Here is a 57,671-nt window from a genome sequence, read left to right as displayed (position 1 = left end):
ATTTAATCTGTCCACTCTGTAATAAGAAACTCAAATTTAAAGCTTATATTAGCAAGGCCAAACGCCTGATCTATGGAGTGAAAATTACAGTGCTTATTCCTCAGATGTTTTGCGAAAACAAAGATTGTAATTGTGGTGCTTGCAAGAAGCATAAGGTGTCACGTTACCATCTTGTACAGCCAGATATTTTTGAGCCTGGCCAAAGTCATTTAAAACAAGTTATTGAAGACTATATAGCAGCAGAATCAGAAAATGTACAAAATAAAGATTTAGAAGCTCGCTGCGGTGATCTCAGTCTATTTAAACAAGAATGTAAGAAAGTATTAAAGCTGATACAAAGATGGAAATATCATATAAAACAGTTTAACTCTCTCAAGCATAGAGTATTTAAATTTTTTGATATTACGGTTTCATGCCTGACGGCCCCTAGGTTCTGCCTGTTGCTCCATAATAGTGAAAATATACAAAATGCCATACTTATGCGCTTTCGTACAGCAAATAACGACTAATTTTTAAAAGTCCTTAAAATACCCTTTGTTGAAGACAAACATGGGGTTTGTCATATTTTTTTAAGGAACTTTTAATGACAAAAAGACAGCATTTGAGCGCAGACAAGCTCAAAGACATAGCCAAGCTTATTCTTGGAGGGCTGAATAATACCCAGATTGGAGCTAGAGTTGGTGTCTCCCGTTTTACTGTATCGCACATAAAAGAGAGGCTGTTTAAAGCAGACATCTGCTCCCGATACTCTCTTGAGCTTCTTAGTAATCAGCAACTTGTAGATATATGCTATCTGGCATCAGGTACAGATAATGGTACTCAGGAGGAGCATGTCTCCCGCTCAGAGTTTATGCCAGATTTTTTGGAGATGGCTGTAGACCGCCTGGAAAGGCATATGAGCAAGCAATTTTATTATTTTAATTACATGGAAAACTGTATTGCCAATAAATGGCACTACTTATCTCGCAGTCAGTTTTATCATTATTTAAAAAAGGCAGAAGATGAGCTTTTTGCAAAAACGGCTGATCCAGTATTTATCATGGACAAGACATATGGACTAAGCTGCGAAATTGATTTTGCCGGAAAAAAGTGTGCTCTGACACTTCCTGGAGGCGTTAAGACAGATTTTAATGTATTTGTAATTGTGTGGTCTGCCAGTTGTTACGTTTTTGCAAGATTCGTAGAAAGACAGACCACAGAGGCTACATGCATAGCTATAAGCGCTGCATTTAAGCACTTTAACTGTCTACCCCAGGAAATAATACCTGACAATGCCAAAGCATGGGTAGAAGATCACTCTATTATATCAGAGCCTATCATAAATAAATCATTTGAAGACTTTATGTCGCGTTTTGATGTATTTGTACATCCAACATCACCACGTGCGCCAACTCATAAATCCAGGGTTGAATACGCTGTAAGGTTAATAACTGAACGTGTTATCAACAATTATGACAGTGACACACCAAGATCACTGGAGGAACATAACCACCTATTACAGGATCTGATTGAAAAGCGTATTAATCAGGCCCAGCTGCGTGGAGATTTAGAGCAAAACAGAGCCTATCTGTTTGAGCATTGTGAAAAACCTAAAGCCCGCGCCATGATCTCTACCATACCTCAATTTGCCCATATCTATATCCTCAAAGTGCCTCGTAACTACCATATAACATTTGGTACAAATAAATATTCTGTCCCATATACCTATATAGGTCAGGTGGTAACAGTCAGAGTGTATGAAAATATATTAACAATATCATGCGATGATCGCCTTATTGCCACGCATCCTATTAATTTTGCACAAAATAACAGCGTCAATACGATTAGAGCACATATGCCTGAGAACCACAAGGCCGTTCAAGATGAAAGGAAGTATTTAAAGATTGAACAGGCGCTGGATGAAGCTTTTAATCTCAGTAAAAATCTGCACTCATACTGTTCATGGAAAAATAAGCAAAAAAACGGACATGCCCTCAAAGCATGTGTTGCGGCCATTAATTTCTATAAAGGATCTGCCAACACAGAGCTTGCTGATAAGACATTCATGAAAATAATGCAGATGGAACCAGCTGTTAGAAACATAACAAATTTAGTCCAAATTTATAAGCAGATGGTATCAGAGTCTTTAAAACCGCGTGAGGATGATATTGCCGATATAGCCTGTACTGCAGAAGATCCCGTCATCAATGAGCCCAGATCTGACAAAGCCAGTGAGCAAGGTAATTTAACATTTAGTGTTGATGACGATGGTGTTCTGCGCAACTCTAGAGATGTGGCTATGGCCAGAAAATTGGGTAAAGCACAGGAGAATAAATAATGTCAAATGAACAAACTTACACTCTAACTGAAGATGAAAGCCGTATAATAAAAGCTTTTAAAGACATTCGTTTAAAAGGCCTTGCTCTGGCCTTTCATCGCCAGTTTACAACGCCAGACATATTTAGCGGTTTGACATTTAATGAAAGACTGCTGATGGCGCTTCAAGAGCATATTGATTATGCTAATGAGGTTAAAGGTCAGACGCTGTTAAAGCGCAGTAAACTCAGAGGAAATCAAGATTTAGATTTTATTTTAAGGAGTGAAAAGAGAGGGCTTAGTAATACAACTATGGCAGAGCTTGCCTCGCTGAGTTTTGTAGTTAAAAAACAAAATGTCATAGTACGAGGAGCATCTGGAACAGGTAAGACAGAGCTCATATGCAATATCGGTAGAAGAGCTTGCCTCAGAGGCATGAGTGTACAATATACAATAGCCAATGATCTCCTAGAGCAATTCTCTATATTTAACGTAGAGCAAAGACTTAAATTCAGAGAAAAGCTTAAAAAGGTGCACCTGCTGATAATAGATGATTTATTTTTGACCGACTTTTATGAAGCCAGGTATGCTAAATATCTTAATGATATTTTAAATGATCGTATTAATACTGCGTCTACACTGATAGCAACACAGCTTACATCTGTAGGTATGGCTAAAAGGTTTGTAAATATTGATGCAGCCATAACAGATGCTGTAACTAGGCGCATTAATCAGTGTGTACAGGATATTACACTTCTGCCATATGACTTTGTCTAGGAGCTTGTCGTGTATAAGTTAAAAATATTAGGCCGTCTTGCATTTAATAATGACAGTAACTGTCTTTATATTGATGACTATGAAATAAATATAGGAGATACCATCTATCTGAAAAAAAAGGATAGACATGGCAAATCAAAATGGATCTCCCATATGGTCGATTTTAATTTAAACAGCCATGAATGGTTTCTAGGAGGTAAACCAATGAGGCCGCAACTTCATCTTGGCAGAGTTGTTAAAATCGATATCATTTTATAACACAAAAACCCTGGCCTAGTGTCAGGGTTTTATCTCTAATAAGCCTATATAAAAGCTATATTTATGGCGTCAGTTTACAGAGTAACTGCCTAAAGATCTGACGTGCTATACAAGATCAATAGATGATGTAACGGAAGTACTGTTTTGGTGCAATAGGAACTTCTGATAACCCTCAGGATCTGACGATGCCTTTAAAGATGGCATGATTACCAGAAGGATTTAATAGACAAAAGATCATGTGTAAGAAGAGCGGAAATACTGATTTAGGTCAGGATCAGATGTATAAAAACAGTATTGAACAAAAGTAGGCAGGAACTACTGCTAGAGTTTAGGACAAATTTTAGCTCAAGATCAGATGAGATTTAATAGGAATTGGTGTCGTCCGTTTTCAAGATCTAATACTGAGGCACTACCGGATCAGATGAGATTTTAGACCGGATTTTCCACAAGACCCATAGCTTTTATAATGGTATCTATAATATCGGCTTCTTTTTTCCTTTGGTTATTGTAATTGTCAATGGCTGATTTTACATCAAGTACGTCATTATCCTGAGCTGATAGCCTTGTAGACTTAGGAGTATAGATATCAGCATTTTCAAAGCAATTTATGTAAAGCGTATCTTCTTTACTAAGACACAAAGGCATAACCATAGCCTTGTTGAGATTTGATGTGATCTGATTGATCGTTATATGTACCCCATACTCACTGAGTCTTATCTGCATCAGTCTTAAAATCATCAGTGATAACACACAGATAAATACATGAGCAACAGTTCTTTCATAACGCTTGACATAAACAGGTCTGAGCTCAAAGCTATTTTTCATTATTCTAAAACATTCCTCAATACGCACTAAGGAGTGATAGGCGCCAAGCACTACACAATCACTTATTTCAGCTCCTTTCTCTTTAACACTTTTTGGATCTTCATAAATAATCGCGCTATATCCTGCAAGCCTGATTCGGTTTTCGATTACATCCTGATTCAGAGCTACGGCTTTATAAAGCTGCTTGTCTTTTTTATTTTGTGTTACTTCTTTTTGTGTTTTCACCAGACAGCGCCAGCCAGAGCCGGACGGGTTCCCCATAAGTCTGCCTTCATCAATGGCTTGTTGGGCCTTGATTTTTGCCTCTTCAATATCATGCAGCTCTTTTTCCCTACGTTTTGGAGAGAATGTATAAACAATATTGCAATTAACCTTTATGGTTTTAACAGTTCCATTTTCAAGCACTACCCTTGCGCTTTTTTCCTTTTTACAAACCTTATATTTAAAGCCTCTGTCGATATCGTCTTTAATAAAATTGATCTTGCTGTCAGATGTCAAATCAAAACTCTTCCAGCCGTTAGGATCCAACATTTGCTCAGTATCTTTTTTCGACTGTCCAGTAATCTTCTGAGCAACAATAAACCCCAATGATTTCTTTAATATCTCCTCAAGATTGGAGGTAGAGTTAATGCCTCTGTCTGCAACAAAATAACAGTTCTGTACGTTATACTGCTCTTTGAGTCTCTCAATAGTAGGAGCAACCTGTTTAAATTCAGAGTGATTGCCAGGAAATACAGCAAAATCAATAGGAACACCTCGCTCATCTATTACCAGAGAAACTGAGACAAGGGGTTGACTGAAACGTGCCTCTTTTGATGGGCCGCGCATTCTTATAAATTCTTCTTCATGATCTTTAATAGCAGTATCCAGCTCTCCTAAAAACTCTTCACTGTCAAGGTACTTCTCAATCTGTTCAACACTTGCTCCACTGTCAATAAGCTCATCTTTTTTCTGCTTAATAAACGTGTGTGTAAATTGCTCTCTATCGTCATATGGAGTTTCAAAGTAGCAGTTGGTGCAGTCGAAAAATATCATATTTGGACCGCCATCTTTGTTACATGGTTCATAGTCTTTTTGTGCATATGATTTCTTTACTGCGTATGGCAAAAGCTCTCTGTAGAATTTATTGAAATAATCCAATGCTGCGTAGATATTGTCCTGACAGATGCCTTCAATAGGATTATTTAAAACAGTGCTCTGCTCAGTAAATGAGTTAATGTAGGATGACGGACTGGTAATTTTTCTGCACACCAGATAGAACAGGATGTCAGAAAGTTTGTAGGAAGTTATTTTAGTAAATTGCTTTTGTAGATAGTTAAGTTTGTAGTCAAGATTAAGCTGCTTCCATATTGGTCTTATGATGAGATTTGAATAGTGCAGCAGATTAGCTTTATTGAAATTGCTTTGCTCGAATGAGTTGGCAATATCTGTAATAGATGTCAACGATCTATTGATGTGGTTCTTTTGCTCCTCTCTGCTCTTTTGTGCAGGCTGTGCATATTGAGCTTCAAGTTTTGAAAGAGTCTCACTGTCGATACTTTCAAGTTTACCGAAACTTTTTATGGTTCTGACCTTACGTTTGCCTGAATCTGGATCTTTATAATTCTCTACCAGATACAGATAGACCCCACCATTTTTAGTTCTTTTAGTCAGATACATAAGCACCCCCGCCGTTTTATGTTCTTATTATATCATATTTAGGGTATGTGGGGTGCGTTGTAGATAAAAAAATATAATTTGGCGCAAAAAAAGGCCCATTCGGGCCTGGAGACATTTTTTATATTACTTAAGTGCTAAACGCAGGAAGGCTCTTATAGCAAAAGAGGAGGAGAATGTGCAGATACGCTGCAACGGCCGCTTCCTGGGTGTTGGCTATTTTAAAAAGGGTATGTTAATTCCACGCCGTATGATGTCAAATCTGGATTTTTAAAACCTTACATCTGCTCTGTGTACTTTTGCAGCAGATGTAAAATCAAATCTGCGTGATCATTGCTGTCATTTAAGGCAGCAATATACTCAAGCCTATCCCCGCCATGTTCAATAAAGCGTTTTTGATTTTCAATCTTTATCTCATATAAAGTCTCAAGACAGTCAATGCTGAAGGTGGGAGCAATTACAGTTACATGTTTAATGCCATCTTTGGCAAGTTCAATTAGTCTCTCATCTAAAAAAGGGCCAAGCCAGGCCTGCCTTAAACCTGCTGGTGACTGATAGGTATGACTTATCTTATCAGGATTGAGCATAAGAGCTTTGCACACTGACTGTGTAGTATATTCACACTCTTTTTGATAGCTGTCCCCTGAGGCAATAGACTCCTTTAGCATAGAGTGATAGGTAAAGATAATATGATCTCCAAGGCTGTGATCCTTAAAAGATGCAGCAAGGGCCTTGATATAGGCATTATCAAAACAGTAGGATTTAATGGAGTGAAAATTGTAAGGCTCTGATATATTTACAAAAACTTCTCTTAGAGTCTTTTTAATCAAAGACATGGCGGCCTGTGTGGTGGCTCTGCAGTACTGAGGATATAAAGGTATAAAGATAATATCATCAGCGCTGTAGCCTTTAGCCTTTAAAGCAACAAGCACATCTTTTAAAAAAGGTCTGCTATAGCTTTGTGCCTGATAAAAATCACAATCATCAGTGGCTTTATTAAGTGTATCTACAAGATTTTGTGTATAGATAAAATAAGGATTGCCCTTATCGGTAAATATACTTTTATAGTGTGACAGGATACGAGAAGAGCGCAGAGGCAGAATAAGTCTAAAGAGCAGTGGTTTTAGCCACAAAGGCAGCTTGACTACATTGATATCCGATAAAAAGCGGCGCATAAAGGCAAGATACTCAGATCTGTCTGCTGCGTATATAGAGCCTGTATTGATAAGAACAACCGCTTTTTTCATAATCTGACACTAAAGACTAAAATACATCTGCAAGCATGGTTTTAAGCTTTGCCACATCATGTCCGTCAAGCTCTCTGTAGTTAAAAAAGCTCATATCAAATTTAGCTTTGATATCAGTGGCGCTGTATAGATAGCTGCAGGCTTTGACAATAAGCTCATCATCAATATCTGTGCATACCTGAAGATAATCAAAGCTTGCCGACAGGGCTAAAAGACAGGCACAGCCTAAAATTTTACTCTCAGAGCCTTTTTTATAATGTCTTATAAAATGCTCGTTTGCTCCTGTTGCCATGCCATCTATTAAAAACAGATTTCCATCTGTAAATGAAAGATCTATAGCTCTTTGCTCACCATCAAGCCAGCGTCTTACAATATCGCAGCTGCGTGATGGCTTTTTAAGTAGCATATGCCAGCCTGGAGCTATGGCCTTATAGGAAAAATCATCATCCTTTTGGACACAGTAAATGGCAAGTGAGGCAATAATCTCTGCAGCTTTTTCAAAATCATCACCTGTAAGCGTTCCTATAAGAGTCTGACGCTCTGGCAGCAGTGCAGGGACAATGACATCATACATATCAAAGCTGTCATCACTTGCATGGCGCAGAGTTCTTGGGCTAAAGTGCACGCCATAGCTGTTTAGGATCTGCGAGAGCTTTATAAAATTAACCCTTAAAAAGGCAATGGTCTTTTTATGATCATTTTCAGTTATGGTGGCCAGAGCGCCTTTGCGCATAATTTTAACCTGAGCCTTGGTTAAAATGCTCTCATCAAGAATACCTAGGGTTTGAAGGGTATCTAAGGCTGTTATGACCTCATCAAGGCAGAGGTTTAGATGCTGAGCTATCTGATAGGCATGCTCCTTTTTGGAAAAAAGGGCTCTATCAGAGCGTGAGCTCCAGAATAAAAGCACGGATAAGGTAAGTGACAGGGCACCTATCTTATTGTCACACAGTACATTAAGCTGCGGATAATAGGGTATGCGAATCAGTCCGGTTTTTGACATCTGAATTGTTTTTTAGGTGTATAAAGCAAAAAAGGCAGGATTAACCTGCCCTTTTAGTAAATCATTTTAGAGCTTATGACCCATTTCATAGGCATCATCGTGCACATCGGTCACGGCGCGGCCTGAAGGATCAGCCATGTTCTTAAACTTCTCATCCCAGGCAATAGCTGTCTCTGTGGAGCAGGCTACTGACTTGCCATAAGGTACAGTGCTTACAGCTGATGGGAGTTTAAAGAGCTCTTCAAAGATCTCGCGATACAGATAGGCTTCCTTGGTGACAGGAGTGTTGACAGGGAAGCGTACGGCTCTTTGCTCAAATTTTACATCAGATACCTGCTGCTCGGCATAATCGCGCAGAGCATCAATCCATGAATAGCCTACGCCATCAGAGAACTGCTCTTTCTGACGCCAGAGCACATCATCTGGCAGCATGCCGGTAAAGGCCTCACGCAATACCTTCTTCTCAATAGTCTTGCCAGGGCACATCTTATCCTCAGGATTGATGCGCATGGCAACATCTAAAAACTTCTTGTCAAGGAATGGCACACGACCTTCAACGCCCCAGGCCATAAGTGACTTGTTGGCGCGCAGGCAGTCATACAGGTGCAGCTGTGAGAGTTTACGCACGAGCTCTTCGTGGAATTCCTTTGAATCAGGAGCCTTGTGGAAATACAGATAGCCACCGAAGATCTCATCTGAGCCTTCGCCTGAGAGTACCATCTTGATACCCATGGCCTTGATGTAGCGGGCCATGAGGAACATTGGGGTTGAGGCGCGGATGGTGGTTACATCATAGGTTTCAATATGATATATAACATCGCGCAGGGCATCTATACCCTCTTGTACTGTATAGTTGATTTCATGGTGTACAGTACCAAGATAATCGGCAACTACACGGGCTTTTTTCAGATCAGGTGCATCCTTGAGGCCAATGGCAAAAGAGTGCAGGCGTGGGAACCAGGCCTGTGTCTTGCCGTCATCTTCAACACGGCCTTCGGCATAAAACTTAGCAATAGCTGAGATAACTGATGAATCAAGACCGCCTGAGAGCAGTACGCCATATGGCACGTCGCACATGAGCTGACGCTTGACGCTGTCCATCAGAGCCTCTTTGAGCTGTTCAACAGATGTAGTATTGTTTTTGACATTGTCATACTCCATCCAGTCGCGCTTGTAATAGGTCTTAAAGTCACTGCCATCTTTTGAATACAGATAGCAGCCTGGTGGAAATTCCTTGACGGCATCGCACACAGGGGTCAGTGCCTTCATTTCAGAGGCAACATAGAAGCGGCCGGCATGATCCTGACCTACATATAAAGGTACAATACCCATGTGGTCACGGGCAATAAAATAGCTGTTATCCTCAGCATCATAGACCATAAAGGCAAAGTCACCGATAAGACGGTCTAAAAAGATCTCGCCTGTCTTTTTAAATTCTGCATATAAAGGCAGAATAACCTCACAGTCAGAGCCTGTGGAGAATTCATAGGCGTCTTTGAGCTCGGCTTTTAACTGTCTGTGATTGTAAATCTCACCATTAGCGGCAAGTACATGAGTGCGATTATTATTGTACAGAGGTTGAGCGCCGTTTGATGGATCTACAATTGACAGACGCTCATGCACGATAATGGCATGCTCGCCCTGATAAATACCCTCCCAGTCAGGACCACGATGCAGCTGGCGTCTTGACATTTCCAAAGCCTGGCGGCGCAACTGTTCTGGGTTTTCTTTAATCTCAAGAATTCCAAATATTGAACACATTTTATTTTTCCTATTTATAGATTTGCACTCATTTTCTTACAGATATTAATCTGCAACTGTATAAAAACACATTCGTGAAAATATAGCAAAGATTATCATATCTTTGCACCGTTTTGGTAAAAATCTTGCAGGTGCTGTCACATAGGCAGTGCAGTGCCTAATGAAAAAGCTTTGCGCATATCTTCCCGTTTTTGCTACAAAAGGTGCCTCTTTTCAAGAATATTTTGCATGTGCGTGCATAAGTCTAGCTTTTTGAAACAAATAAAACATTAGCAGTAAAAATTACTTTAAAATATACAGCTGCATATTAAACAACAAAAATAGATATTAGGGCAGCAATCAGATCATGGAAAGCTTTGACATAAATTATGTATTTTTTATAGGTGGTACACTTTTAACTATAGCTGTTCTGGCCAGCAAGCTTTCTTCATTTTTCGGCGCTCCCATACTGCTTTTGTTCCTGGCTATAGGTATGCTTACAGGTGAGGACGGTCCATTTATTAAAATCATCTATAATGACTACTCATCGGCCTTCTTTATCTCAAACCTGATGCTGGCCATTATTCTTCTTGACGGCGGTCTGCGCACAAATGTCAAGATGTTCCGCTCGGTGGCCTCAGAATCACTGCTTTTAGCAACGGCAGGCGTTATTGTAACCTCAGGTATTACTGGCCTTGCTGCCTATCTGTTTTTCGATCTGTCTCTTATTGAATCGCTGCTTATTGGCGCCATTGTTGGATCAACTGATGCGGCAGCCGTATTTTCACTGCTAGGTGACGGCGGTGTGCATTTAAAGGAAAAGGTTTCATCGACACTGCAGATAGAATCAGCCACCAACGATCCTATGGCTATTTTGCTCACCACTGTGCTTTTAGCCTTTGTCACAGGCGATGTGACATCCCCTGTGGATATTGTACTTTTCTTTATCTCACAGTTTGGTCTTGGCATTATATTAGGTGTGATCTTTGGTCTGTTCGGCCGTTTTGTTATAGCCTCAATTCATTTATCCTCAGGTCTTTATACTCTATTAGCCTTAGGCCTTGGTCTTGTAGGCTTTGCCATTACAGCCTCTCTCAATGGCTCAGGCTTTCTGGCCATATTTATCTACGGCATGTTTATTGGCAATCAGAATATAAGACCTTTGAGCTATATGCTGCCAGTAGGTGAAGGCTTGACCTGGCTTGCTCAGATTACACTGTTTTTGATGTTAGGCCTGTTAGTGACACCGCATCAGATGCTGCCATATCTTGTACCTGGTGTGGCTGTGGCCTTTGTGCTGGCCTTTGTGGCCCGTCCTCTGGCTGTATTTTTATGCATTAAGCCATTTTTCAAGAAGTACTCAATAAAAGATCTGTCCTTTATCTCATGGGTGGGACTGCGTGGCTCTGTGCCTATTGTTCTGTCCATCTATCCTGTAATGGCTGGCGCAAATGATGCGCAGCTGTTCTTTAACGTGGCCTTTATTGTAGTGCTTTTCTCATTGTCACTGCAGGGAGCCACACTTTTGCCTGTTGCCAAGATCTTTAAGATCTATGCCCCAGCCTCGGTCAGTCCTATTAATAAATCTCAGGTTGGTGTCATGCTCTCTGATGATTTTGAGCTTTATAGCTACAATGTAAAAAGAGAGAGTCTGGATGGTGTCAAACTGCGCAATATACGTTTTCCAAAGCGTACACAGATTGCAGCCGTGTTCAGAGATGGTCACATGTTAAAGGCCACAGGTGATACCAAGCTTGTCAATGATGATATTGTAAGTATTATTGGCTCTCCTGCCGATGAAATGCTGTTAAACTCAGTATTCTCACGCGATCAGAATCAGAAGACGCCAAAGCTCTACAAGGGCGATACCATTTTAAACGGCAAGATGACTATGAGTGAGATTGCAAAGACCTACAATATTGAGATTACAAGCTTTGAGCAGACTATGAATCTGTCTGAGTTTATGACCTATCATATAGGCGGTTTTCCGCAGGTTGGCGATGTCTTAGGCCTTATCAATGTCAAGCTTACAGTAGTTGAGATGACAGGTGACAGCGTCGAGCGTGTGGGTCTTGACCATTATACCTAAAGCTTTGCATCTTGTTTAAGATATAAAATTATACTGCAGTCAGATGGCTGCAGTTTTAATTTATATGGGATTAAAACAACAGGACTCTTTAAAATATCTGTGTTAAAACATTACATAAAATCTGCTTTAGCCTTAGTGGTATAAAGCCAAGATATCTATAAAAAAGGGGAATTTGTGAATGGCGGTTAGGAAGGGATTCGAACCCTTGATACGCTTTCACGTATACACGCTTTCCAGGCGTGCTCCTTCAGCCTCTCGGACACCTAACCAAATTTGTAAAGTGAGTGTATTTTACGCAAAAAAAATAGAAAATCAAGTTTTGATTAAAACTTTTTTTAGCGAACAAAAAAAAGCGCCTGCAGATGCAGGCGCCTGATTAATTAGAACTAAGCTTTATTTAGACGTATTTAAAGCCGATTTCCTCAATCTTCTTGCTCCACTCCTTAGGACCTACGGCGTGGATATTGTTGCCCTGAGCGTCAACTGCAACAGTAACTGGCATATCGACAACCTTAAACTCGTGAATGGCCTCCATGCCAAGATCCTCAAAGGCTATAACCTTGGCGCTCTTGATGGCTTTTGACACAAGATAGGCAGCTCCGCCTACAGCCATGAGATAGGCAGCACCGTGCTTCTTGATAGACTCAACAGCAGCAGGGCCGCGCTCTGACTTGCCGATCATGCCAAACAGGCCAGTCTGTGCAAGCATAGTCTCAACAAATTTATCCATACGGGTTGAGGTGGTTGGACCTGCAGGGCCTACAACCTCATCACCTACAGCAGGAACAGGGCCTACGTAGTAGATAAGCTTGCCCTTGAAATCAACGCCATCAGGCAGTTTCTCACCCTTGGCAATCATATCGCAGATTCTCTTGTGGGCAGCGTCACGGCCGGTTAGAATGGTGCCGCTTAAAAGCAGGGTATCACCCATCTTCCAGGTGGCAATCTCTTCTTTGGTCAGAGTATCAAGATTTACCTTCTTAACATTGTCAGAGCCACTAAGCTCAATCTCTGGATAGTCATCAAGTGATGGAGGAGTGAAGGTGGCAGGGCCTGAACCGTCAAGCTCAAAGTCGATGTGACGGGTGGCGGCGCAGTTTGGAATAATGGTTGTGGCCTTGGATACGGCATGGCAAGGATAGCTCTTGACCTTGACATCAAGCACAGTGGTCAGACCGCCTAAACCCTGAGCGCCAATACCTAATTTGTTAATCTTCTCATAAAGCTCTAAACGCAGCTCTTCATCGGCATTGCTAGGGCCGCGAGCAATAAGATCCTGAATATCAATAGGATCATTTAAAGCCTCTTTGGCTAAAATTGCAGATTTTTCAGGAGTACCACCAACGCCTACACCTAAGATGCCAGGTGGGCACCAGCCTGCACCCATGGCAGGGATTTCATGTAAAATCCAGTCAACAATTGAATCTGATGGATTTAACATCTTTAAGTGGGTCTTGTTCTCAGAGCCACCGCCCTTGGCTGCAATGGCAACTTCAACCTTGTCGCCCTTGATCATTTCAATATGCACAACAGCAGGGGCATTGTCCTTGGTGTTGACTCTCTTGCCTACAGGATCGGTTAAAACTGATTTGCGCAGTGGATTGTGCTCATCGCAGTAGGCGCGTCTTGTGCCCTCATCCACCATTTCCTGTACAGTCATGTCGCCTTCAAAGCGTACATCCATACCAATCTTGACAAAGCAGGTTACAGCGCCTGTATCCTGACATAATGGACGATGACCTATGGCACACATTTTTGAATTCTTTAAAATCTGGGCAATGGCGGCCTTTGCAGATGGGTTCTGCTCAATGTCATAGGCTTTTTTCATGGCATCGAGGAAATCTTTTGGATGATAGTAGGAAATGAACTGCAAAGCCTCATAAATAGAATCTATAAAGTCTTTAGTCTTGATTAATGTGGTCATGGGCAAATTCCTAAATAAATGAATTGATAACAATTATTAGTTTGATTGTAGATCGTCTGATGTCTAAAAAAAAGCTAAAAAATCAATTTATGCCACAGGACACATAATTTAGAGCATAACAATGGGGCAGATCCGCTAAAATTTTCTTGGAGTGTATTGAATATATTGTTATATAAAGAACAATCTTTTAAAATACTAAAAAAACAGCATTTTTTATATGTAAAAATGTCAGAATGTCGCCGCCAAGTTTTTAGCTGTCACATGCTCTCTGCTTGAAAATTGTGCCTGTAAAATGGCATAAGGTGACAATTTTTTAAATTAGGTCGATAATTTGAGCTGGTTTAAAATAGAGCTAAAGTTTTTAAATATCCTACCGTCAATTAAGGATATGTACCTAGTATAGAGTTTGATATGTTTATAACTATTGCAGTAATTTTTATCGTTCTGGCAACATTCTTGCTGATTATGTACAACATGTACTCTGATTATCTGTCCCGAAAGGAAGCAGATCAGCGTATGATGTTCAACCGGGCAAGAAATGTCATATCTGATGCAGACGAGCTGTTAATGAATCAGGCTCAGCTGCCATATTCAAAAACTCTGGTTCTGATCCTGCGCTATAGAATTTTAAATGCACTGCGCAAGCTGCAGGAGGATCCTCATGCAAAACATATCAATGAGAAGATCACTGAGCAGGAGCAGATGATACGCGATGTCAACGCCAACTTCCGCGAGGATATTGCCTTTAGAACTCCTGAAAATGATGTGGTGGCAGTAGGTCAGCTGCGTGCTATCCGCCGTCTGCGCAAACTTATCTATACAGAAATCAGATCAGGCACCCCTGTTGATCCTGTCTTATGTCAGAAAGAGGATAAGCGCCTGTCACTTTTGGTTATCAAGGTTAATATTTCCAATCTGATTCAGACTGTGCTTGAGCTCAAGCGTCTGCATCAGGTAGGTTCATGCCGTCAGCTTATTGAAAAAGGTCTTGATGTTATAAGAAAATCAGGCATCAAGGATGAGTGGCTGATGGAGAAGAGCTCTATCCTGTCACAGATTGCAGCCGATATTGAACGCGAGGTTAAGGATAAGGGCGAGAAGACTGTTCAAAAGAAGATTGAGACAGAAAAAGAAGAAGTCTCAGAGCTTGATCAGCTCTTTGGCGATAAAAAGAAATGGTAATCTGCCTTATCTGATTATAAAAAGCCTGCCTTTGAAAAAATGCAGGCTTTTTTAATCCTCTCATAAATGTATAAGATCTCTTGATTCTCTGGCTGTTATACAGATTTGCACAGCGCTCTGAGACCTGTCTTATGTCTATTTTCTAACAAGAGTCAGTGCCCTTGTAATAAAGTTTGAGCCAAAGTTAATACCAAAGCGGGCCGAGGCGGCCCCCGGCATACTCTGAGACTGTCCTGTCATAAAGACTAAAGATGAGAGCATAGAGGGCAGGGTCTTTGACAGAGCGTACATCAAAAGTGATAAAAAGATTAAAAACATATGCGATCTTATATTATCAAGAGCTCCATCCTCTTTGAGCAGGGATATTGTGTCTTTGATAATATCCTTGTGCACTGTACATAAAAAAGCTATGGTAAAGAGCTCAAGGCCTGAGGCAAAGATGGATTTTATATAGTTGATGGCAATATCGCGTGTAGCTGACAGAGCTGCAGTGCCCAGGCAGGCAATACCTAGCACGCAGAGCATATAGGCGCTGACATAGCTTACTATATAGCGCACCACAATAAGAAAGTTTAAGATTAAAAAGGCTATAGCTGTGGTCTTGATGACAAAGACATCGGCAATATTGTAGATATCAAAATCAATATTTGAGAGCGAGGAGTAGGCATTAAGACACATCTCAAGCATGGTATAGGGCGAGGCATGTGAGGTGCGCGAGGCGCCTATGGCACTTAGCGAGTCAATAATGGCAGCTCCAATCTCAGGACCGTTTTCAATAATATATTTAAAAAAGCCTATGATAAGCATGTACTTTACAAGTATATGAAAAAAGGCTCTAAGATCGCTGTCTTTGAAGATAAGCTTTATTCCTGTAAGCACAAAGGATATACCGCACAGATAATAAAAGGTCTTCATGGCAAAGGCTGTAATATCAGTGCGTATTGAGGCTGTGTGCTTTAAAATAATATCTATGCTCTGCTGCACATGCATACTGTCTATGGGCTGGGCATTGACAGATGGCAGCGCTAAAAGCAGCGCTGCAAGTGCTGTATAAAGATAAAGCTTCACTTATCTGCCCATCCTTGATTTAAGGCTTAAATCAAAATCAGGCTCAAGACCTGAGAGTCTGGCATAGAGCCTTGATGACATGGCCTTTTTAATATTTTTATCCTGCACCCTGGTAGCTGTGTCAAGGCTTAAAAATTCAACCACAGAGGCAAACTGATCATTTAGGGCAATTAAGGAAGATCCGGCCTGGGCATTGATTTTAGCCATGGTATCAAGAGCATCAGAGCGGCTGGTGGCATCGCGACCTTCAAAGCTAAGCTGTGAGAGCTCATGGATCTGCTGTTTTAAAGACTGTTTGACCATACGCGCCTGATGTATGGCACGCTCAGAGCGCATTGAGGCCACCTCGTCAAATGATCTTAGCTTCTCCTGCAGCATGCATTTGCTGTCTTTAAGACAGCTTGCAATGACTTTACTGCGGCTTTTAGATACAAGATAAGCACTGCCTTTTTCCATCTCATCGGCAAGTGCATGCGAGGCGGTCAGAATTTTAATTGAATCGCTGTTAAGCTTTGATACACGCTCCCAGCTTTGCTTATGGCTCATGACCATATCGCTTCTTAAAAGCTCATTGGTCTTTAACTGTTCATTGAGTTTGGCTATCTGATTGCTGTTATCATGAGCCCACTGCGCAAAGGTGGCTGCTTTAAATTCCATAACCTGGGCATCATTATTGCCCTTGCTGTAAGCTGTGTTAAAAGGCAGCTGCCCCATAAAGACAAATACACAAAAAGCCCACAGGCTTAAAAAACGGTATAGCATCAGTAGTTATAATCCTTGTAGCTGTTATCAAAATAAATATCACTAGTAAGTGTCAGGTTGAATGGATAGCCGCTGCCTACCTCAAGGGTTGGGGCAATGGCCATATTCTGTCTTATACTTTCAGACAAGGCAGCACCCAGGCTCTGAGTTAAAGCCTCATACAGGGCAGAGGAGCCTGTCACACGTCCGTTGTCATCATACTCACGTCCTCCTGCTATGCTTACAGAGGCACTTATGGTGCCAAGCAGGGCTGAGTAGGTTAAAAGGCGCATAAGATGGGTATTAACATCAGCCTCAAGTCCTGCCATTCCATCATTGCCAGAGACAGGCATGGCACCTAAATCAAGGGCTCTGCCATCTGGAAAGACAAGGCGGTTGAAGCCTAACATCACCCTCTCAGCTCCCATGGCAGGTGAGGCATTGTACTGTCCTATAAGCTTGGAGCCGCGCGGAATTAAAAGATAGCGTCCTGTAGGCGTATCATAGACATTGCGTGTTATCTGCGCACTTACCTGTCCTGGCAATGAGGAGTTTATACCAGTAAGCAAGATGGCAGGCAGTACTGCTCCCTGTCTTAAAAGATAAGGGGTGCTTACAGTCTGCACCTTGTGTTTAAGGGTATAGTTATTATGCTCAAGTACCTTATAGCCATCAAGAGTACTTATGGCCTTGTTTTTATCCTCAGACAGGATAGGGCCTGATGATGGATAAGTACTCTGATGTACAGCGCCGCCTGAAAGAGATCCTGCAGATACAGCTGTATTTGCAGCATTTACAGGATAGACAGCACAGGCCCTGTCATTGACAGCAGCAAGTCCACCACTCTGTCCTATATTAAGACGCGAGGAGCTTTTAACTGCATCATTAAAGGCACTGATGCGCTTATCATACAAAGACTGCGTATCCTGTGACATACTCCTGCGCAGGCTTTGATCCTCTACCCCACTGTCATAGACATAGGTATTTATGTCAGTATCAATCTTATTTTGTGACAGAGAGTCATTAAGCTGTGACAGATTTTCTTTGTAGTTTGTATCAAGCTCATCTAAAAGCACATTGCTTTGCAGCTTGTGTGACTCTAAAGTTTCATTAGGATCTGCACTCAAAGAGCTGTTTTGTAAAAATAAATCAGAGCCTAAAAGCTTTTGCTCAAAGCTCTCAAGGGCATCCTTATCTTTTTTTTCATCATCCTTTAGATAATAAGAGCTGACACCAGAGTTTCTTTTTAAGGTCTCAAGCAGGGGATTGGCCATATTCATGCTGCTTTTTTGAACATCTGATGTCTTTTGAGGCTCTTTAGTCAAAGATCTTGTGTGCACAATAAAAATGGCATAGACAGAGAGCAGCACAAAAAGCATGATGATAATGGCAATAATCAGCCTGATGCGCTTTTTATCATACAGCATTAAACTCATGCCATTTCCCCGTCATGACCTGTGGCATCAAAATTAAAGGCAGAGAGGGCAAAGGTCTGATGGGCATTCTTGCCATAGAGTCGGTTTATACTGCCATATGGGGTTTCAATGAGCATAAAAAGCTCGGTTTTGCTGTCATTCTCCTTAAAGGTGATAAAGGCGCTGCTGCTGTCATCACTCTCATAGGGACTTACTCTTACATTGTATTTTTGCAGCAGGGCTCGGTAGATAAAGCCTTTGCTGTCTGTATCATCAATGACATAGTCAAGTGAGCCAAGATTGTCTGTAGTGCGGATAAATGTGGCCGCATCTTTTAAAATAAGATCATAATCAAAGCTTAAACAATAGCCCTGTGTTCCATCAAAGAGCATAAAGTTAGCATTGTGCAGCGCTGCGGCTGTTTCTGCAGTCTCCTTGCTGTTATCAAGAACTGAGCAAGAGCATAAAAGAGCGCTGTTAAGGCCTACAAGCGCCAGAGTCTTTAAATATTTAAGCATTTTCTATCCTTTGTTGATAATGTCTACCTGAAGATTGCTGCCATAGTCATTTAGCATCAATCTTGCTTTGTTGAAAATTCCATCGACTACATAGGTTGAGCCTACAAGACGATAATTGATAACAGAGGAGCTGTCTTTTTGAAACATTCTGCCCTCCTGTATTAAAACCAGGGCCGGAGCGCCTTTTTGTAAAGTGCGTCTGTCCATTTCTATAAAGGTCTGTACATTGTCATGATAGACCTCAAGCGGCATGATCTCCTCATCACCCTCAAGCTCGAAGGTGTAGTTGCGCCTGTGCCTGGCCACTTTTTTAACCGAGGCTGCAGGGAAAGGGCGCGATACAGCATCGGCACCAGATGGCATGCGCGATAGGGCCGGGGCTTTAAAGTTAAGCGAGCTTAACTGCTGCTGCGGGTAGATAAAGACAACAGATGGCATAAAATCATCTAGCGTTGATTTTAAGTTTAAATTGTAGGTACGCCTGTCTGTGGCCACTATCATGGAGGTAAACAGATCAGTATCAAGGGGCTTTACAATAAGATGACTGACCTGTCCCTGAGGCGAGCCTGAGATAGCTGAATCTACAGACCATCTTGCCGCATCACCAATCTGCACTGAATTTATAACCTCGCCCGGTTCAAAGGCAATATCGGTCAGATGCAGTATGGCACAGACAATAGAGGGCTGACTTGAGCCGTAGCTGAAGACTACCTGACCTGGTCTTGAGGCTGAGCCGTTAAGGCCCAGGCCATCAACACCGCGTCTGTCTCTGTCCTTTAGCTGCTGCAGAGTCTCATAGTCGCTGTCATTTAAAAAACTGCCGCCGTTTGGGTTTTGCGCATAGCTGTCATAGGCGCTGTCGGCATGTACCTGTGCGCTGCTAACTGCAAGTAAAATTGGCACAATATATTTAATATCTTGTCTGCGGTGTGGCAATAATTTCACTTACACTGTACTCCTTAATAAAAATACCTAAAGGATTTAACAGCATGCCCTCTGTGGAGATGACGCTGTCAAGATCTATTTCATACACTAAAAGCGCCCGCATGGTTCTGTCTTTAACCGCCCCGCTGTCAAGTGAGGTTGTAGTCTCGACAAAATCTATCTGCGCACTGCCATTTGAGCCATAGAGCACATTGACTATAGCCACAGATCGCCTCTGACTTTCAGACAGCTGCAGCGGATTGTTTTTTATAAAATAGTCATTAAGCTCATTTATGATGTTTTTATCCTTTAAATAGGCATAGCTTTTAATTACAGACTGACTCTGCACATCCTGATCGCTGCTGATAAGACGCACATTTTTTATAAAAGAGCACAGCTCGGTGACAATGGCAGCCTTGGGTATGGCTTCAGCCTTTTGCAGCCTGTCACTGGCAAGTACCACTCCATGACTGTCAACGCCTATAACATAAGGCACAATGCTTTTGTGCGTATAGATATACAGGCAGGTGGCAAAGGCAATAAGCGCAAGTGACAGACTTAAAAGACATATAACAGTTATAAAAACCTGATGCTTTAGCGTCTTATGCGCCTGATTTATAGCTAAAAGTCCCTGATATTCATGCAAGATGTTCATAAAAGGCATTTCCAAAAATTGCATAGCATCTGTCAACCTCATCCACAGCCGCAGCCCCGCTTACAGACAGAAGCTTAAGCTCGCTGTCTGTAAGATTGAGCTCTATCAGGGCTTTGTTTGAGTTTTTGACAAAATAATAGTGTTTTTTATTTACAGCCCTGGCTATGGTTTTAATGTCATTGTCATTAAGACCCATATCCTCATAGGCTTTAATACTGTATCTGCTCTCACCAAGAGCAGGATTTGGCAGATAGATGCGTGTCTTGATGCAGTCTAAAAAGATGCGCGAGATGGAGCTTGACATCAGATCATCTACACTTTGTGTGGCAAGAATGACAAAGATATTATCCTTGCGCAGAGTCTTGAGCCAGGAGACAAGCTGCTTTGCAAAAAGCTCATCTTTTAGCACCAGCCACGCCTCATCAATGACAATGGCCTTGGGCTTTTTATCCTTGACTCTCATTCTTTCAACAAGATTGAACAAATGGCGTAAAATGGCACCGGCTGAGATATCCGATCTTTCAAACAGACCCTCAAGCTCCACAGTTGTGACCTTATTGTCAAGACACAGATCATCACAGCCATCAAGAGGCGAGACAAAACCGCTTACTGACAGATAAGGCTGCATGGCCTCAAGCAGCTGTCTTTTATTAAGATAGGAGCAAAAGGCTGTAAGCGTGCGCTCATAATGCGGCAGCTGTGCTGTAAGATTTAAAGCTGTATCTATATCATCTCTGTACTCTTTTAAAAACTCCATACCTGTAAGGCGCAGCAGATATTCAATATAATCGCGCGCCAGAGCCATATCCTCGGTACTGTCTAAATGATAAAGAGGGCACAGCTGTGCATCTTTTGACTTAAGCTCAAGATGGCTGCCGCCAAGGGCCCTGGTCAGAGCATAAAAGGAATAGCCTTTTTCAAAGATAACAACAGATATATCCTCATAGCGCAGCAGATTTAAGATAAGATGGCCCAAAAGCACTGATTTGCCAGATCCAGGCGGGCCAATGACCAGGGTATTGGCCAGATCCTTATCATGCAGATTTAAATAAAAGGCCTGTTTTTTATCACTTATGGCCTGACACAGAGGGGATAACATACCTGGCAGAGTATTTGGCGATACACTCTCTCCTGTATACTCAGTGTACAGCGGTATAAGATCACAAAGCACAGTGGATGAGATAATAGGGCGCCTTAGATTTTCAAACATATGCCCAGGCAGTGAGCCTAAAAAGGCCTCCATGGCATTGACGCTCTCAGCACGGCCCTTAAAGCCTATGGCATCCAGGGTTTTAAAGATAAGCATCTTTTTATCATCAAGGCGCTTGGCATCTGTATCTCTTATAATAAGATTAAGACACATGGAGCCAAAGCACGAGAGCCCCTTGTCAAGCTGGGCTTTTGCCTCATCAATCTCCTCTATACTGTCACTGGCATGACGGTTTTCCCTGTAGCTGTGTGTATCGGTAAGCTGGGCAAAAAAGCCTTTTGACTTTTGTGACCACATACGTCTGTATTTTTCAAGATACAGAGCGGATATGACAGAGTCAAAGGCCATATACCTAAGGTTAAGACGCAGAGCAAAGGGCAGCGAGCCAAGAGTGTCGGCCATGGCAAAAAAGCTCTCATAGGGCAGACCTTCAATGGCTATGACAGCCACTCTCTCACCTTCAATTTCAATATGATCATCAACCTTTACATCAAAGGGGGATAAGGTCAGATCAAGAAAGTCAGACTGTGCGCAGCTAAGATGCACATTCCTGTCATAGATGCATTTGAAAATAAAATCTACAGCCTCATGACCTGTAAAAGACTCATTTTCAATAAGGCTAAGCGCTCTTACTTTGGCAAAATGCTCAAGGGTGCGTGTCAGGGTGGATAAAGTGGCTCTGAAAGATTCAAGCTCTCCTTGCAGCGACACCTCTTTTTTACCCTTTAGCACATTGCCATCAAAGCCCCGGCCTTTTTTGCTTATGCCTATGTAAAAACTGTTTTTAAAGACACCATCGGACAGGAGCTTTTCATGGCGCCTGGCATCTAGCATACGGGCAAAGTCATTGCTGCCTTTAAACAAAGGCTTATAGTCTGTATCTTTGTCGCGCAGCAGATCAAAGTGCAGACACAAAGAGCCATCAAGTCTGTGCACCATGCTCTGTAAAAGCCTGACACATTCATTGACTCTGTCATCTGCAGCATGGCTCAGATCATCTGCCTCTATGGCAAAAATACTCAAAAGAGCGCCGTTTTTGAGCACAATAACGTTGTTATCTGCTATAAAGGCATAATCTAGAAGATCGCAAAAGGCAGGACTTGTATCAGTGCCCTTTTTAAAATAGCGTGCCCTGTATACTGTAATCAAGGCGGCAACTGCTGTTAAAAGCGCAACAGCTAAAGACAGGGCGATAATAATATCACTCATTTTCTAAAACCGCCTTTATCAAACATAAGGCCCTGAGCTCTGTAGTGCGAGCTGTAGCGCAGCGATCTTATATACACTTTGCGCAAGAGCAGATCATTGCGCGCCATGGTGTATAAAAGTCCATAGCACAGTGCAAAGAGCACAAGACTTATTAAGGTGACAGAGATGCTAAGGGCAATCATATTTATGGCAATTAAAATAAGCAGCATAAACATGGTAAGTTCACGATCTGTACCTAAAAACTTCTGATGCTCAAGCAAAGCCTGTACGCTTTTATGGCGCTTTATCATAAATCAGATCACAGCTCCGTTGAAAAAGTTGGTTAAAAGGGAGTTGGCGCCGATTAAAAAGGTCATAACCAGTACAATGTAGATTAAAGAGCGCATAAAGCGTGTAATCTCGCCGCCGGCAAAAATTAAGGTAGCGCCAGAGCAGACAATGCCTATTAAAGCCACAGATGAGGCTACAGGGCCTGTCAGGCTTTTTTGCAGTGTAATAAGCCATGACTCATAGGGCAGATATGACTGTCCTGAGCTTGCCTGAGAGGCCAGGGCAGTATTTAATGCGGCATACATAAAGGTTATAAGGGCACAAAGCTTTAGCATATATATTTCTCCTTAAACTATGCTGTGGTAGATAAAACGGCCGTTGTCATAGCCTGTGACACAGGCAATATCTGCTATATGACGTACGGGTCTGGTTTTTAAAATGACAATAAGATCAAGAGCCTGGGTTAAAAACGGCTCTATAAGACGCGGGGCGCTTTTGTGGCGCGAGATTAAAAGTACCAGGCGCATTAAAGCCTGCTCAATGGAGCCTGCATGCAGTGTGCACAGTCCGCCGCTGTGACCTGTGGACAGAGCATCAATCAGATCAAGGGCCTCAGCGCCGCGCACCTCGCCTACAATAATTCTGTCAGGTCTTAACCTTAAGGCCTGACGCACCAGTGCTGACATATCGCTTGCATCATTGGCATAAAGACAGATGTGATTGTCACAGGATAATGTAAGCTCGGGAGTATCCTCCAAAAGTAGCAGACGATCATAGGGGGCAATGGTTAAAAGCTCATTGAGCATGGCATTGACCAGTGTGGTCTTGCCAGAGCTGGTCTCGCCGCAGATAATAACTGAGCGCCTGTCACTCAATGCCTTGCATAAAATCTCAAGCTGCCTGTCAGTCAACATGCCATTATCCTTTAACATCTCAATGGATAAAGACAGTGAGCCATGCTTTCTTATGCTAAAGCAAGGAGCTTTTACCAAAGGCGGAAGCACACCTTCAAAGCGGGCATTGTAAAAGGGCATATGGCCTGAGACTATGGCATTTTGGGCATTTATCTCTGTATTAAAGAATGTGGCCATGGTTCTTATAATGCTCTGAGAGCGCAGAGCATCTAAGGACATAGCCTTGTGCATGCCACAGCCACGCGCCTCTATAAATACGCTGCCATCGGCATTTAGCATAATCTCCTCAATATTCTCATCTTCAAGAATTGAGCACAGATCATCGCCAAGGCGCGACTTTAAAAAACTCTCACCTAAATTTTTAATATCACTCATAGCTACCTCAAAAAGTATGAGTGAGTATAGAGATTTAACTTTTTATGACTGCAAAGGCAGGTGAACTTTGAGGGGAAAATTTAAAAAAGTCAGGATAAAGGACTGATATTGTGAGTTTTTTTAATATTTATATTTTTAAAACAGATATGGCCTCAAGCCTTAGATATATGCTTTTTGGTGCTAGAGCCTGGTGTGAAAAAAAAAGACTGTCTTGTGACAGCCTTTTTGAGATTTTAACATGAAATATTATTGAGCTGCGGCTTTTTGCTCAGCCTTTTTCTGCAGTCTCTGTGCTCTCTTGCATACTGCTGCTGTAAAGAGCACGTCGGTAAAGCTGTTGAGGGCAGTTTCTGTTGAGTCCTGCAGCACACCGATAATAAAGCCAATACCTACAATCTGCATGGCTACATCATTGCCAATACCAAAGATGGAGCAGGCAAGAGGAATAAGCATTAATGAGCCGCCGGCTACACCTGAGGCACCACAGGCACACAGTACAGCTGAGATGGACATTAAAAGAGCAGAGAAGAAGTCAACCTCAATACCTAGGGTGTGTACAGCTGCCATGGTCATGATAACTATGGTTACAGCAGCACCTGACATATTGATGGTGGCACCTAATGGAATAGAGATGGTATAGGTTTCACGTGGCAGATTGAGTTTTTCACATAAGGCCAGATTTACAGGCAGATTGGCTGCAGATGATCTGGTAAAGAAGGCTGTTACGCCTGATCTTGCAACGCAGGTGAAAATAAGCGGATATGGATTTTCACGTGTCATGTAATAGACAATGCCGGCATTTAGCACAAAGCCAATGAGCAGCATGGAGCCTATGAGTACTAAAAGTACGTGTACATAGTTTAAAAGATTGGCAAAGCCGCCTTCCTGTGTCACTGATGAGTAGACAAGACCCATAACACCAAGTGGGGCAAAGCGGATGATGATACGTACCACACCAGCTACGCTCTGTGTTAAATCCTCAAGTACCTTTTTGGTATTGTCATGAGCTGTTCTGAACATTAGACCTAAAGCAATAGCCCAGAATAAAATGGCAATATAGTTGCCGTTCATAAGAGCGGTGACTGGATTGTCAATTGCCTGATTTACAAAGTTGGTTAAAACCTCGGCAATACCCTGTGGCGGACTTAAGTCATCAGCGGCACTGGCAAGCTCTGAGAAGGTGCTTGGGAAGATATAGCTCATGGACAGGGCCAGGGTAGAGGCCAGCACCATGGAGATAAAATAGACAACCACAATAGGGCGCATATTGCTCTGTGTGCCCTTTTCATGACGGGCAATGGCTGCTGCTACAAGCACAAAAACCAAAATAGGGGCAACCGATTTGAGAGCCTTTACAAATAAAGATCCCATAGTTGGAAGAACAGTGTGATCGTTTGGATAGATGGCTCCTATGATGACACCGATGATAAGACCTGCAAGGATCTGCATAATAAACGGCACCTTGTTGAGGGTGCTGGCTAAAAGTGCCTGCGGATTTCTTGATTCTGACATAGTAAAACTCTTTATCTGCAAAAATAAAAATCAGACTAATTATACATATATGTATAGGTATAACCTAACTATGCATTAAAATGGTGCAAGATTAGAAGGTTTAACAGAATATTCCTTGATTTTGTTCAAAAATGATTAAGGCAAAGTGTGATGTCAGATGGGTTTTATGTAGACTGCATTAGATAAAAATCATACTTATTGCAAAAGATTTTTTTGTATGTGCCGCTTAAATATCACCACATTCCTTTATCTGTATAAAATGCAGATACTGCACTATTTATCAAAGTACATGCACTTTTTTAATTTATAGATCTTAAAGTCTATAGTGCTTTTGTAATACAGAATGCACTGTCAGCTGCGGGCATGGCAGTGTGTAAGATGGCCTTGGGAGAAAAAGCAAGCATGTTTTCTGGTGGCCGATGCATGCATTATTTTGATGCATAACATGATACAAAGCTTACGTATATGGCCTTAATGCTGTTATATTTTGGTGATACGTTTTATCATTAAGTCTGTTTTTGCTATAATTGTGAAGCTAAATTGTACAGACACAGGATTTGTATATGTCAGAAAATATTGATACCTCACAGCAGAGCGCCTTAAACCGCTTTTTAAACTTTATTGAAAGAGCAGGCAATAAACTTCCGCACATTACCATGCTCTTTATCTATGCCCTTATCATTGCGCTTATTCTTTCTTTTGCCCTGTCATATATCAACTTTGATTATGTGCATCCAAAAACCGGAGAGAAGATTGCCATTTTAAATATGCTGGCCCCTGGCAATATTATTGATCTTATGGTCAAGTCAGTGTCAAACTTCATGGCCTTCCCGCCTCTTGGCATTACCATTGTGGCTACACTGGGTATTGGTATTGCAGAGGGCTCTGGTTTTATCAATGTGCTTTTAAAGAAGCTTTTGAGCATTACCCCAAGAAAATATCTGACCCCGGCAGTTATTACAGTGGCTGTATTCTGCCATTTAGCCTCAGACAGTGTGTATGTAGTGCTTATGCCGGTTTCAGCTTTAATGTTCTATGCCTGTGGCCGTCATCCTTTAGCCGGCATTGCCTGCTCCTTTGCAGGTCTTGCAGGCGGCTTTACAGCAAGCTTCACTCCATCAATTATCGATCCTGTAATGCAGGGTTTTACACAGGCTGCAGCCCACACCATTGATCCTGCCTATCAGGTCAATGTACTGTGTAATTACTTCTTTGCCCTAGGCGGCACCATCTTTGTTATTCTCTCATGCTGGTATGTAACAGATAGGATTGTAGAGCCAAGACTTAATCAGACCATGCCTGTTGACAATGACATCAAGGATGATCCTGAGCTTGCCATTCATGATCTGCACGAGCATGAGAAAAAGGCCTTTAGCAAGGCTGTCTGGGCCGAGTTTGCTCTTTTAGCTCTGATCTTTGCCATCTGTTATCCAGAGTCATCCATCATGCGCGCCCCTGATGGCTCTTTAACCTCACCTCAGTCTCCTGTCATGCAGGGTCTGGTGCCAATTCTGTTTTTAGTCTTTTCAACACCTGGTCTTGTCTACGGTATTGCCTCAGGCTCATTCAAGAGCACCACTGATGTGATTAAGGCAATGGAAAATGTAATGCGCATGCTGCTGTCCTTTATTGTGTTCTGTTTCTTTGCAGCACAGTTTTTATATGTCTTTGGACAGTCAAATATAGGTGCACTGCTTGCCATCTCTGGAGCTGAGTTCCTGCGCGATCTGGGTATGCCATCTGGTATTACCCTCTTTGGTATTATTTTGCTCACAGGTATGCTTAATATTCTTATTACCTCAGCTACCTCAAAGTGGGCTATTCTCTCCACCATTTTCGTGCCTATGCTTATGATGCTTGGCATCTCACCTGAGCTTACACAGGCTGCCTTCCGCGTCTCTGACAGCTCGGTTAACGTATCAACACCGCTCTTCCCATTCTATCCGCTGCTTATTATGTACTGTCAGCGTTATGCCAAGAATGCAGGTGTGGGAACACTGTGCTCGATGATGATTCCATATACAGTGGCTCTTATGATAGTACTTACAGCTGTGCTCTATGCCTTCTGGATGCTTGAGATTCCACTGGGCTTTGACAGTGGCTATACCTACGACAAGCCATTGCCATAGAGTTTTGACAATAAAAAAATGCAGGTCACAGGATCTGCATTTTTTTTGGCGGTGTGTTATAAAAAATTTTTAATCCAGATCTCTTATGTCAGAGAGATTTCTGTACTTAAGCGGACTGACGTTCAAAGCCCTTTTAAAGAAGGTCACAAAGTTTGAGGCATTGGTAAAGCCAAGTGACATGGCAATATCCTCAATCTTCATATCAGTGTTTTTAATTAAAAGCTTGGCCTTTTTTATCTTCTGATAATGCACATAGGTGGCAACTGACATATCAAGATGTTTTTTAAACAGATCCTGCAGATAGTCAGCTGAAATATTTAAATGTGCTGCAATATCATTGACGCGTATGCGCTCGGTAAGATTTTTGTCAATATAGACTATGGCCTTTTTGATTCTTTCATCTGAAGGCAGACTGTTGGTGTGTTTAAAGTTTTTAACCTCACGGGCAAAGGTCAGTGCCGCCTCATTGTATATGGCTGTGACCTCTTCTGCCGATCGGGCCTTTTCAATTCGCAGTATAAAGGCATCGCCAACTGAGTATATATGCTCAGAGCTAAGACCGCAGTCAATAACCTCGCGTGAGATTATAGTTATATCCACAATGGCCAGATTTTTAATATTGCGCAGTTCATTGAGCGCAATCTTGCCGCGCACACCTGCAAAAGGGGCATGGATAATATCAAGAATATGCTCATCATCGCCTCTGGCTATGGCCTTTTTAATATTGATCTCATACTCATGTGAATTGTGCGGTTCATTGATGCCTATATGATAGTGCATGACAGCAGACAGGCTTTCATTTAGCTTGCTGCTGTTGCTGCTGTTGCCAGGCACCTTGATATAAGGTTCTGCATTTAAATTATGCCCATAGAGCAAAAAGGAGATCATAGAGGCAATAAGCTTGGTGCTGCGCAATGTATGCTGCACAATGGCATCTGAGAGCACATTGTGGCGCAGTGTATAATCCTTAAGCTCAGTGGCGCTTACATAATTGACTGTAAGCGGACCTGAGACAAGATATTGTCTGCAGCCCGTGTCATTGTTATCACTCTGTGTATCCTTACCTGACAGGGCAAAGATTAAAAAGAAAATATGCTCGCTGTCATAATAGACAGAGAACTTATTATGCCGCATGGCAAAATCTTTAATGCACTTTTTAAGATCTGGCGATGAGACTAGAGGATTGCAGTTATTATCAATGCCAAGCAGCTCTGTATAGTTTTCATCTTCATCAAGTATACAGGCCGGGGCCTTTAAAAGAGAGAGCGAGTGAATGACAAGCTCTTTTATATCTTCTTTTTTAAAAACTCTGTCATGGAGCTGCATGGCGTGAGCCTCTTAAGGTTATAAAGGAGAGCAGGGCCATGACAAGACAGAGCAGGGCTACAAAGACAAACATGGTTGAAAGTGATGTCAGTGTGGCAATGGCACCTAGAATTCCAGGTCCTAAAAGCAGACCTGAATAGCCAAGCGTGCCTACAAAGGCAATAGCTTTGCCCTGATGTACAGCGTCAGTTTTAGCTGCAAGCGAGAACATTACAGGCACAATATTGGCAAGTGACAGACCTGCAATGAAAAAGCTTATAAGCATAAGATAAGGATCTTGGGTTGAGGCTATGGTAAACAAAGCTGCGGCACCTGTGACAGATCCTATGGTTAAAAGACGCAGCTCGCCTGTCTTTTGTACAAGGGAGTCGCCAAAAAAGCGCATGAGGGTAATGGCCCCTTCAAAGGCAAGATAGCCAAGGGTGGCAAGCTCAATGGCCACAGAGCCCTTTTCAATAAGATAGACACCAGACCAGTCATAGACCATGCCCTCTGTAAGATACATAATAAGAGCGATGATACCTAAGATAACAAGTATATAGCTTACTTTAAATTTAGAGGATGATGAGGCTGAGCTGTCTTTTTCATCAGTGTACTCGCCTTTAGTATCAATAAGGCGCGGATAAAGGGCCAGGGTTAGAATTATACCAAAGATGCTTAGCATCAGGGCTACAGAGAAGGTATGCAGCGAGGCATATAAAAGCAGGGTGAAAAACACGGCGGCAAAAATGCAGCCTAAGGTGAAAAATCCGTGAAAGCGTGACATAAGATGTTTGCCAGAGAGCTTTTCTAAAAGAGCTGCATGAATATTGTTGGCAACATCAAGCACACCAAGTGACATACCCCAGATCAGGGCCGAGGCATAGGCAAGAGGCAGTGTTATAGACTCAAGGGTTAAAAGCAGCATACTGCCATAAAGGGTGGCAAGCGAGAGTAGTATGACTTTTTTGACACCTGTTTTTGAGACTATATAGCCTGTCAGAGGCATACCTATAACTGCGCCCAGGCCAAAACATAAAATGATGCTGGCATAATGCATCTCATTTAAATCAAGACGCATTTTGACATAGGGCACCACGGAGGCCCATGGTGCAGTTGACAGACCGGCAGCAAAAAAGGCCAGAATGGTAGCCATTTTTGCATTTAGATACTGATCTTTTGTTATAGAGCTTTTATCACTTTTCCAGTGTGAGAAAAATGACAAAGCTCTTAGTGACAGATTGTAGATTTTTTCCTTTAACATCTTACATGCTTATAGTCTTTAAGAAATGATCCTTTACAGCTTTGACATCTACATAAAGGGCAAGATTATGCTCGCACAGGCCCTCAAAGTTTGGATCGCTTACTTTCATGGAAGAGAGCGGCATCATGGTCTGACCAAAGTTGATACCAGAGGTAGCTACACGCACAGGGCTTCTTTTTATGGTAAAGAAGTCTTTATTATAAAGGTAGGACAGGGTCAGGGCATCGTGTATGGCCATGCCGTAAAAACCCTCTTCCTTTTGAGAAAAATCAAGGTAGAACTTTGAGATATCAATTAAAAACTGATTATGTGTAGACTCAATCTCATCACCGTTGACTAAAACCTCATAGGTTACATCAAGAGGAATTACAGTGATATTAAGATTGGAGCGAAACACCATGTCGGCAGCATGTGGATCTTTGTAGATATTAAATTCAGCAAACTGACTCATATTGCCGGTGTGGCCGTTGGTTCCAAAGGCACCGCCCATGATTACAAGCTCTTTGACATAGTCTGCAAGATCAGGCTCTAGCATAAGTGCCATAGCTATATTGGTAAGAGGGCCAATGGCCACTAAAGTTATCTCACCTTTGTGTTTTTTGACTGTATCTAAAATAAAGCTTATGGCATCAGGTGCGTTATCATCAAATGGATTGTCATACACCTGACCCATGCCGTCTGCACCATGCACCTCAAAAATAGGCGGGGTATTGTCTATGGCAAGAGCTCTTTGTGCTCCCTTATAGACAGGTATGGACAGATGGTTCTTTGCATTAAAGAGTTTGGCATTTTTAGTGGCCATATTGGCAGTTACGTTGCCGTTGACGGTGGTTATGCCTATAACATCAAAGAGTTTTGAGGCAAAATATATAGCAAAGGCATCATCAATACCAATATCTGTATCAATTATAATTTTACGCATAACAACCTCGAGCTTAAATAAAATATACATATGCTAGCATAAGCAAAATTCATAAAAATTATTATGATTTTGAGGATAGAATTATAATAATAAATTAAAAATTATAAAATTAAGGCCTGGCTCAAATTATTCACATAAAAAATATGCATATAGACCGGCTTTTAGTGATGAGGATCAAAAATACACTCTCTATTTCCGTAACATCAATAAAAATCCGTCAAATGTATAATTTTTATATATTAAAGTTTATATCATTAAGCTATATATACTTAGTGAGGGTTGAACTATGTTGCAGAAAAATATGCTTAAATTTGCACTGTTATCGGCATCCTTCCTGCTCGTTACAGGTTATGCCATAACTTACTGTATTCCAGACTATCAGAAACTCTTTGTAGGCTATTCAGATGCCGCCATTGAGTTTTTAGTTACCATCTCGGCTTTAGCTGTAATGGTGGTAATGTTTATCTCTGATTTTGTATCAAGACTTATTGGCAAGAAAAATACTGTGCTTTTAGGTCTTGTGGTTGTGACTGCCTCATCTTTTATGTCAGCTATGGTGACTAGTTATGAGATGATGTTTGTCTCACGTCTTATCTTTGGTGTAGGTCTTGGTCTTATCAATGCCCTGGCCATCTCCATGATTGATGATTTCTTTACCGGCAATGAATGTGCCACCATGATGGGTCTTAGAAATGCTGTAGAGGGCTTTGGACAGACTGCACTTGTGGCCATTGCAGGCTTTGTTTATGAAAGCTATGGCTATGCCTATGTGCCATATGTTTATCTAAGCGCTGTGCCAATCTTCCTGATCTTTATGCTCTTTGTGCCATCTGATGACAAGACAGTTACAGCAAAGAGTGAGACAAAGGTAGAGAGTGCTGTCACAGGCGCATCTGGCGGCAAAACCTTTATTCCTTTGAATGCGCTGCCTCACTGTCTTATTCTTCTCTTTACTGTGCTTGTATCCGTAGGCTTTTTTATCAAGATCCACCCATTGCTGCAGCTTAATAATCTTGATGAGTCACATGCCTCATCACTTATGACAGCAATTTCCTTCTGTACCATGGCAGGCGGCTGTATCTTTGGTATTATCTATAAAAAGATTAAATACTTCTCACTGCTTGCAGCGTTGCTTTTAACCGGTCTGTCATGCCTGATTCTGGTTATGGCCAGCAATGTGACAGTGTTCTATCTTGCCTGCTGCATCAATGGCCTGGCCTATCCTCTTATTATCTCCTATATCTTTAATATGATAGGATCGCTCTCAAAGCGCACCTCCAACATTCTTGTAACCTCATGGATGTTAATTGGCTGTAACGTAGGTGCCTTTGCAGCTCCTGCAGGCTTTGTGCTTATTAGCACCATCTCTGGCAATCAAAGCACTGAGTTTGCATTTTTATGCTTTGGTGTAATCTTCCTTGTGATACTGGCTTTAAGTATAGTCTTTAAAAAGCACTTTATCATTGAGCAGGAGATGAGCGTCTAAAGAGGCTGACTTCTAATCTGACTGACAGGCAGAGATATGTTCATACCCTAAAAGGTAAGCAGATCTCTGCCTTTTTGTTATAATTGATATACTTTAAATAAAATATGTTAAAGGCAATGTTAAGGATACAAACATGGATTTAGAGCAAAGATTAGTTGATAATTTCATACGCTATGTAAAAACCCCATCACAGTCAGATGCATCTGTTAAAACTGTACCTTCAACTCAAGGTCAGATGGACATGGCTTTAATTTTAAAAAAAGAGCTTGAGGATCTTGGCTTTGAAAATATTGTGCTTGATGAGCATGCCATTTTAACAGCAGTGCTCAAGGGCAACTGTGAAGGTGACACCATAGGTTTTGTCTCCCATCTTGATACTGTGGATGTCTCCTTAAGCCCTGAGGTCAAACCTCAGATTTTAAAATTTACCGGTGAGGATGTGCTTTTAAACAAGGATCTTGATATCAAGATTTCAGTTGCACAGCATCCTGAGCTTAATCATTATAAGGATATGGATATTATCTTCACCGACGGCACCTCAGTGCTTGGTGCTGACAACAAGGCAGCCATGGCCAATATCATGACAGCCTTTGAGTATATTATTAAAAACAATCTGCCCCATGGCGATCTGCATGTGGCCTTTGTTCCTGATGAGGAAACCGGTCTTAAAGGCTCCAAGCTTTTAACCAGGGAGAGATTCAATGTTGATTATGCCTATACCATTGACAGCTGTCGCTTAGGCGAGATTGTCTATGAGACCTTCAATGCAGGTGCCGCAAGCCTTAAAATCAAGGGTGTGAGCGCCCACCCAATGTCTGCCAAGGGTGTTTTAGTCAATCCTCTGCTTGTAGCTCATGATTTTATGAATATGTTTGACAGAGAGCAGACACCTGAGTTTACCGATAAAAAGGATGGCTACTGGTGGTTTGTAGGCTGCAAGTCAGATCCTCTGTACTGCACACTTGATATGCATATACGTGATTTTGACAAGGACAATTATAAAAGACGTAAAGATTATATAAAAGAGTGTGTACAGACTCTAAAGCTTATGCATCCAAAGGCTCAGATTGAACTTGAGATGGAGGATATATATGCCAATATTGCCAATAATGTCAGCAGAGATGACAAGCCTGTAGCTATGCTCTATGAGGCAGCAGATGATCTTGGCATCAAGCCTATAACCATAGCCATGCGCGGCGGCACCGACGGTTCGGCCTTATCACCTGCCGGTATTGTCACCCCAAATTATTTTACAGGTGCGCATAATTTCCACTCATACTGTGAATTTCTGCCAATACCTTCATTTGTAAAATCACTTAAGATGACATTAAGACTGATTGAAAAGGCCTGCGGCCGCTAGGAGCTCACAGCTTCTAAACTTATAAAAAAGCAGGGTATAAACCCTGCTTTTTACCATCTTATACAGGCTGTTTATAATTTTTTTAGTATCATTGTCTGTATCTGTAAGTTAAAAAGGCTCATATAAGTGAGCCTTTGTCTGTATCAGGCAGCAGGCACAGCTCTAAACAGGAAGGTTAAACCCTGGCAAAAGGTATTGTTGTCTGATTGTACTTAGATGGCAGCATGGCATTCATATCATGGGCATCGGCCTGAGTGATAATAGCCTTTACAATATCACCTGCACGTATGCCTCTTGCATCTTCAATAAAGATCTGACCGTCAATATCTGGTGATTCATACATGGATCTGCCAATGGCCACATGCTCATCGGTCACACTGTCTACTATAATCTCATAGCTTTTGCCAATGCGCTGTTGCAGCTTGGCATAGGAGATCTGCTCCTGCAGCTCCATAAGCCTTGCCACTCTGTCCTGTCTTACATCAAATGGTACAGATGGCTCTATGCTGTTGGCAGCTGCTCCTTCTACATCTGAATAGGCAAAGCAGCCAACTCTGTCAAGCTTAGCCTCCTTTAGAAAATCAAGCAGGAAGTTAAACTGCTCGTCTGTCTCACCAGGAAAGCCTGCAATAAAGGTAGAGCGTATGGCAATATCAGGACAGATCTCTCTCCATCTTTCAATGGTCTTTAAGGTCTTTTCAATATTGCCAGGACGACGCATGGCCTTTAGCACATCAGGGTGGGCATGCTGCAGCGGCACATCAATGTAAGGCACTATTTTTCTGTCGGCCATAAGCTCAACGAGGCTGTCAGCGGCTGCTGACGGATAGACATAGTGCACGCGTATCCAGCGTTTTAGCTCTGAGAGTTTAAGGCACAGATCGTAAATTGAGCTTTTTTCTTTAAGATCTATACCATAGTCAGATGAGTCCTGCGCAATAACTAAAAGCTCTTTAACACCGTTTTTAACCAGATCGGAGCATTCAGCATAGATATGATCGACACTGCGTGAGCGCAGAGGACCGCGCAGTTTAGGAATGATGCAGAATGAGCAGCGGTGGCGGCAGCCCTCTGCCACCTTGACATAGGCATAGTGCGGCGGGGTTAAAAGTATACCTGAAGGATTTACTCTCTGCACAGCATCCTGCGGCGGCTCACCTATGGCCTTTATCACACCGCGCATGACGGAGGCTCGCATGCCAGGTCCATAGACTGCAAGTACATTGGGATAATTTTGTAAAATAAGCTTGTCATTGCTGCCAAGACAGCCCATGACTATAACCTTCTGAGAGTGCTCAAGGGCCACACCTATAGCCTCAAGTGATTCCTTGATGGCAGGGGCAACAAAGCCGCAGGTGTTGACAATAATAAGATCACAGCTGTCATACTCATCCTTTATCTGATAGCCGCGTGCTACAAGCAGTGAGGTCAGGCGCTGTGTGTCTACAAGGTTTTTGGCACAGCCCAAAGAGACAATGCCTATACTTGGAATTTTTTGCATACTTATAAAAGTGGGGTTTTAACAGAAAAAAATGCGGATCGTGATGATCCGCAGGTGCAAATTAATTAAGATTAAGCTTTAAATGCGGCCTCAAGAGGTGGTACAACCTGCTTTTTGCGGCTCATAACGCCAGGCAGCCACATGTTATCGGATAAGGTGGCATTAAGGGCCTTGGTGATAATCTCGCTATTGTCTGAGCATAAAAGAAGCTCTGAACCTTCTTCCATCACATCAGTGATAATGAGCACGGCACTGTGACGACCTTCAGCTTTAACCTTGCCAAGCTCCTCTTTAAGGGCAGCCTTAAGCTCAGGGGTGACAAGTGACAGTGAGGTCAGCTCAAGCTGTCCTATGCCTACCTTGTTACCTGACATGTCAAAGTCTTTAAAGTCTCTGAAAATAAGCTCACGTGGGGTGGCGCCGTCTAAATTGCTCTTGGCCTTGAACATTTCCATACCCAGGGCAATCATGTCATCAATACCGGCAATCTGTGCAAGCTCTGCTGCTGCCTTTTTATCATGCTCGGTGCAGGTTGGGCTCTTAAAGAGTACAGTGTCAGATAAAATGGCACAGAGCATGGCACCTGCCAGGTTCTTGTCAATTGCAACATTGTAGTAATCGTGCATCATTTTAATCAGGGTGTTGGAGCAGCCTACAGGCTGAATCCAGCACTCAACAGGAGCATCTGATGTAACATCACCTAATTTGTGATGATCAATAATGCCCTTTAAGGTGCACTTGGCAAAATCATCAGGGGCCTGGGCCAGATCGGAGTAGTCAACTAAAAATACATCACGGCCTGCAACCTCATGCACCTCCTGTGGTGCCTCAAGATTAAATCTTTTAAGCACAAAGGCAGTTTCAGGAGCAGGCTTGCCCTGAGCTGCGCTCTGTACATCAAAACCGCGGCCTTTATATAAATTGGTGGCGCTTAGTGCTGAAATAATTGAGTCTGTATCCGGATTCTTGTGTCCTAAAACCAGAGCGGTCATGTATATGCCTCTTAAAATAATAAAAAAATGTTAATTGTGTCAGATTTTAACATTTTACGATAAAAAATGACTTTTTTTGGTAAAAAATATTAATGCTTTTTTAGCTTGGGATATAATTACACAATGAAGATAAAAAGCCTTATATTTATTAATCTGATGCAGGCTATGCTTATAGCTCCTGCTCTTGCCGATATAGTAAGTCCCCAGGCCCCGCCAGAGCTTGGTGATACTCTTACTGATTTTAGAACCAAAGAGCAGCTTGAGGAGCGCCATATCATCGAATTTGGCGCTGACAATGCTGTTGATCTTAAAGTTGAAGATCCTCTGCTTACCAAAAGTGATGAGCTTGTGGGTCTTTTACGTATAAGCTCGCCGTATCTTGCAGGGCAGAGCATAACCGTGCCGCAGTATGGTTCAGCTCTGATGCGCTTTTATGATATGTATGGCAATCCATGGGATATTGCCCGTATCGAGCTTGAAAATCAGGGCTATATAGCCAAGGTGACAGCAGCTCCCTCAGAGCTTCTTGTCAACCGTCTGCAGGGTGCTGCCAATACCAAGATGACAGTGCATCTTTCAGGTCTCATGCAGCCTCTTATTTTTAATTTAAATTCACTGTCGCTTTTGAAAAATGACAAGACTTTAAAGGTGGTTTTAAATTCCATCAAGGTAAATTATGTAAGCGACAGAGTCAGACCTTATACTGTAGATAAAGTTGAATTTTCAAAGACCAATCCTTTTGCCCCCAAGGTTGATTATTCAAGTGTGGATTTTAAAAGTGTAAGGGATAATCTGGTGCAGGCATTGAGCGAGCTTAAGTGATGGGCTGTATAAAAAGTCTTTCATGCAGCCTGGCTGTGGCGTTGCTGCTTGTGACAGGGGTGGCGCACTCTGCGCGCATGCAGTGTGATGTAAACGGCAGTCACTGGCGTGATGTTGCCTATTTAAAGGCTCCTATGAAAAGATACTCTCCTTATATTAAATGTATAAGCTGGACTGCCTATCAGTTTGATCTGCCAGAGGAGCTTATCTACTCTATTTTATATGTGGAGCGTGGCTCTGTTAACGGCCAATGCTCATTTAACCGCAACGGTACCAAAGACTGCGGACCTGCGCAGATCAATGATGTGCGCATAGGCGAGTTAAAGCGCTTTAAGCTAAGCCGCGAGGATATAAGACACAAGCCATGCCACAATATCTGGGCTATGGGTTATCTTCTGCGCCGTGAGATTGAAAAGGCAGGTGGTGACATCTGGCGTGGAGTTGGCAATTATCATTATCACTACAGTGTGAACAAAAATATACACAGCCGTTATGTCAAAAGGGTGCAGGATGCCTGGAGCACACTGGTTACAAGCACCAAGGAGTACTGCAGGGAAAATCTCGTGAACAAATAGACTTAAGGTGAATTTGTCTACACGTTGTATGACCTTTGGGCTAGAATATGAAAGGTTTAAATCAATAGCGGGGATAATATGCGTAATTTACACAGAGTTGTTGCCATTATCGAGCAGCGCAAAATGCGTCAGGCCGCTCTTGAAAGAGCCCTGGCTCTGTATCAGGCAAGCTGCAGAACCAGAGCAAAAAGCGATATAAAGATAGTGGCTTTAATGCCTATCTTTGATTTTTCCTTTGAGGGCCGACTCTCAAGCAAGATGTCACTTGATCAGATTGAGCAGAATAAAAGTGCTCTTATCAAGAAGCATAAAAAATGGCTTGAGAATTATTTAAGCATTCATGCCATGGGTTTTGATATTGAATGTCATGTCATATGCTCAAAATTCCCAGGCCGTGACATTATCTCCTATGCCAGGGAGAGAAGCGCTGACATTATTATAAAGACAGCTGATGTGCATGGTCTTTTAGACTCTGTGCTCTTTACCCCGCTTGATCTGCAGCTGCTGCGCCACTCAAGCATACCTGTGCTTATTGCCAGAGACAGAATCTGGCATCCTACAGGTGTCATTGCTGTTGCTTTGCAGATGGCAGATCCAAGTGATGTTAAAACCCGCAAATTAAATATGCGTCTTTTGCGCGAGGCACAGGAGCTCTCACAGATTACCAAGTGCAAAATTCATCTGTTAAATGCCATACCGCCTGTGCTGCCTCCTGCCTCCATTGCCCTGCCAGGCTTTGTGCCTGAGTCTCTTGGCGATGAGACTTTAAAAGAGGGGTGCAGAGCTCTTTTAACCTTTGCCAAACGTCACAGAATTATGGGTGAGTACTGTCATATAAGAGAGGGCCATCCTGAGGATGTGATACCAGCTCTTTGCGATGAGCTCAAACCTACGGCATTGTTTATAGGCACAGCCGCCCGTGACGGTCTTGCTGTGGCTTTACTTGGCAATATATGCGAGAAGGTTATAGATACTCTTGAGTGTGATGTGGCCGTGATTACACCAAAGGCCGTAGAGCATAAACAGGAAATATCAGATCTTAATACACAATAATCAATACACCATCATTAATATATAGAGAATAGGAGCAGTTTTAAGTGCGCAATGATACTGATCTGCCGCAAAAGGCAGATGATTACGCCCGTCATGTAAGTCCATATTTTAATATTGAAGATAAGCAGGCCAAATACAAGGCCGATAAGCTGTTTAAACGTCTAAGACGCAAAACAGGCAATGCCATAGGTGATTTTGGCATGATTGAGCCAAATGACAAGATTATGGTCTGCGTCTCAGGTGGCAAGGACAGTTATGCTCTTTTGGATCTGCTCTTGTCTTTAAAGCGTTCAGCTCCTTTTCCATTTACCCTGGTGCCTGTGCACCTTGAGGCAGGTTTTCCCAATACCCCGCAGGGTGTGGTTGAAAATCATTTAAAGAAGGTAGGTCTTGACTATATTATTATCAAAAGACCTGTCTTTGAGATCTCAAAGGCCAAGATGAGCTCCAAGGATAAAACCATGTGCTCGATTTGCTCGCGCATGCGCCGCGGCTTTTTATATGCCAAGGCCCGTGAGATTGGCGCCAATAAAATAGCATTAGGCCACCATCGTGATGATATTCTGGCCACCTATTTTTTAAATCTTTTCTACTCAGGCATTATGAAGACCATGCCGCCTATACTGCGCACAGATGATGATACATTAACTGTGATACGTCCTTTAGCCTACTGCAAGGAAAAGGATTTGATCACCTTATCCAAGCTCAAGGAATATCCTGTGCTGCCTAAGGGGCTTTGCGGCTATGGTGAGGATCAGCAGAGAGCTGCCATGCTTGCCATGCTGCGACAGTGGGACAGGGAAAATCCAAAGCGCACCGAGATTATTTTCAAATCTCTGCAGAATGTGGTGCCATCCCATCTTTTAGACAGAAATCTGTTTGATTTTACAGATATAAGTAAAGGACCACGGGTCAAGTAATGAGTGATATCCTGTTTAAGGATTTAAACAAGGAGCAGATAGAGTGCCTGAAACAGACTGAAGGCGTCATCAGGGTCATGGCCGGTGCCGGCACCGGCAAGACCCGTGCTCTGACCTATCGTTTTGCCTATCTGCTTTCATCTTTGGGCATTGCCCCGCGCGCCATACTGGCTCTGACCTTTACCAACAGAGCTGCAGGTGAGATGAAAGAGCGTATAGCCTCTTTGTGCGGCAATAACATAGCCTGCAATATAATGACCTTTCATGGCTACTGTGCCCACTTTTTAAAACTCTATGGCAGCCGTGTCAACTTTGAGAGCAATTTTGCCATTATTGACAGAAATGACAGTAAGGAGATTTTAGACAATATCTACTCCTATCTGTCTGTCAATGGACGTGATATTACTCAAAGGCAGATGCTTGATTTTATAGCTCTGCAAAAGAGCGGGCTTGATTATATATCCTATCTTAAGGATAAAAGCGCCCTTGAGATAAGACAGATGGCAGATGGCCTTGATGATCTGAAATTAAAAATCTATTATTACTACCTGTCAGCTCAAAGGCAGAGTATAAGTCTTGATTTTGATGATCTTATAAACTTTACTGTCTTTATTTTAAAAAGCGATGCAGCTTTGGCATCTGATATCTCGCGTGCTCTTGAGTACATCATGGTCGATGAGTTTCAGGATGTTGACGGCTCGCAGTATGAGCTTTTAAAGATACTGTGCCATTATCATAACAATCTTTTTGTAGTGGGCGATCCTGATCAGAGTATCTATGCCTTTCGCGGCTCTGATCCAAAGATTATGCTGACCATGCAGACTGATTTTGCTTCACTGCAGACTTTATATCTTCTAAACAATTACCGTACGCAGAGTCTGATTTTAGATGCAGCCTATGCACTTATTGCCCACAATGCATCCGATCTTAGAAAAAAGCTTAAAGCCTGCAGAAAAAAGACTGATATAAAAGAGCTTGTCACAACACATGAGAGTTTTATCAAGGCTTTAAATCATGATACAGATGATGACAGACAGGTGCTTGACACACTGTCATTAAATGCTATTGCAAAGGATGAGTTAAAAGCTACAGACAAAGGTGATATAAAGGATAAAAAGACCATACTTGCCTGTGTTAAAAATGACAGGCAGGAGGCTTTGTATATAAGTCATGTTATAAAGAGCATTTTAAAGGAGCAGGGTGATGTGAGCATTGGCGTACTGTGCCGGGCTCATATGCAGATAAGGGAGCTTGAGCGGGCCTTTATTGAAAATAAAATTGCCTATAAGGTCAGCTCCACTGTCAGATATACAGACAGAAAAGAGATAAGAGATATTATTGCCTACCTGCGCCTTATGCTCAATGGCAATGATGATACAGCCTTTGTGCGTGTGATAAATTCACCGCGCCGCGGCTTTGGCAAAAGCCGTATGCAAAGACTTAGAGAGCTGTCACAAAAGCACAATATGTCATTATTCAATACCCTGCGCGCTCTGGCGCAGATGCAGCTTGAGTGCGCAGCATATGACAACAGACTTATAACCAAAGCAGTGGGCGCCTTTATTTTAGCCTCGTACAAATGCAGCGATCTTTTATCTTTAAGTCCCATACAGGCATTAGATACTCTGCTTAGTGTCTTTGACTATGAAAAAAAATTAAGAGACAGCGGCGATGTTGACAGACTTGAGTCACTGTCTCTTTTGCGTCAGATGGCAATAGCCTTTGCCAAAGGGGCTCAGGAGAGGGTGAATATTGCTGATTTTTTAAGCTCACTGATGCTAAGCTCTGATAAAACCGTGCAGTGCAGCACCGAGCTTATGACTGTGCACAATGCCAAGGGCCTTGAGTTTGACTACGTCTTTATAGCAGGGGTTAATGAAGGTCTGTTCCCATCGCGCAAGGCTTTGTCTGCAGAGCAGGTGCAAGAGGAGCGCAGACTTTTTTATGTGGCTATGACCAGAGCGCGCCGGCAGCTGTTTCTAGTGCAGCCTGGCGGCTTTTTTGCCAACAGTGAAAGGCGCAGAGCATCACGCTTTATTGGCGATATTGGGCAGGATCTGCTGCAAAAAATTGGTCTTGATATATCCATTGATGACAATATGCAAAAGCCTGCTTCGTCACAAGGCTGTGCCTTTGAGCCTGGCGATAAAGTCTTTTCAGATGTACTTGGCGCAGGTGTGATTGAGAATATCAATGATAAAGACTGCGAGTATGTAATATTCTTTGAAAGGCTGGGCAGGTCGCGCACTCTGTCATTTATGGCTCCTTTAAAAAAGCTTGAGGAGCCATAAAAAAACTAGTGCGGATGATGGCTTATGAGCATGGCTATGGCTGCACCCGTGAGTAAAAAGACATAGCGCTTTAACATGGTCTTTTTGCTGTCTGACTTGTTAAGTCTTGGCAGCAGATCAGAGAGCGAGACATAGATAAAGCTTGAGGCAGATATGGCCAGGGCATAGGGCAGCAGATTTTCAACCTTATCGAGGATAAAGTAGGCCATAAGGCCGCCGGCTGTGGTAAACACAAGAGCTATGATATTGACCACATAGGCTGCAAGCGTTGACATACCGCACTCAAGTAAAATTATGTAGTCACCTAGCTGCTGAGGTATTTCATGGGCCATAATAGCTATGGTTACAGCAAGGCCCAGATGAGGATCAACCATGATGGCACTTGCAATCATAAAGCCGTCACAGAAGGTGTGCAAAGCTGTGCCCGAGAGCAGACCTGAACCGCCCTGTGCCATAGCCTGATGAGGCAGGGTGCTGTCATGACCGTGATGATGAAAGGTATTTAAAAACATCTCAAGGGCAATAAGCACCATAACTGTAGCCCAGGCTGTAAGACCTATGCTGTGCAGTGGAGCATCTCCTTCCATAGCATGAGGCAGAACATGCGTAAAGGACAGGGTTATTAAAAGACCTGTGGCAATAAGACTTAGAGGACGCGCAAATCTTTTAAGTCTTTTAGTGCCTATAATTGTGGCTAAAAGAGCGGCACTGACAGAGCTTATACAGGTGGCAGCAAGTACGTAGGTAATCATGGATTTAAAAGCACCTGTGCTGCTACATCAAGAGCCTCTTTAGTCTCTTTTACATCATGCACGCGCACAATGGAGGCTCCTTTTAACACAGAAATTACAGCACCGCTGACAGAGGCAGTGATTCTGTCTGCAGGTTTATCAATGCCTGTGGCATAGCCCAGCATACTCTTGCGCGACAGAGCTGAGAGCAGTACAAAACCTAATGAGCACAGCTTATCTAAATTGGACAGAAGTCTGTAATTATCTGTAGCATTTTTACCAAAGCCAAAGCCAGGATCAATAATTATATTTTCCTTTTTAATGCCATGGTTTATGCAGACATCGGCTCTTTGCACCAAAAAGTCTGATACCTCTTTGACTACATCATCATAGGTTGGGTTGACCTGCATGGAGCGCGGTGTGCCCTGCATATGCATAAGACATACAGGAATACCAAGTTTTGCACAGGTCTCAACTGCCCCATCCTCCTGCAAAGCTCTGATATCATTCCACATGTGCGCACCATCTCTTACACATTCTGTCATAACAAACGGTGATGAGGTATCAATGGAGATTATAGTATCAAAATTTGAGGATATGGCTCGTGTCAGATGGCTTAGTCTTTCAAGTTGTATCTCATCGCTCACACCATCAGAGCCAGGACGGGTGGACTCGGCGCCTATATCTATAATATCGGCTCCCTGCTCAATCATAAGCTGAGCCTGACGCAGAGCATTGTCTGTATTAAGATACAGACCGCCGTCTGAAAATGAATCTGGAGTTACATTTAAAATGCCCATGATACGTGGGCTGTCTAAATTTAATTTTTTATCTTTAAACTGCAAAAGCATATTTTGATCCTCGCTTTATGAGGCATTATATAACAGAGATCACAAAAAGTATAAAAATAATTAGCCTATGCTAACACAAAAAGTCGTTAAAAGAAAGGATTGCCAAACACATCATAGCCTCTTATAGGCGATGAGGCAGATACGGCCTTGTGTCTGACAGAGACTCCATCCTGGCGCATGCGCTTTAGACGCAGTACAAAGGCCCGCTCCCAGGCTGCCTGATTGCGGCTTTCAGACTTTTGCGACCAGTAGGCTATAAAACTTTGCAAATCTTTTTCAGAAAAGGATGGATCCATAAGACCTGACACCTTAGCTGCATGTACAAATGAAGGTCCGGGGCGCCAGGAGCTGTGCATAATAAAAGGCTTTTGCGGCAGAGATCTTTGCTCCATCTCAAGATAGGGCAGAATAATGACCCTGTGCATCATGCCCTGTATAAGACGTTCTTTAAAGGCAATAAGGCCATGATACTCAAGCTCGTGCAGCAGAGAGTCAATTAAAGTACTGTCAGCTGCAAAAGGACAGTATTGTGAGGTTGATACAAGGGCATCTGACATAGCCCCGTAATCAATTAAGACATCACCCATAACAGCTTTGTTTCTAAGATAGAAAATATACAGGCTACGTGACTGATGGGACAGGCTCCTGCTAGCAAGAGCCTCAAACTCAGCTGATGTCATCAGGATCTGGTCTCTTTAACCTCATTGACAAGCTCACGGCCTGACAAGAATGCGTCTATATTGTCAAGCACCATCTGTCCCATAATACGTCTGGTTCTTTGTGTGGCAGAGCCAATATGCGGTGTTATGACAACATTATCCATATGCAGGAATGATGAAGGCACATGTGGTTCATTTTCAAAGACATCAAGGGCCACACCTTTGATATGACCGCTCTCAAGAGCATCAATTAAAGCCTGAGTATCTACTAAAGAGCCACGGCCTACATTGATTAAAAAGCCGTCTTTAAGAGCATCTAAAACTTTGTCATCAACTATATGATAATTATCCTTGCTAGCCGGCATGATAATAATAAGAGCATCGCACCATTGAGCAAGATCCACAATCTTTTCAAAATAGGTATAAGGCAGATCATCATGTCTGTGGCGGGCAAAATAGCCAATGTGGGTCTTAAAAGGCTCAAGTCGCTTTGCAATTTCCTGTCCTATGCTGCCAATGCCGGCAAGGCCCACCTTCAAATCACTCATTGAGGTGCTAAGAGGGAAGAGGGTCTTACCCCAGTTGCCATTTTCTATGTATTTGTGGGCAGCGACAAGAGAACGGGTCACATTGATTAAAAGACCTACAGCCAGATCGGCTACATCATTATTTAAAACGCCGGGAGTATGAGTGACATGCACGCCATGCTCTTTACAGGCTGCAACATCAATCTTGTCATAACCTACGGCACAATCTGTAATAAGGCGCAGTTTAGGCATGGCCTTTATATCATCAGCTGTTATAGTAGAGCCGCCAGAGGCCAGCACTATATCTACATGCTGCATATACTCATAAAGCTCATCTTTATCAAGATCTCTTTTATTTTTAACCTCGCCGCGCCTGCCTACCTCCTGCAGTAGCCACTGTGGCAGCGACTGATTGGCCATATTGAGAAATCTTACTTTTTCACTCATACAAAACTCCAGCAAATTCTTGATGTTTTTATCATACAACACAATCAGTTAAATAAAAGTAAAAATTTTTATACATAATAGTTGAATAAACGCTCAACTATTATATAATATGAATATAGTTGAACGTTTATTCAACTATTTGGGTTTTACGACAGAGTTTTTTATTAAGGATATGCTATGAAAGTAAGATTTGATATTAAAGGTATAGACTGCCCGCACTGTGCTATGGATCTGCAAAAAAAGATGTGCTCTCTTGAGCCTGTCAAAGAGGCCACCATCAATTTTGCTATTGGCTCTTTAGTGGTTGATACTCATGATGAGTGTGACGAGGAGGAGCTTTTGGATCTGATGCAGCAGTGTGCTGATGATTTTGAAGACGGAATTTCTATCGATCTGCGTGACTGATAAAAAAGACCTTGGGGATATTATGCTCAAATATATAGATAATTATACAAGAGTGTCTATGCTTGCAGCTTTGGCTGTAATGACTGTAATTTTAATAGACGTGGATATAAATACCTATGTGCTTATATCTATGGTGGCTTTAAGCTATCTTGCAATAAGCTACAAAGTTATAATCGGGGCCTTTAAAACTCTTATTGTGCGTCATCGCATGTCAGAGGAGTTTTTAATGACTATAGCCACCTTTGGTGCCCTGGCTCTTGGCGATTATGCCGAGGCTCTGGCTATTATAGTTTTTTACAGAGTAGGGACTATATTTGAAGAATATGCCCAGGGACGCTCACACAGTGAGATTACCTCACTTTTAGCTCTCAAGCCTGAATTTGTGCGCCTTGTAAAAGAGGATGGCTCTGATGAGAAGGTCAAGCCGCGCAAGGTGGCAGCAGGCAGTATTACCCGCGTGCTCCTGGGTGAGAGTGTGGCCATTGACGGTGAGCTTCTGTCAGATAGCGCCTCGGTCAATCTCTCGGCCCTCACAGGTGAGTCAGAGCCTGTGGTCTTTTTTAAAGGCGATATTATTCCATCTGGAGGTATCAATCTTGACAGAGTTATTGAAATTAAAACCACAGTTTTATCAAAAAACTCATCCATCAACCGTCTTATCAATTTAATTGAGGATGCAGCTGCCAACAAATCACGTCCTGAGGCTCTTATCTACCGCTTTAGCACCTATTACACCCCTATTGTGGTGGCAGTGGCTGCAGCTTTAGCGCTTATACCTTTTGTAATTGAAGGATATGATGTGCATGACTGGGTGACACGCGCCCTGGTATTTTTAGTGCTCTCCTGCCCATGTGCGCTGGTGCTCTCTGTGCCTCTGTCATTTTTTGGCGGTATTGGCGCCATATCAAAAACAGGAGTTATGGTCAAAGGCTCTATTCACATTGAAAATCTGGCTAAAATCAAATCCATGGCCTTTGACAAGACAGGTACTCTAACCTACGGTGTCTTTAGCGTAAGTCAGGTGCACTCTAAGGCTGAGGATACAAAGGATCTGCTTTATTATATGTACAATGCCGAGCGCATGACCACCCACCCTTTAGGTGTGGCTATTGCATCCTTCTGTAAAGACAGTGGCTCGGCTATAGCCTCTGACTGTGAGTTTAAAGAAATTGCCGGCTTTGGTCTTAAGGGCAAAGTGGATGGGACCGAGGTTTTTGTAGGTCGCTATGATTTTATAAAGGATAAGAGCAGCGATAGGATTGAGCGCCTTGATGAGAGTGGCGGCAGTGATGTCTACTGTGTGGCAGAAGGCCGCTATATAGGAGCTCTTACTCTCAAGGATGAGCCTAAAGCAGAGGCCGCATCATTTATAAAAGCCCTGGAGAGTCTGAATATTAAAAGCTATATGATAACAGGCGATAAAGAGCAGGTGGCCTCAGATCTGGCCAATACTTTAGGTATTGATAGCTATTTTGCACAGCAGCTGCCGCAGGACAAGCTTACAACCTTTAAGAGTATAAAAAGAGAAGATGGTATCTGCGCCTTTGTCGGTGACGGTATCAATGATGCACCTGTGCTTGCAGTCTCTGACGTGGGTATTGCCATGGGGCAGTTTGGCTCATCGCAGGCAGTAGAGGCCAGTGATGTGGTGGTTATGAATGATAATTTAAATAAAATTGCTGATGCCATTGTACTCTCACGCAGAACTGTAGCCCTGGCTATATCCAATATGGTGCTGGTAATTGGCGTCAAGCTTATAATTTTAATTCTGGGAGCCTTTGGCTTTGCCAATATCTGGCTTGCAGTGCTTGGCGATGTAGGACTGTGTATTGTGGCAGTGCTCAATGCCATGCGCGCCTTAACCTGGAAGGGAGAGTTTTCTAAGACAGCTTCTTTACAGACTGACAAGATGCGCACAGCATAAGAGCTTACAGGTGTCAGATAAAAAAAGACCCCGGTAGATATTATTACCGGGGTTTTTTAATGTACAAAGCTTTAAATTAATGCAGGATTAGAGCTTGAACTCCTGCAGCTCGCCAAGCACAGCTGCCACAGTCTTGCCTGCATTTGATATAGAGCGATCATTGGTCTCAGATGAACTGTAAACCTCCTGCACTAAATGCGTTACATTCTGCATATTGTGTGAAATTTCGGCAGTGGCGGCACTTTGCTGCTGTGAAGCTGAGGCAATCTGAGCAATCTGCATATTTACATCATCGGCATTGGCAATAATATTGTTTAAAATCTCCTCAAGACCCTTGGCATTGCCGGCCACTGTATCCATAGTCTCTACAGACTCATGCATGGATCTGGCGGCAACATCGGCATCATGCTGTACCTTGGTGACCATGCTGGTAATCTCTTTAGTTGAATTTGAGGTTCTCTGCGCCAGTGCTCTGACCTCATCTGCAACCACAGCAAAGCCGCGTCCTGCATCACCGGCACGGGCTGCCTCAATGGCAGCGTTAAGGGCTAAAAGATTGGTCTGCTGTGAAATTTCAAATATAGTCTCAACAATGGCCGAAATGGTCTGACTCTGTTCCACCAATGCCTCGATATTTTTAGCATCATTGCGTGTATTTGAGGCCTGCTCATAAATACTGTTGATAGTGCCCTGCAGTGTGCTCATACCCTCTGCTGTAATCTCCTTGGCATGCTGTGCAGAATCTGTGGCATTCTGACAGGATCTGGCAATCTCTGCTGTAGTAGAGGCCATCTCATCGGCAGCTGTAGCCACAGTTAAGGTGGCACCCTGACATTCACCTGCCTGTTTCATCATAGTCTGTGAGCGTGAGGCAATACCCATGGATACAGTATTTAAATTCTCCATGGTATTGCATACAGAGCTTATCTTTTCAGACAGATTAAAGCGCATATGCTCAAGTCTTTGTGTCATGGCGCCAAATTCATCATTGCTAAGGGAGACAATGGAGCCTGAGAGATCGGAATTTGCAATCTTATCTACACAGATGCCGGCATGGGACAGATGCTTTTTAATATCACGGCCCATAATGCTTGCAATGACAACGCAGATAACAATAGAGATAAGGCTTATGCCCGCAATAAAAACAAGATTGCCTGTATTGCCAATGCTTGCACTTTTGTTTGCAGATGTGGCTACAAGAGAGCGCATTAAATCATCATAGCTTGCTATGGTCTGTACAAACATAGGCTCAAGATCATTGTGCAGTGTTTCAATATAACCGGCCATATCTCTGTTTTTAACGGCCACGTTGAGTCTGTTCTCATAGATATCAACATATTGATTGACATTGCTCTTGACAGCTGCACTTAATGTATCAAGATTAAGTGTCTCAAGAGTTGAGAGTGATGCGCGCAGGTTTTGTATTTTAGAGCCAAAACCGTCACCCTTTCTGTGCTCTCCTGTATAGACGGCATCATGTATCTCATACATCAAAGAGCGAGAGGCATCGGCCATTTTATACTGCACAGCAAGGGTGTTATGAACATCCTTAGCCACCTCACTGTCATTTATAAGTTTTGATGAGGCATAAAGATCGGAGATTATGCTAAGAACAATAATAAGGGCAAAGGCCAGTGTAAGTTTGGTTGAAACCTTTAAATTGAAGACAAGCTTAAACATGTGATTTTTTCCTGTATGCTGCTAAGCCTTATAGTTATAGGGGAAAACAGGAGCGAGCAGCCATGTAAAGCAAGATCATTTATACAAAGCTTTGTGCAGATAAAAAGAAGAGCCTAAGACTCCAGTCTTTTGCCATATATACAGATAAGCTGTGCTGTGATCTTGGTAATTGAGGCCAATTCTACATAAGTCCACAATAAAAAACAGTGAAGATGGTTAAACTTTGTTTAATAAAAAAAATGGTCGCAAGGTATAAGAGCTCAGGGATATAGGGACTATAAAGTACTGTCAGGTATTTGAGTATAAAAAAGAAGGCAGTTTAAAACTGCCTTCTGTCTAAGGATTACAAACCTATGTATTAAAGGAAGAAGAAGTAGGCGCCTGTGGCAATAACAATAGAGCACAGTACATTTAAGATTACGCCGACCTTAACCATTTCCTGCTGTTTGATATAGCCTGTACCAAAGACAATAGCATTAGGCGGTGTTGCCACAGGTAGCATGAAGGCACAGGAGGCACCAAGACCTATGATAAGAGCCAGACCTAAAGGAGGTGCACCAATACTCTCGGCAATGGAGATAAACAGCGGCACAAGCAGAGCAGCTGAGGCTGTGTTTGAGGTGAACTCGGTTAGAAACACGATAAAGAAGGCAACAAGCAGACCTAAGATATAGTAGTGTGAGCCTTCCATCAGGAAGATAAGTCCATCAGCCATAATCTTGGAGGCGCCTGAGTCACGCAGTACAGCAGAGAGGGTAATACCGCCGCCAAAGAGCATAAGTACGCCCCAGTCGGTATTTTCCTGAACCTCTTTCCAGTTGATAAGCTTGAGAACAACTACAATAATGGCTGCGCTTATGGCAATAACACTGTCAAATGAGCCAATGGTACCTTCAAGACCTAACATGCCTGACAGAGCTGGGTTTATCTGACCTGAGAAAATCCAGCACAGAGCCACAATCACAAATACAGCCAGGGTTGTAATTCTCTTTGGAGTAAGATCAATCTTCTCATCATGGAAATCAACCTTGATCTTGAGATTTGGTCTGAAGACAAAGTATAAAGTTAAAAGCATGATTGGCATGAGCACAATCATAAATGGGAAGCCAATTACAAACCAGTCGGCAAAGGTAAGTCCCATATTTGAGGCCACAATGGCATTAGGAGGTGAGCCTACCAGGGTGCCAAGACCGCCTATACTTGCTGAAAAGGCAATGCCTAGAAGCACAAATACAAAGATATTTCTGTTTTCCTTGGCATCAACATTTGAGAGCATGCCAATGGCCAGAGGCAGCATCATAGCGGCAGTTGCAGTATTACTCATCCACATGGAGAGGAAGGCTGTAATAGTGCACAGAAAGATTACTGACCAGAAGAAATTGCCACGGGCCAGCACCATGATGCGCTGGGCAATAATTCTGTCCAATTTCTGAATGTGCATGGCAGCTGCCAGGGCAAAACCACCAAAGAACAGATAGATATTAGGATCTGAAAAGCCGTTTAAGGCCTTGGCAGTAGGTACAAGACCTAAGATGGCTGCCAGAATAGGAATGGTTATAGCAGTAATAGTTACGTGTACAGCCTCAGTAAGCCAGAGAATGGCAATAAACACCAGCATGGCCAGTCCCTTGTTCTCATTTGTGGAGAAAGGCAGAACATTTAAGAGCAGTACAAATAATATTATGTCGGCAATGACTATATAGGATTTGGTCATAGTTGACATAAGATATCATATAAAAATATTTAAAATCAAATACTTAGCTTTAAATTAGGGTTCGTGGGTCAAATTATGGGTCAAATTTGATCGGTTTTTTCGGCAATCCAAGAGGCGTCTTTTTTTAAGATTTTTGCAAGTTCAGTAATCAAAATGCACCAAAATTTCTTTTTAATTTTATCAAGCAAAAACTTGGCGCCACTTGTGGAACAGCCATAACTTATTCCTAATTCTTTAAGGCGCATTGACTTGATATAATAGTCAAACAATATCTTGGTTAAACGGTATTCAAGCATTAAAGAGATAACATAATCTATAAACACGACCTCGTCCTCGGTCAATGTTATAGATGCTGTCTTATTAGTAGTGACGAATATTTTTGGATAGCCTAAATAGGGCAGGTCTGATTTTGACCATATGCCCCATGTTTTCAAAAGCTCGTCTGCACAATAATGATCTACTAAGAGCTCAAGGTTATAAAAATTACTTCGGCGCACCGTATATCTCCTCAAACTCTTTAGACTTGGTCTGTAAATAATCACCGTTAATAAAAAACGGACAATTCTTTACAGCGTCCATAGAAAAGACATAAGCCAATATAAAGCTATAGTGAGGTAGAATAATCTTATTAGTGGTATGCCAAACAATATTAGTATCGTTCTCAATAACACAGCCACTTTTTTCTAATGCGTCAAAAAAAGCTTTCTCACGGTTTTGAGCGTCACGCACTTTGTTATCAGGGAACACTACATTAAGAATACAGCCTACATCCCCCTCAATCTTTGGTGGCTGTCCACACTTCAAACACGCCGATGCAAAGTTAAGCCAACGGTTATAATCGGTTGAGTTTTTTAAGGCTCGCCTTGATTTTGAATAAGAGCGAGTAAGGGCGTTTTGCGCCCCTCTCCAATCAATAGTCAATCGTTCGTTTTCACTCGGTGGCATTGATAGCAAAATCTCTCTGCATTCAATTTCCTGCCCATACATGCTAATAACACAGTTACTTTGTCTAAAGTTTTTGCGCACAACCAAAAGCCTCTTGTATCTGTTTTATACCCTTGACGAGCTCCTCTTTTGAGACATACTCGTCATCATCTGTAGTGTTAAGTGTTATATCCTTGTAACTTAATGCGTATCTGTTCTGTCCTAAAAGCTTAACGTTGTCTGTAGGGAGCCGTGGTCTCATGCCACGGTCACTGTAAAACTCTTGAGCTATCTCCTTGCATTTGTCTTTATTGCCTATGTACCTAACTCGTGGATCGCTTGTGTTGTGATACATACCTCCTAACACATACCCACAACGGCTCGGATCGTCTGCCAATAGGTACGCCTTAACAAATTTTTTCTCAAGCCAAACATTCCCCTCTTCACTTTGTGCTAACTCAAGCAAAGAGCCAAAAGCTACCCTCACTGCAAAGACAAAACGCCAATCATCACTGACTATGTCCTGCCCCACATCTAAATGAGCCATAAGCTCTCTAAATGCACTTGACGCCTTAAATTCTAAAATAGCCTTTTGCCGTTCAATGTCTTGAGCACCCTGCCCCTGAAACTGCATTATCAGCTCAATGATCTCGGCAGGCCTTGGCATAAACTTAGCTGTCTTAACAATGTTTTTTAATGCAGTCTGCACCACATTAAAGTCATAGTCAGCAAGGGCATATACATAAATATCTAACATAGAGTCCTGACATTGTTTACCATAAAACTCATGCAAGGTACGGATAAGACTCCTAACCTTAAAAATCTCTGCACTGTCCATTAGAAAAATCCGTCAAAACTATTGTTAGCAGTTACAGCCCACGGACTAGTATCATGTTGCACCTGTCGCTCGTCACGCTGATAGACAATGACCCAACCATTCTTTAAAGCATAATCTAAGCACACATACCAATTCTTGATACGCTGACCTTTACGGCACCAACCTACAGCCTCGTAATAGTCAAAGAATTTTTGCGCAGTACTCTCAAGATCTGCATTACGTAACTTGTAATAAGTGTTAGGGTTGCGCTCACATAAAACATCGTAAACCTCCTGCCAATTGAGAGGGGGCAATTCAGATACAACCTTATAAGGAAGTTTAATGTTATTGCGCTTGGCCACAATCTCAAGAGGCTGTCCTACAGACCAACGGTTGGCCGAGGAGCAATCTAAATAACCACGGTTATAAAGATCCTCTAGGTCGTTTTCTAAATCTACAGGGTTGTTTAAATCCTTTTGCAGTTGCTTAAATGTTCGGCGACCACTGTTCTGTAAAAGGCACATGATGATTGCGTTTTGAGTTTCGCTAAACAAGTGCGAAAAATCTTTATGCTTAACACTGACTGTCATTACAGAACCCTCTTAACATGTTACGGACTAAGAACCTAGCCTCGGTGGTCTCAAAAACCTTAATCCAAGTTCTAGGTATTCCGTTGTACTTCCACGCTAGGACTGCCTGTGGGGTCAGGTCAGTGATCTCGCACACACGCTTAGTGCCGTAAAAAGTAAGTACAGCCTCGGCTAGTTTACATCTTTGTTGTTTGTTTAGTGTTTTCATTTAACGTCTCCGTTTATATATAGTTTATAAAACGTTACTTTATTTTTAAAGTATATGAACTATAATTAAAAAGCAACCAATTTTTAAAAAAATTAGAAAAAAATAAATGTATATGAATGTATAAATGGAGAATAGGAAAAATGAGACCGAAAAGCAGAGATGAAATAAATGATTTATTAAACAAAGAGTTAGATAAGAGAGGTTGGACTCGCTACCACTTAGCCAAAATAGCAGGCATTAACCGAGCCGTTTTTACAAAGTTTAATGACGGAGCTAATTTCTCTCCATCAACGTTGGTTAAACTGTCACAGACGTTAGGCGTATCATTCTTTGACGAGGAGCAGAAAACCGATGATATGGTCTATATCCCCTCATATAATATAGCTTTTGGTGGTGGTGATGCCTATGAGCCTACATACGAAGAGCTGTCCGATGTAAGACAGGTAGGTTATTGCAGATCGTTTTTTGATGCGTTGAATGTAGATCCAAGATATTGCAAGCGCTTTAGAGTAAAGGGCGACAGCATGGAGCCTCTTATCCTTGACGGCGACAGCATTTTGGTGGATACATCGGCCACTTCTATAATAGACAATCACATATACATCTTTGTTTTGGACGGCATGCTCCGTGTAAAGCGTCTGCAAAAGATGCTAAACAAAACACTTAAAATCATATCTGAAAACCCTGACTATTCAACCGAGGAGATCCCTTTAGAGGAACTACAGGACAACTTTGTGTTGCTAGGAGAGGTATTGGAACGTACAGGATTGATTAGATAATTCTTAAAAATATCAACGGTTTTTAAACTTTTTACCAAAAAACATTAAAAAAATAGTTGCTCCTTAGTTTATTTGTGGTTACTATAAAAACACATCAACAAACTAAGAGCGATTATTTAGTCAACCTTTTTAATTGCTCTTGTAACACTAAACAAACTTTATAGTTTATGGAGCAATTAAAATGCCGTATACAAAATCAGACGCCGAACTAGAGGCCTTAAGAGAGATCTATTATAAGTTCAGTAACGAACAGGATCGCACATATTCTAAGGTTCTAAATCAACTTGACTGCGCCTCGGCTCAAATTGAGCTTTACCACAAAAAACAGCTCACAGGCACAACTGCTAGCGTCTTGCTAGGCAACAATCCATGGCAGGACACTACCGACCTATATAACAACTTTTTTGAAGATCCTAGCGAGACCTTGGAGCGCATTGCTAGAAACAACAAAAACATTAAGCTGTACCTTGGCCGTGAACTAGAGGCTTCTATAGCCAACTATGTAAATGAGTTTTACCTGCCACTTGAGAATGGCATCACCGTCACTGACTTTATGCGCCCTTGGTCAAGCGCTCAAATTGACCGTATCCACAATGGTTGCCCTTTTGAAATTAAGACTGTTGAATTTAATAGAAAAGTAAAAGGCAAAAAAGAATGGGGTAATGGCTGTATCTTTAAAAACAAGGGCGAGATCGTATCTGTAGATAGCCAAGTTCCACAATACTATTATGACCAAGTACAAAAACAGATGTATCTAAACGGCAGTAATTATGCCTTTATCTGTGCCTACTTTAAAGGTGACGGCGTTCGTATCTTTAAGATTGAGAAAAATCAAGACCACATTGATGCCATTCTCAACGCCGAGGACAACTTCATGTTTGACCATGTCATACCTCGTGATGAGCCTGATTGGGTTGAGCCATTAGATGATGTAGAGGACTCCGACGGCATAGCCTTGGCCGATGATGAATTTATAGAGCTTGTAACAGAACTAAGAGGTATCCGTCTTGCTAAAAACGAATTAGCCGACAAAGACAAAGTGCTCACTGCAAAGATTAAAAAGCTTATGGGCACTAACGAGATCGCTGTTGATTATCACGGCGTACCTCTTACAAGACTATCTACATATTCAAAGAGCTATTTTGATAAAGATGCATTCGTAAAAGAGCATAGCGACCTGTATAAAAAGTTCACAACTAATAAGACAACATCAACATTAACAATTTGCGCAAGGAGCTAATCATGGAGACTTTACCAACTATTCAATTTACAGCAGAGCAAAAGGCCTTGGCCGAGAACTGCATCAAGGCTATCGCCAATAAGACTATCGCCATGACTCCTGAATTTTATGCCAAGCAGGTCTTGCAGAACATCAAGGCCAAGGGCGTAAAGGTAACAGCAGACGATGTGCTGACCGTATTTAAAATCGCCTCTGACATGGGGTTAGATCCAAGTACCAAGGATATATACGCATTTAAATCACAAAAGATCCCTCTTACTGTAGGCGTATCGTTTAGAGGTTGGTCAAGGGCCTGTGAGAAAAAAGACATATTAGGCATTGACTATGAGCCATTAGATTATGGCAAGGACAAAAACGGCAACAAGGTGATGGATCGCCTTAAGGTCACAATAACAAAATCCAACGGTGGCAAGGTGTCCTACATCATTAACCGTTCACAAGCCATGACAACTTCCGAGGTGTGGCAGACCGAGAGCGACCACATGTTGCAGATACGTGGGTTTTGCAGATGCGCATCACTAGCTTTTGGTTGGGGTGCCTATGAGGTCGGTGAGGCTAGGGAGTTTTTTAATGGTGAGGAGAAGTTAGGCTCAAGTGCACAGCAAATTGAAGTGCAGGAGATTAAGCCAACACTGATGCCACATAAAGCCATAACTGCCACATTAAACGATGACGAGCTTATCAAGGCTCTAAAATCAGCAGAAACATTACAGGACTTAAGACAGATATTCGCAGGAGGTTCCGAGGAGCAAAGAAAAAACGCCGAGATTATCAGATTATGCCAAGACTTAAAAACAAAGTTTAACTAAAGAGGAATATTTCACAATGTTACATTATCAGCCAAATTACACAGTTACAACTACAGAGCGACCAAACATACCTAACTATGATGCCGATGCCGTAAAAGAACTACGCAAAAACAAGTACACAGGAATTTTTAAGGGCGAAAAAATTAAATACACAATTCTAGGTGCCTACTCTAAAAAGCAGAAAACACCAAAAGGCGAGCGTGAGGATCTGATACTTGAGCTTATGACCGACAAGGGCTACCTGCGCTATAAAGCGATCGGTGCAGTTGTTACAAATGACGGAGATATTTATGCATCTAGCATGTCTGCACTAACCAATGACTTATTAGGTGTCCTACATCACGAGGTGACTAACGCCCTTGACGGTGTAGAAATTCAGACTAAGGACTATGACGGTAACGCCGAGGAGCAGACTTGGTATCCAAACATTCACGGATTTAAAGGTAATGCGATAGCCACCACATACAGAGCTTGGACGCATAACGGCTATTCAGGTTTTACACATAAGATTTACTTTTTTAACGAAAAGTGGCAATCAGCTACAGAGGTCGCAGGTGGCAAGACTGACAAGCTAAATGCATCTAAGGCACAGCAGACTGCACTTGAAGAGTACCAAAAGTTTAAAGCCGAGTGTTTAAACGAGGGTTGGAACCCTGACGAGGGCGATATTGCCAACGCCGATCAACAAAACATTTACGGCACAGCTACCGAGCAGGCCGATGAGATCCCATTTTAATTAGGAGGCATAAATGGCAGTTGAAATAGATAAGATTGATGAGTTGGTAAACGACATTAAATCGTCACTGTACACATCAAAGACAAAGATTTTAACTGCCTCTCAAGTATGTGTGCTGTTAGGCCTTAGCCGTTACAAGTTAATCAAGTATTACAACGACTTAAGGCTACCAATACAACAACCATTTTATAAAGGTAAAGGTG

General features: G+C 42.3%; 53 protein-coding genes and 1 tRNA gene (2 of these 54 only partly in view). 22 read left to right on the top strand and 32 right to left on the bottom strand.

Features of this window, described 5'->3' with window-relative positions:
* The 4 genes from DRZ93_RS08785 to DRZ93_RS08770 form a co-directional block, all read left to right on the top strand.
* Nucleotides 1-509 carry the 3' portion of a hypothetical protein gene (locus DRZ93_RS08785; RefSeq protein WP_113745870.1) on the top strand. 112 nt of this gene lie to the left of the window's left edge, so the window shows 509 of its 621 coding nt (coding positions 113-621); the start codon falls outside the window, past its left edge; its stop codon occupies nt 507-509.
* Nucleotides 510-583: 74 nt separating this feature from the next.
* Entirely contained in the window at nt 584-2,317 is a 1,734-nt protein-coding gene (locus DRZ93_RS08780; protein ID WP_113746020.1) for a Mu transposase domain-containing protein, read from the top strand.
* Nucleotides 2,317-3,072, top strand: coding sequence for an ATP-binding protein (locus DRZ93_RS08775; protein ID WP_113745864.1), 756 nt, complete (start codon nt 2,317-2,319; stop codon nt 3,070-3,072). Before DRZ93_RS08780 ends, DRZ93_RS08775 begins: the two co-directional genes overlap by 1 nt.
* Nucleotides 3,073-3,081: 9 nt before the next feature.
* The gene (locus DRZ93_RS08770; RefSeq protein WP_113745863.1) at nt 3,082-3,330 is read left to right on the top strand and encodes a hypothetical protein; all 249 of its coding nucleotides are present in this window, start codon (nt 3,082-3,084) and stop codon (nt 3,328-3,330) included.
* A 429-nt stretch (nt 3,331-3,759) separates the two neighbouring features.
* On the opposite strand, the gene DRZ93_RS08765 is transcribed toward DRZ93_RS08770, so the two are convergent.
* The gene (locus DRZ93_RS08765) at nt 3,760-5,814 is read right to left on the bottom strand and encodes an IS1634 family transposase (RefSeq protein ID WP_113746379.1); all 2,055 of its coding nucleotides are present in this window, start codon (nt 5,812-5,814) and stop codon (nt 3,760-3,762) included.
* Between the two features lie 73 nt (nt 5,815-5,887).
* On the opposite strand from DRZ93_RS08765, the gene DRZ93_RS13925 reads away from it, so the two are divergent.
* Nucleotides 5,888-6,085 (top strand): tRNA pseudouridine(55) synthase TruB, encoded by a 198-nt coding sequence (locus DRZ93_RS13925; RefSeq protein ID WP_113746378.1) that lies wholly within the window; start codon nt 5,888-5,890, stop codon nt 6,083-6,085.
* Between the two features lie 4 nt (nt 6,086-6,089).
* Here DRZ93_RS13925 and hemH read toward each other — a convergent pair whose 3' ends face one another.
* The 3 genes from hemH to asnB form a co-directional block, all read right to left on the bottom strand.
* Nucleotides 6,090-7,058, bottom strand: a complete 969-nt coding sequence (gene hemH, locus DRZ93_RS08755; protein ID WP_113746377.1) for a ferrochelatase — start codon at nt 7,056-7,058, stop codon at nt 6,090-6,092.
* 16 nt (nt 7,059-7,074) lie between these two features.
* Complete coding sequence (locus tag DRZ93_RS08750) at nt 7,075-8,061, bottom strand: hypothetical protein (RefSeq protein ID WP_113746376.1); 987 nt, start codon at nt 8,059-8,061, stop codon at nt 7,075-7,077.
* Between the two features lie 66 nt (nt 8,062-8,127).
* Nucleotides 8,128-9,822, bottom strand: coding sequence for an asparagine synthase B (gene asnB, locus DRZ93_RS08745; RefSeq protein ID WP_113746375.1), 1,695 nt, complete (start codon nt 9,820-9,822; stop codon nt 8,128-8,130).
* Between the two features lie 346 nt (nt 9,823-10,168).
* On the opposite strand from asnB, the gene DRZ93_RS08740 reads away from it, so the two are divergent.
* Entirely contained in the window at nt 10,169-11,890 is a 1,722-nt protein-coding gene (locus tag DRZ93_RS08740; protein WP_113743941.1) for a potassium/proton antiporter, read from the top strand.
* 179 nt (nt 11,891-12,069) lie between these two features.
* Here DRZ93_RS08740 and DRZ93_RS08735 read toward each other — a convergent pair.
* Nucleotides 12,070-12,159: transfer RNA gene (locus tag DRZ93_RS08735), tRNA-Ser, on the bottom strand.
* Between the two features lie 128 nt (nt 12,160-12,287).
* Nucleotides 12,288-13,814: a fumarate hydratase gene (locus tag DRZ93_RS08730; protein ID WP_113746374.1), complete on the bottom strand. Its 1,527-nt coding sequence runs from the start codon at nt 13,812-13,814 to the stop codon at nt 12,288-12,290.
* Between the two features lie 411 nt (nt 13,815-14,225).
* Here DRZ93_RS08730 and DRZ93_RS08725 point away from each other — a divergent pair, with 411 nt between their 5' ends.
* Nucleotides 14,226-14,996, top strand: coding sequence for a hypothetical protein (locus DRZ93_RS08725; protein ID WP_113743943.1), 771 nt, complete (start codon nt 14,226-14,228; stop codon nt 14,994-14,996).
* A 135-nt stretch (nt 14,997-15,131) separates the two neighbouring features.
* Here DRZ93_RS08725 and trbL read toward each other — a convergent pair whose 3' ends face one another.
* From trbL to sstT, 11 genes are all read right to left on the bottom strand, one after another.
* Nucleotides 15,132-16,064 carry a P-type conjugative transfer protein TrbL gene (gene trbL / locus DRZ93_RS08720; RefSeq protein WP_113746373.1) on the bottom strand — a complete coding sequence of 311 codons (933 nt, stop codon included), beginning with the start codon at nt 16,062-16,064 and terminating at the stop codon, nt 15,132-15,134.
* Complete coding sequence (locus tag DRZ93_RS08715) at nt 16,065-16,826, bottom strand: hypothetical protein (RefSeq protein ID WP_113746372.1); 762 nt, start codon at nt 16,824-16,826, stop codon at nt 16,065-16,067.
* Entirely contained in the window at nt 16,826-18,241 is a 1,416-nt protein-coding gene (locus DRZ93_RS08710) for a TrbI/VirB10 family protein (protein WP_113746371.1), read from the bottom strand. Before DRZ93_RS08710 ends, DRZ93_RS08715 begins: the two co-directional genes overlap by 1 nt.
* Entirely contained in the window at nt 18,238-18,738 is a 501-nt protein-coding gene (locus DRZ93_RS08705) for a hypothetical protein (protein ID WP_113746370.1), read from the bottom strand. The genes DRZ93_RS08710 and DRZ93_RS08705 overlap by 4 nt, the downstream gene beginning before the upstream one ends.
* 3 nt (nt 18,739-18,741) lie before the next feature.
* Nucleotides 18,742-19,683: a P-type conjugative transfer protein TrbG gene (trbG, locus tag DRZ93_RS08700; protein WP_113743949.1), complete on the bottom strand. Its 942-nt coding sequence runs from the start codon at nt 19,681-19,683 to the stop codon at nt 18,742-18,744.
* Entirely contained in the window at nt 19,649-20,341 is a 693-nt protein-coding gene (locus DRZ93_RS08695) for a VirB8 family type IV secretion system protein (RefSeq protein ID WP_172458150.1), read from the bottom strand. Before DRZ93_RS08695 ends, trbG begins: the two co-directional genes overlap by 35 nt.
* A complete protein-coding gene (locus DRZ93_RS08690) occupies nt 20,301-22,736 on the bottom strand; it encodes a TraG/VirB4 family ATPase (RefSeq protein ID WP_113746369.1) in 2,436 nt (811 codons plus the stop codon). Before DRZ93_RS08690 ends, DRZ93_RS08695 begins: the two co-directional genes overlap by 41 nt.
* Nucleotides 22,733-23,026, bottom strand: coding sequence for a VirB3 family type IV secretion system protein (locus DRZ93_RS08685; protein WP_113743952.1), 294 nt, complete (start codon nt 23,024-23,026; stop codon nt 22,733-22,735). Before DRZ93_RS08685 ends, DRZ93_RS08690 begins: the two co-directional genes overlap by 4 nt.
* A 3-nt stretch (nt 23,027-23,029) precedes the next feature.
* Nucleotides 23,030-23,341, bottom strand: coding sequence for a TrbC/VirB2 family protein (locus DRZ93_RS08680; protein ID WP_113743953.1), 312 nt, complete (start codon nt 23,339-23,341; stop codon nt 23,030-23,032).
* Between the two features lie 12 nt (nt 23,342-23,353).
* On the bottom strand, nt 23,354-24,295 hold the full coding sequence (locus tag DRZ93_RS08675) for an ATPase, T2SS/T4P/T4SS family (protein ID WP_113746368.1): 942 nt from the start codon (nt 24,293-24,295) through the stop codon (nt 23,354-23,356).
* A gap of 246 nt (nt 24,296-24,541) precedes the next feature.
* The gene (gene sstT, locus DRZ93_RS08670) at nt 24,542-25,807 is read right to left on the bottom strand and encodes a serine/threonine transporter SstT (protein ID WP_113743955.1); all 1,266 of its coding nucleotides are present in this window, start codon (nt 25,805-25,807) and stop codon (nt 24,542-24,544) included.
* Between the two features lie 563 nt (nt 25,808-26,370).
* Here sstT and DRZ93_RS08665 point away from each other — a divergent pair.
* Nucleotides 26,371-27,936, top strand: a complete 1,566-nt coding sequence (locus tag DRZ93_RS08665) for an AbgT family transporter (protein WP_113746367.1) — start codon at nt 26,371-26,373, stop codon at nt 27,934-27,936.
* A 69-nt stretch (nt 27,937-28,005) separates the two neighbouring features.
* Here the strand turns inward: DRZ93_RS08665 and DRZ93_RS08660 are convergent, their stop codons facing one another.
* The 3 genes from DRZ93_RS08660 to DRZ93_RS08650 are packed head-to-tail and all read right to left on the bottom strand — an operon-like array spanning nt 28,006 to nt 31,427.
* On the bottom strand, nt 28,006-29,262 hold the full coding sequence (locus tag DRZ93_RS08660; protein WP_113746366.1) for a helix-turn-helix domain-containing protein: 1,257 nt from the start codon (nt 29,260-29,262) through the stop codon (nt 28,006-28,008).
* Nucleotides 29,249-30,505, bottom strand: a complete 1,257-nt coding sequence (locus DRZ93_RS08655) for an MFS transporter (protein WP_113746365.1) — start codon at nt 30,503-30,505, stop codon at nt 29,249-29,251. Before DRZ93_RS08655 ends, DRZ93_RS08660 begins: the two co-directional genes overlap by 14 nt.
* 1 nt (nt 30,506) lies before the next feature.
* Nucleotides 30,507-31,427: a nucleoside hydrolase gene (locus DRZ93_RS08650; RefSeq protein WP_113745076.1), complete on the bottom strand. Its 921-nt coding sequence runs from the start codon at nt 31,425-31,427 to the stop codon at nt 30,507-30,509.
* 286 nt (nt 31,428-31,713) lie between these two features.
* Between DRZ93_RS08650 and DRZ93_RS08645 the strand changes: the two genes are divergently transcribed.
* Complete coding sequence (locus DRZ93_RS08645) at nt 31,714-32,913, top strand: MFS transporter (protein ID WP_113746364.1); 1,200 nt, start codon at nt 31,714-31,716, stop codon at nt 32,911-32,913.
* Nucleotides 32,914-33,046: 133 nt separating this feature from the next.
* Nucleotides 33,047-34,273, top strand: a complete 1,227-nt coding sequence (gene pepT, locus DRZ93_RS08640) for a peptidase T (protein ID WP_113746363.1) — start codon at nt 33,047-33,049, stop codon at nt 34,271-34,273.
* A 175-nt stretch (nt 34,274-34,448) separates the two neighbouring features.
* Here the strand turns inward: pepT and rimO are convergent, their stop codons facing one another.
* Together rimO and DRZ93_RS08630 are read right to left on the bottom strand one after the other, a co-directional pair.
* A complete protein-coding gene (rimO, locus tag DRZ93_RS08635; RefSeq protein ID WP_113746362.1) occupies nt 34,449-35,774 on the bottom strand; it encodes a 30S ribosomal protein S12 methylthiotransferase RimO in 1,326 nt (441 codons plus the stop codon).
* A gap of 71 nt (nt 35,775-35,845) precedes the next feature.
* A complete protein-coding gene (locus tag DRZ93_RS08630) occupies nt 35,846-36,766 on the bottom strand; it encodes a manganese-dependent inorganic pyrophosphatase (RefSeq protein WP_113743962.1) in 921 nt (306 codons plus the stop codon).
* A 123-nt stretch (nt 36,767-36,889) separates the two neighbouring features.
* Here DRZ93_RS08630 and DRZ93_RS08625 point away from each other — a divergent pair, with 123 nt between their 5' ends.
* The 5 genes from DRZ93_RS08625 to DRZ93_RS08605 all read left to right on the top strand — a co-directional run bounded on the left by DRZ93_RS08625 (nt 36,890) and on the right by DRZ93_RS08605 (nt 42,427).
* Nucleotides 36,890-37,588, top strand: a complete 699-nt coding sequence (locus DRZ93_RS08625) for a DotH/IcmK family type IV secretion protein (RefSeq protein WP_113746361.1) — start codon at nt 36,890-36,892, stop codon at nt 37,586-37,588.
* Nucleotides 37,589-37,623: 35 nt separating this feature from the next.
* Nucleotides 37,624-38,163, top strand: coding sequence for a lytic transglycosylase domain-containing protein (locus DRZ93_RS08620; protein WP_172458148.1), 540 nt, complete (start codon nt 37,624-37,626; stop codon nt 38,161-38,163).
* 78 nt (nt 38,164-38,241) lie between these two features.
* Nucleotides 38,242-39,216 carry a universal stress protein gene (locus DRZ93_RS08615; protein ID WP_113743965.1) on the top strand — a complete coding sequence of 325 codons (975 nt, stop codon included), beginning with the start codon at nt 38,242-38,244 and terminating at the stop codon, nt 39,214-39,216.
* 44 nt (nt 39,217-39,260) lie between these two features.
* On the top strand, nt 39,261-40,136 hold the full coding sequence (gene ttcA / locus DRZ93_RS08610) for a tRNA 2-thiocytidine(32) synthetase TtcA (RefSeq protein WP_113743966.1): 876 nt from the start codon (nt 39,261-39,263) through the stop codon (nt 40,134-40,136).
* Nucleotides 40,136-42,427 carry an ATP-dependent helicase gene (locus DRZ93_RS08605; RefSeq protein ID WP_113746359.1) on the top strand — a complete coding sequence of 764 codons (2,292 nt, stop codon included), beginning with the start codon at nt 40,136-40,138 and terminating at the stop codon, nt 42,425-42,427. The genes ttcA and DRZ93_RS08605 overlap by 1 nt, the downstream gene beginning before the upstream one ends.
* Before the next feature lie 5 nt (nt 42,428-42,432).
* Here DRZ93_RS08605 and DRZ93_RS08600 read toward each other — a convergent pair whose 3' ends face one another.
* The 4 genes from DRZ93_RS08600 to DRZ93_RS08585 form a co-directional block, all read right to left on the bottom strand.
* Nucleotides 42,433-43,179 (bottom strand): ZIP family metal transporter, encoded by a 747-nt coding sequence (locus DRZ93_RS08600; protein ID WP_113746358.1) that lies wholly within the window; start codon nt 43,177-43,179, stop codon nt 42,433-42,435.
* Nucleotides 43,176-44,009 carry a dihydropteroate synthase gene (folP, locus tag DRZ93_RS08595; RefSeq protein WP_172458146.1) on the bottom strand — a complete coding sequence of 278 codons (834 nt, stop codon included), beginning with the start codon at nt 44,007-44,009 and terminating at the stop codon, nt 43,176-43,178. Before folP ends, DRZ93_RS08600 begins: the two co-directional genes overlap by 4 nt.
* A gap of 86 nt (nt 44,010-44,095) precedes the next feature.
* A complete protein-coding gene (locus DRZ93_RS08590) occupies nt 44,096-44,689 on the bottom strand; it encodes a DnaT-like ssDNA-binding domain-containing protein (RefSeq protein ID WP_113746357.1) in 594 nt (197 codons plus the stop codon).
* Nucleotides 44,689-45,615 (bottom strand): 2-hydroxyacid dehydrogenase, encoded by a 927-nt coding sequence (locus tag DRZ93_RS08585; protein WP_425450909.1) that lies wholly within the window; start codon nt 45,613-45,615, stop codon nt 44,689-44,691. The genes DRZ93_RS08590 and DRZ93_RS08585 overlap by 1 nt, the downstream gene beginning before the upstream one ends.
* Nucleotides 45,616-45,819: 204 nt before the next feature.
* On the opposite strand from DRZ93_RS08585, the gene DRZ93_RS08580 reads away from it, so the two are divergent.
* Both DRZ93_RS08580 and DRZ93_RS08575 read left to right on the top strand, forming a co-directional pair.
* Nucleotides 45,820-46,047 (top strand): cation transporter, encoded by a 228-nt coding sequence (locus DRZ93_RS08580; protein ID WP_113743971.1) that lies wholly within the window; start codon nt 45,820-45,822, stop codon nt 46,045-46,047.
* Between the two features lie 22 nt (nt 46,048-46,069).
* Nucleotides 46,070-47,971, top strand: coding sequence for a heavy metal translocating P-type ATPase (locus DRZ93_RS08575; protein WP_172458144.1), 1,902 nt, complete (start codon nt 46,070-46,072; stop codon nt 47,969-47,971).
* A gap of 87 nt (nt 47,972-48,058) precedes the next feature.
* Here the strand turns inward: DRZ93_RS08575 and DRZ93_RS08570 are convergent, their stop codons facing one another.
* The 6 genes from DRZ93_RS08570 to DRZ93_RS08545 form a co-directional block, all read right to left on the bottom strand.
* On the bottom strand, nt 48,059-49,651 hold the full coding sequence (locus DRZ93_RS08570; protein WP_113746355.1) for a methyl-accepting chemotaxis protein: 1,593 nt from the start codon (nt 49,649-49,651) through the stop codon (nt 48,059-48,061).
* 358 nt (nt 49,652-50,009) lie between these two features.
* The gene (locus tag DRZ93_RS08565; RefSeq protein WP_113743974.1) at nt 50,010-51,374 is read right to left on the bottom strand and encodes an SLC13 family permease; all 1,365 of its coding nucleotides are present in this window, start codon (nt 51,372-51,374) and stop codon (nt 50,010-50,012) included.
* A 71-nt stretch (nt 51,375-51,445) separates the two neighbouring features.
* Nucleotides 51,446-51,862 (bottom strand): hypothetical protein, encoded by a 417-nt coding sequence (locus DRZ93_RS08560; protein WP_113746354.1) that lies wholly within the window; start codon nt 51,860-51,862, stop codon nt 51,446-51,448.
* The gene (locus DRZ93_RS08555) at nt 51,849-52,391 is read right to left on the bottom strand and encodes a RusA family crossover junction endodeoxyribonuclease (RefSeq protein ID WP_113746353.1); all 543 of its coding nucleotides are present in this window, start codon (nt 52,389-52,391) and stop codon (nt 51,849-51,851) included. Before DRZ93_RS08555 ends, DRZ93_RS08560 begins: the two co-directional genes overlap by 14 nt.
* A complete protein-coding gene (locus tag DRZ93_RS08550; protein ID WP_113746352.1) occupies nt 52,375-53,127 on the bottom strand; it encodes a hypothetical protein in 753 nt (250 codons plus the stop codon). The genes DRZ93_RS08555 and DRZ93_RS08550 overlap by 17 nt, the downstream gene beginning before the upstream one ends.
* Complete coding sequence (locus DRZ93_RS08545; RefSeq protein ID WP_146741110.1) at nt 53,127-53,630, bottom strand: hypothetical protein; 504 nt, start codon at nt 53,628-53,630, stop codon at nt 53,127-53,129. Before DRZ93_RS08545 ends, DRZ93_RS08550 begins: the two co-directional genes overlap by 1 nt.
* 414 nt (nt 53,631-54,044) lie before the next feature.
* Here DRZ93_RS08545 and DRZ93_RS08535 point away from each other — a divergent pair, with 414 nt between their 5' ends.
* The 5 genes from DRZ93_RS08535 to DRZ93_RS08515 all read left to right on the top strand — a co-directional run.
* Entirely contained in the window at nt 54,045-54,683 is a 639-nt protein-coding gene (locus tag DRZ93_RS08535; protein WP_172458142.1) for a LexA family transcriptional regulator, read from the top strand.
* Nucleotides 54,684-54,864: 181 nt separating this feature from the next.
* On the top strand, nt 54,865-55,923 hold the full coding sequence (locus tag DRZ93_RS08530; protein WP_113746348.1) for a YqaJ viral recombinase family protein: 1,059 nt from the start codon (nt 54,865-54,867) through the stop codon (nt 55,921-55,923).
* Between the two features lie 2 nt (nt 55,924-55,925).
* On the top strand, nt 55,926-56,732 hold the full coding sequence (locus DRZ93_RS08525) for a hypothetical protein (RefSeq protein ID WP_113746347.1): 807 nt from the start codon (nt 55,926-55,928) through the stop codon (nt 56,730-56,732).
* Nucleotides 56,733-56,748: 16 nt separating this feature from the next.
* Entirely contained in the window at nt 56,749-57,468 is a 720-nt protein-coding gene (locus DRZ93_RS08520; protein ID WP_113746346.1) for a hypothetical protein, read from the top strand.
* A 13-nt stretch (nt 57,469-57,481) separates the two neighbouring features.
* A protein-coding gene (locus DRZ93_RS08515; RefSeq protein ID WP_113746345.1) for a hypothetical protein crosses the window boundary here: on the top strand, nt 57,482-57,671 show its 5' portion. Its footprint extends 86 nt past the window's final position; the window shows 190 of its 276 coding nt (coding positions 1-190); its start codon is at nt 57,482-57,484; its stop codon lies off the right edge, out of view.

This window comes from Anaerobiospirillum thomasii (assembly GCF_900445255.1).
Taxonomy (GTDB): domain Bacteria; phylum Pseudomonadota; class Gammaproteobacteria; order Enterobacterales; family Succinivibrionaceae; genus Anaerobiospirillum_A; species Anaerobiospirillum_A thomasii.
This window is presented reverse-complemented; position numbering and strand designations above follow the sequence as displayed.

Bases quoted from the DNA above. Each gene is read 5' to 3' on its own strand.
- DRZ93_RS08715 (WP_113746372.1), bottom strand. From the start codon at position 16,826: ATGCTATACCGTTTTTTAAGCCTGTGGGCTTTTTGTGTATTTGTCTTT.
- DRZ93_RS08710 (WP_113746371.1), bottom strand. From the start codon at position 18,241: ATGAGTTTAATGCTGTATGATAAAAAGCGCATCAGGCTGATTATTGCC.
- DRZ93_RS08675 (WP_113746368.1), bottom strand. From the start codon at position 24,295: ATGAGTGATATTAAAAATTTAGGTGAGAGTTTTTTAAAGTCGCGCCTT.
- DRZ93_RS08525 (WP_113746347.1), top strand. From the start codon at position 55,926: ATGGAGACTTTACCAACTATTCAATTTACAGCAGAGCAAAAGGCCTTG.
- DRZ93_RS08685 (WP_113743952.1), bottom strand. From the start codon at position 23,026: ATGATAAAGCGCCATAAAAGCGTACAGGCTTTGCTTGAGCATCAGAAG.
- DRZ93_RS08550 (WP_113746352.1), bottom strand. From the start codon at position 53,127: ATGGACAGTGCAGAGATTTTTAAGGTTAGGAGTCTTATCCGTACCTTG.
- DRZ93_RS08535 (WP_172458142.1), top strand. From the start codon at position 54,045: ATGAGACCGAAAAGCAGAGATGAAATAAATGATTTATTAAACAAAGAG.
- hemH (WP_113746377.1), bottom strand. From the start codon at position 7,058: ATGAAAAAAGCGGTTGTTCTTATCAATACAGGCTCTATATACGCAGCA.
- DRZ93_RS08765 (WP_113746379.1), bottom strand. From the start codon at position 5,814: ATGTATCTGACTAAAAGAACTAAAAATGGTGGGGTCTATCTGTATCTG.
- pepT (WP_113746363.1), top strand. From the start codon at position 33,047: ATGGATTTAGAGCAAAGATTAGTTGATAATTTCATACGCTATGTAAAA.
- rimO (WP_113746362.1), bottom strand. From the start codon at position 35,774: ATGCAAAAAATTCCAAGTATAGGCATTGTCTCTTTGGGCTGTGCCAAA.
- DRZ93_RS08585 (WP_425450909.1), bottom strand. From the start codon at position 45,615: ATGGCCAATCAGTCGCTGCCACAGTGGCTACTGCAGGAGGTAGGCAGG.
- DRZ93_RS08680 (WP_113743953.1), bottom strand. From the start codon at position 23,341: ATGCTAAAGCTTTGTGCCCTTATAACCTTTATGTATGCCGCATTAAAT.
- DRZ93_RS08575 (WP_172458144.1), top strand. From the start codon at position 46,070: ATGCTCAAATATATAGATAATTATACAAGAGTGTCTATGCTTGCAGCT.
- DRZ93_RS08695 (WP_172458150.1), bottom strand. From the start codon at position 20,341: ATGCAATTTTTGGAAATGCCTTTTATGAACATCTTGCATGAATATCAG.
- DRZ93_RS08660 (WP_113746366.1), bottom strand. From the start codon at position 29,262: ATGCAGCTCCATGACAGAGTTTTTAAAAAAGAAGATATAAAAGAGCTT.
- DRZ93_RS08580 (WP_113743971.1), top strand. From the start codon at position 45,820: ATGAAAGTAAGATTTGATATTAAAGGTATAGACTGCCCGCACTGTGCT.
- DRZ93_RS08750 (WP_113746376.1), bottom strand. From the start codon at position 8,061: ATGTCAAAAACCGGACTGATTCGCATACCCTATTATCCGCAGCTTAAT.
- DRZ93_RS08740 (WP_113743941.1), top strand. From the start codon at position 10,169: ATGGAAAGCTTTGACATAAATTATGTATTTTTTATAGGTGGTACACTT.
- DRZ93_RS08605 (WP_113746359.1), top strand. From the start codon at position 40,136: ATGAGTGATATCCTGTTTAAGGATTTAAACAAGGAGCAGATAGAGTGC.
- DRZ93_RS08780 (WP_113746020.1), top strand. From the start codon at position 584: ATGACAAAAAGACAGCATTTGAGCGCAGACAAGCTCAAAGACATAGCC.
- DRZ93_RS08730 (WP_113746374.1), bottom strand. From the start codon at position 13,814: ATGACCACATTAATCAAGACTAAAGACTTTATAGATTCTATTTATGAG.
- DRZ93_RS08590 (WP_113746357.1), bottom strand. From the start codon at position 44,689: ATGACATCAGCTGAGTTTGAGGCTCTTGCTAGCAGGAGCCTGTCCCAT.
- folP (WP_172458146.1), bottom strand. From the start codon at position 44,009: ATGCTTTTGCAGTTTAAAGATAAAAAATTAAATTTAGACAGCCCACGT.
- DRZ93_RS08570 (WP_113746355.1), bottom strand. From the start codon at position 49,651: ATGTTTAAGCTTGTCTTCAATTTAAAGGTTTCAACCAAACTTACACTG.
- DRZ93_RS08645 (WP_113746364.1), top strand. From the start codon at position 31,714: ATGTTGCAGAAAAATATGCTTAAATTTGCACTGTTATCGGCATCCTTC.
- sstT (WP_113743955.1), bottom strand. From the start codon at position 25,807: ATGTCAGAATCAAGAAATCCGCAGGCACTTTTAGCCAGCACCCTCAAC.
- asnB (WP_113746375.1), bottom strand. From the start codon at position 9,822: ATGTGTTCAATATTTGGAATTCTTGAGATTAAAGAAAACCCAGAACAG.
- DRZ93_RS08530 (WP_113746348.1), top strand. From the start codon at position 54,865: ATGCCGTATACAAAATCAGACGCCGAACTAGAGGCCTTAAGAGAGATC.
- DRZ93_RS08625 (WP_113746361.1), top strand. From the start codon at position 36,890: ATGAAGATAAAAAGCCTTATATTTATTAATCTGATGCAGGCTATGCTT.
- DRZ93_RS08690 (WP_113746369.1), bottom strand. From the start codon at position 22,736: ATGAGTGATATTATTATCGCCCTGTCTTTAGCTGTTGCGCTTTTAACA.
- DRZ93_RS08775 (WP_113745864.1), top strand. From the start codon at position 2,317: ATGTCAAATGAACAAACTTACACTCTAACTGAAGATGAAAGCCGTATA.
- DRZ93_RS08650 (WP_113745076.1), bottom strand. From the start codon at position 31,427: ATGCGTAAAATTATAATTGATACAGATATTGGTATTGATGATGCCTTT.
- DRZ93_RS08600 (WP_113746358.1), bottom strand. From the start codon at position 43,179: ATGATTACCTACGTACTTGCTGCCACCTGTATAAGCTCTGTCAGTGCC.
- DRZ93_RS08545 (WP_146741110.1), bottom strand. From the start codon at position 53,630: ATGTGCCTTTTACAGAACAGTGGTCGCCGAACATTTAAGCAACTGCAA.
- DRZ93_RS08725 (WP_113743943.1), top strand. From the start codon at position 14,226: ATGTTTATAACTATTGCAGTAATTTTTATCGTTCTGGCAACATTCTTG.
- DRZ93_RS08655 (WP_113746365.1), bottom strand. From the start codon at position 30,505: ATGTTAAAGGAAAAAATCTACAATCTGTCACTAAGAGCTTTGTCATTT.
- DRZ93_RS08520 (WP_113746346.1), top strand. From the start codon at position 56,749: ATGTTACATTATCAGCCAAATTACACAGTTACAACTACAGAGCGACCA.
- DRZ93_RS08665 (WP_113746367.1), top strand. From the start codon at position 26,371: ATGTCAGAAAATATTGATACCTCACAGCAGAGCGCCTTAAACCGCTTT.
- DRZ93_RS08630 (WP_113743962.1), bottom strand. From the start codon at position 36,766: ATGACCGCTCTGGTTTTAGGACACAAGAATCCGGATACAGACTCAATT.
- DRZ93_RS08705 (WP_113746370.1), bottom strand. From the start codon at position 18,738: ATGCTTAAATATTTAAAGACTCTGGCGCTTGTAGGCCTTAACAGCGCT.
- DRZ93_RS08565 (WP_113743974.1), bottom strand. From the start codon at position 51,374: ATGTCAACTATGACCAAATCCTATATAGTCATTGCCGACATAATATTA.
- DRZ93_RS08615 (WP_113743965.1), top strand. From the start codon at position 38,242: ATGCGTAATTTACACAGAGTTGTTGCCATTATCGAGCAGCGCAAAATG.